55 protein-coding genes (2 of these 55 running past the window's edge) are annotated in these 55165 nt (G+C 69.5%); 20 read left to right on the top strand and 35 right to left on the bottom strand.

Going from position 1 to position 55165, the window contains the following annotated elements; all coding sequences use genetic code 11:
- Window positions 1–929 carry the 5' portion of an N-acetyl-gamma-glutamyl-phosphate reductase gene (gene argC, locus AC0662_RS38500; protein ID WP_478306868.1) on the bottom strand. 103 nt of this gene lie to the left of the window's left edge, so only the first 929 of its 1032 coding nucleotides appear in the window; its start codon is at window positions 927–929; its stop codon lies off the left edge, out of view.
- A gap of 164 nt (window positions 930–1093) precedes the next feature.
- Here argC and AC0662_RS38495 point away from each other — a divergent pair, with 164 nt between their 5' ends.
- Genes AC0662_RS38495 through AC0662_RS38485 form a run of 3 tightly spaced genes read left to right on the top strand, consistent with a single transcriptional unit; the run spans window position 1094 to window position 3081 of the window.
- Window positions 1094–1648: a carboxymuconolactone decarboxylase family protein gene (locus tag AC0662_RS38495; protein ID WP_478306866.1), complete on the top strand. Its 555-nt coding sequence runs from the start codon at window positions 1094–1096 to the stop codon at window positions 1646–1648.
- Window positions 1645–2529, top strand: coding sequence for an RNA polymerase sigma-70 factor (locus AC0662_RS38490; RefSeq protein ID WP_478306864.1), 885 nt, complete (start codon window positions 1645–1647; stop codon window positions 2527–2529). Before AC0662_RS38495 ends, AC0662_RS38490 begins: the two co-directional genes overlap by 4 nt.
- Window positions 2530–2562: 33 nt before the next feature.
- A complete protein-coding gene (locus AC0662_RS38485; protein ID WP_478306862.1) occupies window positions 2563–3081 on the top strand; it encodes an N-acetyltransferase family protein in 519 nt (172 codons plus the stop codon).
- Between the two features lie 76 nt (window positions 3082–3157).
- Here the strand turns inward: AC0662_RS38485 and AC0662_RS38480 are convergent, their stop codons facing one another.
- From AC0662_RS38480 to AC0662_RS38445, 8 genes are all read right to left on the bottom strand, one after another.
- Window positions 3158–8899, bottom strand: a complete 5742-nt coding sequence (locus AC0662_RS38480) for an Ig-like domain-containing protein (protein WP_478306860.1) — start codon at window positions 8897–8899, stop codon at window positions 3158–3160.
- A gap of 127 nt (window positions 8900–9026) precedes the next feature.
- Complete coding sequence (locus AC0662_RS38475) at window positions 9027–11237, bottom strand: hypothetical protein (RefSeq protein WP_452200209.1); 2211 nt, start codon at window positions 11235–11237, stop codon at window positions 9027–9029.
- A complete protein-coding gene (locus tag AC0662_RS38470) occupies window positions 11234–12235 on the bottom strand; it encodes a glycosyltransferase family 2 protein (protein ID WP_452200207.1) in 1002 nt (333 codons plus the stop codon). The genes AC0662_RS38475 and AC0662_RS38470 overlap by 4 nt, the downstream gene beginning before the upstream one ends.
- Before the next feature lie 41 nt (window positions 12236–12276).
- On the bottom strand, window positions 12277–13818 hold the full coding sequence (locus AC0662_RS38465) for a gamma-glutamyltransferase (RefSeq protein WP_478306858.1): 1542 nt from the start codon (window positions 13816–13818) through the stop codon (window positions 12277–12279).
- Between the two features lie 4 nt (window positions 13819–13822).
- Complete coding sequence (locus tag AC0662_RS38460; protein ID WP_478306856.1) at window positions 13823–16396, bottom strand: phenylalanine--tRNA ligase subunit beta; 2574 nt, start codon at window positions 16394–16396, stop codon at window positions 13823–13825.
- Window positions 16396–17505: a phenylalanine--tRNA ligase subunit alpha gene (gene pheS, locus AC0662_RS38455; protein ID WP_452200201.1), complete on the bottom strand. Its 1110-nt coding sequence runs from the start codon at window positions 17503–17505 to the stop codon at window positions 16396–16398. Before pheS ends, AC0662_RS38460 begins: the two co-directional genes overlap by 1 nt.
- An 88-nt stretch (window positions 17506–17593) precedes the next feature.
- Window positions 17594–17938, bottom strand: a complete 345-nt coding sequence (locus tag AC0662_RS38450) for a hypothetical protein (RefSeq protein ID WP_452200199.1) — start codon at window positions 17936–17938, stop codon at window positions 17594–17596.
- Window positions 17939–17950: 12 nt separating this feature from the next.
- Window positions 17951–19480 (bottom strand): MFS transporter, encoded by a 1530-nt coding sequence (locus AC0662_RS38445; RefSeq protein ID WP_478306854.1) that lies wholly within the window; start codon window positions 19478–19480, stop codon window positions 17951–17953.
- Window positions 19481–19535: 55 nt separating this feature from the next.
- Here AC0662_RS38445 and AC0662_RS38440 point away from each other — a divergent pair, with 55 nt between their 5' ends.
- On the top strand, window positions 19536–20240 hold the full coding sequence (locus AC0662_RS38440) for a TetR/AcrR family transcriptional regulator C-terminal domain-containing protein (protein WP_478306852.1): 705 nt from the start codon (window positions 19536–19538) through the stop codon (window positions 20238–20240).
- Between the two features lie 50 nt (window positions 20241–20290).
- On the opposite strand, the gene AC0662_RS38435 is transcribed toward AC0662_RS38440, so the two are convergent.
- From AC0662_RS38435 to infC, 5 genes are all read right to left on the bottom strand, one after another.
- Complete coding sequence (locus AC0662_RS38435) at window positions 20291–21190, bottom strand: CehA/McbA family metallohydrolase (protein ID WP_478306850.1); 900 nt, start codon at window positions 21188–21190, stop codon at window positions 20291–20293.
- Window positions 21187–21987, bottom strand: coding sequence for a TrmH family RNA methyltransferase (locus AC0662_RS38430; RefSeq protein WP_478306848.1), 801 nt, complete (start codon window positions 21985–21987; stop codon window positions 21187–21189). The genes AC0662_RS38435 and AC0662_RS38430 overlap by 4 nt, the downstream gene beginning before the upstream one ends.
- Window positions 21988–22019: 32 nt before the next feature.
- Entirely contained in the window at window positions 22020–22412 is a 393-nt protein-coding gene (gene rplT, locus AC0662_RS38425; RefSeq protein WP_131367113.1) for a 50S ribosomal protein L20, read from the bottom strand.
- A 76-nt stretch (window positions 22413–22488) separates the two neighbouring features.
- Window positions 22489–22683 (bottom strand): 50S ribosomal protein L35, encoded by a 195-nt coding sequence (gene rpmI, locus AC0662_RS38420; protein ID WP_130383713.1) that lies wholly within the window; start codon window positions 22681–22683, stop codon window positions 22489–22491.
- A gap of 83 nt (window positions 22684–22766) precedes the next feature.
- Complete coding sequence (infC, locus tag AC0662_RS38415; RefSeq protein WP_452200188.1) at window positions 22767–23444, bottom strand: translation initiation factor IF-3; 678 nt, start codon at window positions 23442–23444, stop codon at window positions 22767–22769.
- Window positions 23445–23780: 336 nt separating this feature from the next.
- Here infC and AC0662_RS38410 point away from each other — a divergent pair, with 336 nt between their 5' ends.
- Window positions 23781–24176 carry a DUF1844 domain-containing protein gene (locus tag AC0662_RS38410; RefSeq protein ID WP_478306845.1) on the top strand — a complete coding sequence of 132 codons (396 nt, stop codon included), beginning with the start codon at window positions 23781–23783 and terminating at the stop codon, window positions 24174–24176.
- Here AC0662_RS38410 and AC0662_RS38405 read toward each other — a convergent pair.
- The 6 genes from AC0662_RS38405 to AC0662_RS38380 are packed head-to-tail and all read right to left on the bottom strand — an operon-like array spanning window position 24152 to window position 30516.
- The gene (locus AC0662_RS38405) at window positions 24152–25015 is read right to left on the bottom strand and encodes a hypothetical protein (RefSeq protein ID WP_452200184.1); all 864 of its coding nucleotides are present in this window, start codon (window positions 25013–25015) and stop codon (window positions 24152–24154) included. The genes AC0662_RS38410 and AC0662_RS38405 overlap by 25 nt on opposite strands.
- Window positions 25012–25467: a hypothetical protein gene (locus tag AC0662_RS38400; RefSeq protein WP_452200182.1), complete on the bottom strand. Its 456-nt coding sequence runs from the start codon at window positions 25465–25467 to the stop codon at window positions 25012–25014. The genes AC0662_RS38405 and AC0662_RS38400 overlap by 4 nt, the downstream gene beginning before the upstream one ends.
- Window positions 25457–27955, bottom strand: a complete 2499-nt coding sequence (locus AC0662_RS38395) for an FtsX-like permease family protein (RefSeq protein WP_478306843.1) — start codon at window positions 27953–27955, stop codon at window positions 25457–25459. Before AC0662_RS38395 ends, AC0662_RS38400 begins: the two co-directional genes overlap by 11 nt.
- Window positions 27952–28680 (bottom strand): ABC transporter ATP-binding protein, encoded by a 729-nt coding sequence (locus AC0662_RS38390; RefSeq protein ID WP_452200178.1) that lies wholly within the window; start codon window positions 28678–28680, stop codon window positions 27952–27954. Before AC0662_RS38390 ends, AC0662_RS38395 begins: the two co-directional genes overlap by 4 nt.
- A gap of 55 nt (window positions 28681–28735) precedes the next feature.
- The gene (locus tag AC0662_RS38385) at window positions 28736–29839 is read right to left on the bottom strand and encodes an FAD-dependent oxidoreductase (protein ID WP_478306841.1); all 1104 of its coding nucleotides are present in this window, start codon (window positions 29837–29839) and stop codon (window positions 28736–28738) included.
- Window positions 29836–30516, bottom strand: coding sequence for a TetR/AcrR family transcriptional regulator (locus AC0662_RS38380; protein WP_478306839.1), 681 nt, complete (start codon window positions 30514–30516; stop codon window positions 29836–29838). Before AC0662_RS38380 ends, AC0662_RS38385 begins: the two co-directional genes overlap by 4 nt.
- 88 nt (window positions 30517–30604) lie before the next feature.
- On the opposite strand from AC0662_RS38380, the gene AC0662_RS38375 reads away from it, so the two are divergent.
- A complete protein-coding gene (locus AC0662_RS38375) occupies window positions 30605–31468 on the top strand; it encodes a phosphotransferase (protein ID WP_478306837.1) in 864 nt (287 codons plus the stop codon).
- 139 nt (window positions 31469–31607) lie between these two features.
- On the top strand, window positions 31608–31979 hold the full coding sequence (locus tag AC0662_RS38370) for a hypothetical protein (protein ID WP_478306835.1): 372 nt from the start codon (window positions 31608–31610) through the stop codon (window positions 31977–31979).
- Window positions 31980–32038: 59 nt separating this feature from the next.
- Here AC0662_RS38370 and AC0662_RS38365 read toward each other — a convergent pair whose 3' ends face one another.
- Genes AC0662_RS38365 through AC0662_RS38355 form a run of 3 tightly spaced genes read right to left on the bottom strand, consistent with a single transcriptional unit; the run spans window position 32039 to window position 35130 of the window.
- Complete coding sequence (locus AC0662_RS38365) at window positions 32039–32944, bottom strand: carbohydrate ABC transporter permease (RefSeq protein WP_478306833.1); 906 nt, start codon at window positions 32942–32944, stop codon at window positions 32039–32041.
- Complete coding sequence (locus AC0662_RS38360; protein ID WP_452200167.1) at window positions 32941–33834, bottom strand: carbohydrate ABC transporter permease; 894 nt, start codon at window positions 33832–33834, stop codon at window positions 32941–32943. The genes AC0662_RS38365 and AC0662_RS38360 overlap by 4 nt, the downstream gene beginning before the upstream one ends.
- Window positions 33835–35130, bottom strand: a complete 1296-nt coding sequence (locus tag AC0662_RS38355) for an ABC transporter substrate-binding protein (protein WP_478306831.1) — start codon at window positions 35128–35130, stop codon at window positions 33835–33837.
- An 87-nt stretch (window positions 35131–35217) separates the two neighbouring features.
- On the opposite strand from AC0662_RS38355, the gene AC0662_RS38350 reads away from it, so the two are divergent.
- Together AC0662_RS38350 and AC0662_RS38345 are read left to right on the top strand one after the other, a co-directional pair.
- Window positions 35218–36240 (top strand): LacI family DNA-binding transcriptional regulator, encoded by a 1023-nt coding sequence (locus AC0662_RS38350; protein ID WP_478306829.1) that lies wholly within the window; start codon window positions 35218–35220, stop codon window positions 36238–36240.
- A gap of 81 nt (window positions 36241–36321) precedes the next feature.
- Entirely contained in the window at window positions 36322–37491 is a 1170-nt protein-coding gene (locus tag AC0662_RS38345; protein WP_452200161.1) for a glycoside hydrolase 5 family protein, read from the top strand.
- Here the strand turns inward: AC0662_RS38345 and AC0662_RS38340 are convergent.
- Both AC0662_RS38340 and AC0662_RS38335 read right to left on the bottom strand, forming a co-directional pair.
- Window positions 37483–38646, bottom strand: coding sequence for a serine hydrolase domain-containing protein (locus AC0662_RS38340; RefSeq protein WP_478306827.1), 1164 nt, complete (start codon window positions 38644–38646; stop codon window positions 37483–37485). The genes AC0662_RS38345 and AC0662_RS38340 overlap by 9 nt on opposite strands.
- 63 nt (window positions 38647–38709) lie before the next feature.
- A complete protein-coding gene (locus AC0662_RS38335; protein WP_452200157.1) occupies window positions 38710–39423 on the bottom strand; it encodes a TetR/AcrR family transcriptional regulator in 714 nt (237 codons plus the stop codon).
- Window positions 39424–39601: 178 nt separating this feature from the next.
- Here AC0662_RS38335 and AC0662_RS38330 point away from each other — a divergent pair, with 178 nt between their 5' ends.
- From AC0662_RS38330 to AC0662_RS38315, 4 genes are read left to right on the top strand one after another with little or no spacing between them, the layout of a single operon-like run.
- Window positions 39602–40027 carry a DUF1707 SHOCT-like domain-containing protein gene (locus tag AC0662_RS38330; RefSeq protein WP_452200156.1) on the top strand — a complete coding sequence of 142 codons (426 nt, stop codon included), beginning with the start codon at window positions 39602–39604 and terminating at the stop codon, window positions 40025–40027.
- Entirely contained in the window at window positions 40024–40785 is a 762-nt protein-coding gene (locus AC0662_RS38325) for an ABC transporter ATP-binding protein (RefSeq protein ID WP_478306825.1), read from the top strand. Before AC0662_RS38330 ends, AC0662_RS38325 begins: the two co-directional genes overlap by 4 nt.
- Before the next feature lie 3 nt (window positions 40786–40788).
- On the top strand, window positions 40789–43218 hold the full coding sequence (locus AC0662_RS38320) for an ABC transporter permease (protein WP_478306823.1): 2430 nt from the start codon (window positions 40789–40791) through the stop codon (window positions 43216–43218).
- Window positions 43219–43261: 43 nt separating this feature from the next.
- On the top strand, window positions 43262–44125 hold the full coding sequence (locus AC0662_RS38315; protein ID WP_478306821.1) for a DUF2207 domain-containing protein: 864 nt from the start codon (window positions 43262–43264) through the stop codon (window positions 44123–44125).
- On the opposite strand, the gene AC0662_RS38310 is transcribed toward AC0662_RS38315, so the two are convergent.
- Entirely contained in the window at window positions 44095–44592 is a 498-nt protein-coding gene (locus AC0662_RS38310; protein WP_478306819.1) for an SseB family protein, read from the bottom strand. The genes AC0662_RS38315 and AC0662_RS38310 overlap by 31 nt on opposite strands.
- 88 nt (window positions 44593–44680) lie before the next feature.
- On the opposite strand from AC0662_RS38310, the gene AC0662_RS38305 reads away from it, so the two are divergent.
- Together AC0662_RS38305 and AC0662_RS38300 are read left to right on the top strand one after the other, a co-directional pair.
- Complete coding sequence (locus tag AC0662_RS38305; RefSeq protein WP_452200145.1) at window positions 44681–45181, top strand: hypothetical protein; 501 nt, start codon at window positions 44681–44683, stop codon at window positions 45179–45181.
- Complete coding sequence (locus tag AC0662_RS38300; RefSeq protein ID WP_452200144.1) at window positions 45168–45842, top strand: uridine kinase family protein; 675 nt, start codon at window positions 45168–45170, stop codon at window positions 45840–45842. Before AC0662_RS38305 ends, AC0662_RS38300 begins: the two co-directional genes overlap by 14 nt.
- On the opposite strand, the gene AC0662_RS38295 is transcribed toward AC0662_RS38300, so the two are convergent.
- Together AC0662_RS38295 and AC0662_RS38290 are read right to left on the bottom strand one after the other, a co-directional pair.
- Complete coding sequence (locus tag AC0662_RS38295; RefSeq protein WP_478306817.1) at window positions 45821–47500, bottom strand: DUF6596 domain-containing protein; 1680 nt, start codon at window positions 47498–47500, stop codon at window positions 45821–45823. The two genes, AC0662_RS38300 and AC0662_RS38295, sit on opposite strands and share 22 nt — an antisense overlap.
- A 1-nt stretch (window position 47501) precedes the next feature.
- Window positions 47502–47837, bottom strand: coding sequence for a YciI family protein (locus AC0662_RS38290; RefSeq protein WP_452200239.1), 336 nt, complete (start codon window positions 47835–47837; stop codon window positions 47502–47504).
- Window positions 47838–47939: 102 nt separating this feature from the next.
- On the opposite strand from AC0662_RS38290, the gene AC0662_RS38285 reads away from it, so the two are divergent.
- Complete coding sequence (locus AC0662_RS38285; protein WP_478306815.1) at window positions 47940–48827, top strand: aldose 1-epimerase family protein; 888 nt, start codon at window positions 47940–47942, stop codon at window positions 48825–48827.
- On the opposite strand, the gene AC0662_RS38280 is transcribed toward AC0662_RS38285, so the two are convergent.
- The 3 genes from AC0662_RS38280 to AC0662_RS38270 are packed head-to-tail and all read right to left on the bottom strand — an operon-like array spanning window position 48824 to window position 50462.
- Window positions 48824–49288 carry a PH domain-containing protein gene (locus AC0662_RS38280; RefSeq protein WP_452200139.1) on the bottom strand — a complete coding sequence of 155 codons (465 nt, stop codon included), beginning with the start codon at window positions 49286–49288 and terminating at the stop codon, window positions 48824–48826. The two genes, AC0662_RS38285 and AC0662_RS38280, sit on opposite strands and share 4 nt — an antisense overlap.
- Before the next feature lie 13 nt (window positions 49289–49301).
- Complete coding sequence (gene hisG / locus AC0662_RS38275; protein ID WP_452200137.1) at window positions 49302–50150, bottom strand: ATP phosphoribosyltransferase; 849 nt, start codon at window positions 50148–50150, stop codon at window positions 49302–49304.
- Window positions 50151–50198: 48 nt separating this feature from the next.
- Window positions 50199–50462, bottom strand: a complete 264-nt coding sequence (locus tag AC0662_RS38270; protein WP_478306813.1) for a phosphoribosyl-ATP diphosphatase — start codon at window positions 50460–50462, stop codon at window positions 50199–50201.
- 82 nt (window positions 50463–50544) lie between these two features.
- Here AC0662_RS38270 and AC0662_RS38265 point away from each other — a divergent pair, with 82 nt between their 5' ends.
- The gene (locus AC0662_RS38265; protein WP_478306811.1) at window positions 50545–50949 is read left to right on the top strand and encodes a VOC family protein; all 405 of its coding nucleotides are present in this window, start codon (window positions 50545–50547) and stop codon (window positions 50947–50949) included.
- On the opposite strand, the gene AC0662_RS38260 is transcribed toward AC0662_RS38265, so the two are convergent.
- Window positions 50926–51618, bottom strand: a complete 693-nt coding sequence (locus AC0662_RS38260) for an MBL fold metallo-hydrolase (RefSeq protein ID WP_478306809.1) — start codon at window positions 51616–51618, stop codon at window positions 50926–50928. The genes AC0662_RS38265 and AC0662_RS38260 overlap by 24 nt on opposite strands.
- Before the next feature lie 18 nt (window positions 51619–51636).
- Between AC0662_RS38260 and AC0662_RS38255 the strand changes: the two genes are divergently transcribed.
- Both AC0662_RS38255 and AC0662_RS38250 read left to right on the top strand, forming a co-directional pair.
- Entirely contained in the window at window positions 51637–52596 is a 960-nt protein-coding gene (locus AC0662_RS38255; protein WP_452200129.1) for a P1 family peptidase, read from the top strand.
- A 9-nt stretch (window positions 52597–52605) separates the two neighbouring features.
- Window positions 52606–53097, top strand: coding sequence for a hypothetical protein (locus AC0662_RS38250; protein WP_452200127.1), 492 nt, complete (start codon window positions 52606–52608; stop codon window positions 53095–53097).
- Here the strand turns inward: AC0662_RS38250 and AC0662_RS38245 are convergent.
- Window positions 53033–53542, bottom strand: a complete 510-nt coding sequence (locus tag AC0662_RS38245) for an anthrone oxygenase family protein (RefSeq protein WP_452200125.1) — start codon at window positions 53540–53542, stop codon at window positions 53033–53035. The genes AC0662_RS38250 and AC0662_RS38245 overlap by 65 nt on opposite strands.
- On the bottom strand, window positions 53542–54180 hold the full coding sequence (locus AC0662_RS38240) for an NAD(P)-dependent oxidoreductase (RefSeq protein WP_452200123.1): 639 nt from the start codon (window positions 54178–54180) through the stop codon (window positions 53542–53544). Before AC0662_RS38240 ends, AC0662_RS38245 begins: the two co-directional genes overlap by 1 nt.
- A 66-nt stretch (window positions 54181–54246) precedes the next feature.
- Between AC0662_RS38240 and AC0662_RS38235 the strand changes: the two genes are divergently transcribed.
- A complete protein-coding gene (locus tag AC0662_RS38235) occupies window positions 54247–54729 on the top strand; it encodes a MarR family transcriptional regulator (protein WP_452200121.1) in 483 nt (160 codons plus the stop codon).
- Here the strand turns inward: AC0662_RS38235 and AC0662_RS38230 are convergent.
- Window positions 54720–55165 carry the 3' portion of a helix-turn-helix transcriptional regulator gene (locus AC0662_RS38230; RefSeq protein ID WP_478306806.1) on the bottom strand. It continues 520 nt past the right edge of the window, so the window shows 446 of its 966 coding nt (coding positions 521–966); its start codon lies off the right edge, out of view — the gene reads right to left on this strand; it ends in the stop codon at window positions 54720–54722. The genes AC0662_RS38235 and AC0662_RS38230 overlap by 10 nt on opposite strands.

Here is a 55165-nt window from a genome sequence, read left to right as displayed (position 1 = left end):
TCCATCGCGGCCACGATGACGGCGCGGCCGGTGCGCTGGTCCAGGGCGACCTGGAGCTGAACGGTGTTCGCGCCGAGGGTGGCCTGCGTCTGCGGCCACTGTCCCTCGGGCAGCAGGTGGATGAACGGCTCGCTCGCGTACGCGTCCTCGTACGCCTTCCGGAGCGCGGCGTAGTCGGTGCCCTCGGCAACCGGTGAGCTGCAGGTGGCGAGGATCCCGCGAGCCATCGGCGCGAGCACCGGCGTGAACGAGACGCTCACCGGCTGGTCGGCGTACGGCGTGAGGTTCTGCTCGATCTCCGGCGTATGACGGTGCACTCCACCGACGCCGTACGCCGACGCGGACCCCATGACCTCGGCGCCGAGCAGGTGAGCCTTCGGTGCCTTGCCCGCGCCCGACGTACCGCTGACGGCGACCACCACGAGCTGCGTGGGATCGACGAGCCCCTGCTGTACGGCGGGGAGCAGCGCGAGCGTGGAGACGGTGGGGTAACAACCCGGCACGGCGACTCGGTTCGACCCGCGGAGCTTCTCCCGCTGACCGGGGAGCTCCGGGAGCCCGTACGGCCACGAGCCGGCGTGCTCGCCACCGTAGAACTCGACCCACGCCTCGGCCTCGGTCAGCCGGAAGTCCGCGCCGCAGTCGATCACGGTGACGTCCTCGCCGAGCTGCTCGGCGATTCCGGCGGACTGTCCGTGCGGCAGCGCCAGGAACACCACGTCGTGACCGGCCAGCGTCTCCGCCGTGGTCTCGACCAGGATGCGCCCGGCCAGCGGCACGAGGTGCGGGTGATGCGCGCCGAGCGCCGTCCCGGCGTTCCCGCCGGCGGTGAGGGCGCCGATCCCCACCTCGGGGTGGCTGCTCAGCAACCGGAGCAGCTCGCCTCCCGCGTACCCACTGGCTCCGGCCACCGCCACCTTCACGCTCATGTGAATGAGTATGCCACGAGCCGAATGAATATCCAACCAGTCGGGTGTGCCCGCCCCCTCCATACCCATTCATTCACACCAGAACCGTCTGTGACGCGGGTCATGTCACAGAGCGGTCGGCGAGGCGTGTCCAGGGGTACGACGACGAACTCTGGAGGACGGACATGACGCGGATCGGGCTCGAGCACCGGCGGACCTGGACGGTGCGGATCGTGGAGTGGGTCAGCCGGCGGAAGTTCCGGAAGGTGCCGGACCCGGTGAAGGTCGGGCTGCACAACCGGCAGGTGCTGCTGTCGGTAGGCCTGCTGGAAGGGACGGCCGGCCGCTGGAAGGCACTCGATCCGGAACTCAAGGCGCTCAGCGTGATGGTGGCGTCGGCCGAGATCGGGTGCAGCTGGTGCATGGACTTCGGCTACTGGGAGTTCCATCACCAAGGCATCGACCCGGCGAAACTGCACGATGTGCCAAGGTGGCGGGACAGCGATGCCTACACAGATCTGGAGCGCGCGGTGATGGAGTACACCGAGGCGATGACGGCGACACCGCCGACCGTCACCGATGAGCAGGTCGAGCGCCTGCGCCGGGATCTCACCGACGAGCAGCTGGTCGAGCTGACCGCGGTCGCCGCGCTGGAGAACTTCCGCTCCCGGATGAACGCCGCCGTCGGCCTCACCAGCCAGGGGTACAAGGAGTACTGCGAACTCAGGCCGGTGCAGTGAGCGACGACCAGCTGGCTCGGGAGTTCGCCGAGCACCGGTCCGTCCTCGTCGGAGCGGCGTACCGGGTGGTCGGGAGTGTGAGCGACGCGGAGGACGTGGTCCAGGAGGCGTGGCTGCGCTGGGCCGCGATCGATCACGAGGACATCCGCGACCCGCGCGCGTACCTGATCCGGATCACCACCCGGCTGGCGCTCAACCGGCTCCGCGAACAGAAGGCCCGGCGGGAGCAGTACGTCGGCCCGTGGCTGCCGGAACCGATGCTCGCGTCGGACGACGACCCGGCCGCCGCGGTCGAGATGGCCGACTCGGTGAGTATGGCAATGCTCGTCGTCCTCGAGACCCTCTCCCCGCTCGAGCGCGCGACGTTCGTCCTGCGCGAGGTCTTCGATCTCCCGTACGGCGAGATCGCGGACACGCTCGGCCGCTCGGAGTCCGCGGTCCGGCAGCTCGCGCACCGGGCCCGCGAACACGTGCACGCCCGGCAGCCACGGCACCGCGTCGACAAGGCTCGGCACGACGAGCTGACGATGCAGTTCATGCGCGCGGCGGGATCGGGCGACTTCGACCAGGTGGTCGCGCTGCTCGCGCCGGACGCCGTACTGATCAGTGACGGCGGCGGCAAGAAGAAGGCGGCGCTGCGGCCGATCCACGGCGCCGAGAAGATCGCCCGCTGGCTGTTCGCGGTGCTCGCAGACAACCCGGGGTTCGAGATCCGGATGGCGACGCTGAACGACGAACTGGCCTACGTCGCGTACTTCGACGACCAGCCGGACACCGTGGCGTTCCTGCACAGCACCGACGGCCTGATCACCGACATGTACCTGATCCGGAACCCGGAAAAGCTCGGGACCGTACCCCCGCTGCATGCCTTGGAGCCGTAGACTATCTGCAACTCAGTCGCAGATGGAGGTGCGGTGAAGTACCTGGAGATGGAACCGGACGAGGCACTCGACCCGGGCTTGCGGGCGGACCTGCTCGACACCTGGGTCGCGGCCACGAACGCCGGCGGAGCGGTCGGGTACACCGCGCCGGCGCCGGTCGGGAAGATCGCCGAGAACCTGGACGGCGCGCTCGGCCGGGTCGGCGCCGGCCTCGACGTGCTCGGCGTCCTGCACACCGGTGAGCGGTACGCCGGGATGGGCATGCTGGTGAGTCGCGGCAGCGGCCTGCAGGAGCACTGGCGCACGGTGCTGCGGGTGATGGTCCACCCGGAGTACCAGGGCCACGGCGCCGGGCGGATGTTGATGGAGGGGCTGCGTGGTTCGGCCGTCGACCTCGGTCTCGAGCAACTGCAACTCACGATCCGTGGCGGGCTCGGCCTGGAGAGCTTCTACGGCCCGCTCGGCTACCGCATCGTCGGCACCCATCCTCGCTCGGTCCGCGTCGCTCCCGACGACTACCGCGACGAACTCATGCTGGTGATGGACCTGTAGGCCATCACAATCCTCGCGCTCGGCTCGGCGCAGGCGGGGTGCGCCGGCCCGAGCGCGATTGTGATGGCCTGGCGGATCACCGTCGGCGCCGGGCCAGGGCGACCAGCGTCGCGCCGAGGGCGGCCAGAAGGATGCCGACGGTCAGCAGGACGGCGGGCGGGCCGCCGGTCGGTGGGAGTTCGGCGCGGTTGACCGTGCGGAGGTTCTCGGCCGGTGCCGCGCCGACGGTGAACTTCACCGGTGCGGTGACCGTCTCGCCTGTCTCGTCGGTCCGCTCGTAGGTGACCTTCGCGGTGCCGGTGAAGGCGGCCGCCGGCTTGAGCGTGACCGTGCCGTCGGTGCCGACCGACCAGGTGCCCGATCCGTCGGTGACGTTCTTCGCGCAGTTCCCGGTCGCGGTTCGGAGGCAGACCGAGCTGGGCCGGATCGCACCGCTGTCGTTGAGCAGGGGATTGACCGCGACCGGGTTGCCCGGCGTCCCGGTCGCCGCGTCCGGTGCCGCCCTGGCGAGCAGCGGTCCGGCGACCGTCACGTCGAGCAGCGCGGTGTCCGACGTACCGTTCGCGTCGGTGACCCGATAGGACACCGCACGCGTCGTACCGATGAAGTCCTTCGCCGGGGTGTACGTGATCGCGCCGTCGGCGCCGGCCGCGAACGTGCCTTCCTTCGGCACGGTCACGGAACGCTTCTCCTTGCCGTCGACCGGATCCCGCAGTACGACGGAATTCGCGCGTAGCGGTGCGGACGGGTCACCGGGTTTGTCGTTGCCGAGCACGGTCACGACAACCGCCGTACCGAAGGCCGTGTCGGCGCTGTCGTCGACGACGACCGGACGGACCGGCACGACCGTGACAGTGATGGTCGCGCGCGCCGCGTTCCGATGGCTGTCCTTGACCTGGTACGCCGCCGGTCGCGTGGTTCCTGTGAAGGTCGCGACCGGGCTGAACGTGACCTTGCCCGCGGCGACGCCGTACGTGCCCTGACCGGCGACCGTCACCTGGTCGACGAGCGCGCCGTCCGGATCGACCAGCAGCAGCGACGCCGGGTCGAGCGTGGCGCCCGGGCCTGGCTTGTCGTTCGCGAGCGGGTCGATCGTGACCGCGACGTGCTGCTTGGTCCGGGCCTCGTCGGGCAGCGCGACCGGACGGGCCTGCGCCGTGATCACCAACGTGCCCGTGCCGACCGTGCCGTTGCGGTCGGCAACCTGATAGCCGACCGGGATCGCTGCGCCCACGAACCCGTCCACCGGCGCGAAGCGGATCGCACCGGTCGGCTGCACCGTGAACGTGCCCTCCCCCGGCACGACGAGCGACGCCGACGGATCCCCGGTCAGCGGGTCGGTCAGCCGGACACCGCCCACGACCAGCGGCGCCGTCGCGTCACCGGCCTTGTCGTTCGCCAGTACGTCGACCGTCACCGCGGTCTCGTACGGCGTCGTCGCGGTGTCGTCCGCAATGACAGGCGTGATCGCTGCGACGGTGACCGTCACCGAAGCGCCCGCCGTGTTCCCGGTCGTGTCGGTGACCTGATAGGCGACCGAGACCACACCGCGGTACGCCGGCTCGGGATCGAACGTGATCTTGCCGGCCTTCACCGAGAACACGCCCTGCCCGGGAACCACGACTTTCTCGCCCCAGGTCGCGCCGTAGATCCGCACCGAGGTCCGGTCGAGCTGCGCGCCGGTCCCCGGTTCGTCGTTGGCGAGCGGATCGACCATGACCGTCACGTTCTGCTTCGTGGTCACCGGATCCGCTACCGCCGACGGCCCCTTGCCGACCGTCAACAACAACTTGCCTTCGGCGGTGGTCCCGTTGCGGTCCCCGATCCGGTACGTCGCCGGCGTCGTCACGCCCTGGAACCCCTTCGCCGGCGTGAAGCTGACCGTGCCGTCGCCAACCCGGTACGTCCCCTCGCCCGCCCGCGTCATCGTCTTGCCATAGTCACCGCTCGCGTCCTTCAGCACGAGGCTCGCCGGCACCAGCGGCGCCGACGCATCGCCCGGCTTGTCGTTCGCCAGTACATTCACCGAGACCGCATGGCCGTACGACGTGATCGCCGAGTCGTCGACCGCGACGGGACTGACCGGAGTCACGGTCATCGTCAGCACTGAGGCAGCCTGGTTGCCGTCCGAGTCGGCGACCCGATAGCCGACCGGCAGCGCCTTCCCACGGAAGTCGGGCAGCGGATCGAACGCGATCGAACCGCTCGGCAACACGGTATACGTGCCCTGCTTGGGCACCATCACTTTCTTGGCGAACCCGGAGGGGATCAGCAGCTCGACCGATCCACGATCGAGCTTCGCGTCCGTCCCCGGCCGGTCGTTGGACAGCACGTTCACCGTGACGGTCACGTTCTGCAGGGTCGAGGCACTATCCGCGACCGCGACCGGCGGCTGCCCGACCGTGACTGTCAGGCGAGCGGTCGTCGCAGTCCCGTTGCTGTCGGCCACCCGGTACGTCAGCGGCGTACCGGGACCGCGGAACGTCGCGCCCGGAGCGAAGCGGACCACTCCCCCTGCCGCGGCGTACACGCCCTCGTTCGGGATCGTCACGCTCGCCTTCGGCAACCCGTCCGCCGGATCCACGATCCGCAAGCTGCTCGGCACCAGCGGCGCCGACGCGTCGCCCGGCTTGTCGTTCGCCAGCACCTTCACCACGACCGGTTTCGCGTACGGCGTCCGCGCGGTGTCGTCGGCCGCGCTCGGGGTGATCGGCGTGATCGTGACCGTGATCGTCGACCGCGCGGTCTGACCGAACAGGTCGGCGACCCGATACGTCACCTTGGTCGCCGTACCCGTGAAGCCGGGCACCGGGTCGACGCTGACCGAACCGTCCGCGTTGACCTGGTAGTCGGCCTGCCCCGGGATCTTCACCAGCTTCTTCAGCGACGCGTCCGCCGGGTCCAGCAGGGTGAGGCTGCTCGGGTCGAGACCGGTCCCGCGGCCCGCAGTGTCGTTGGCCAGCGGATTCACGCGCAGCAGGAGGTTCTGTTTGCCAGTGGCGGTGTCCGGGGTCGCGCTCGGCGCGGGCGGCTTGGCGACCGTGACGGTCAAGGTCGCCGTGGTCGTCGTACCGTTCACGTCCGCGACGCGGTAGCCGACGGGCGTCGCCGCGCCGGTGAACTTGGGCAGCGGATCGACGGCGATCGTCCCCTCGGCGGTCGCGGTGTACGTCGCCTGCCCGGGCACCACGAGCGTGGTCGTCGGGAGCTTCGTGACCGGGTCGATCAGCCGCACGCTGCTCGGCACCAGCGGCACCGACGGGTCACCCGGGTCGTCGTTCGCCAGCACCGCCACGGTCACGCCGGTGTCGTACGCCGTACCCGCGGTGTCGTCGGACGCGTCCGGCTGGACCTTCGTCACGCGCGCGGTCAGCGTCGACTTCCCGATCGCACCGTTGCTGTCGGCAACCTGATAGCGGACTGCGGTCGCGGCGCCGCTGAAGGTTGGCAGCGGCTCGAACAGCACTCGGCCGTCCGGCTTCACCGAGTACTTGCCCTGACCGGGCACAACCAGAGTGGTGATCGGATCCGCGTCGGAGGTCAGCCGCACGCTCCCCGGCGTCAACGCGGCGCCGGTCGGACCCGGCTTGTCGTTGTCCAGGACCGCGACCACCACCGACCGCCCTTGCAGGGTCGTGACCGTGTCCGGGTTCGCGACCGGCGGACCGGGGGCGTCGACCGAGACGGTGAGGTCGGCGCGCGCCGCCGTACCGTTCTTGTCAAGCACCTGGTAGGTCACCGGCGTACCGACACCCGTGAAGCCGTGCAGCGGCTGGAACGTCACCTTGCCCGCGGACACCACGTACGTGCCCTGCTGGGCGACGGTCACCTTGTCGACGAGCTCCTTGCTGACCGGGTCGACGAGCCGCAACGTGCCCGGGACGAGCGGTGCGTCCGGCGAACCCGGCAGGTCGTTGTCGAGCACAGGTAAGACGGCATCGGTGTCGAACGCGGTCGAGACCGAGTCGCCGTTCGCGGTCGGCGTCACGGGCGTCACCGTGACGCTCAGCGTCGACTCGGCGGTCTGGCGGGTGGTGTCGGTGACGCGGTAGCCGATCGAGGTACCGACGCCGGTGAACTGCGGCTTCGGGACGAAGTCGACGTTGCCGTTCGGCTTCACGACGTACTGGCCCTCGCCGGGGATCGTCACCGTCTTCTTGAACGTCGCGTCGGCGGGATCGCGGAGTACGACGGATCCGGGCACGAACCGCACGCCCGGGGCCGCGCGGTCGTTGGCCAGCGGCGTGACGGCCACGCTCACGTTCTGCGGGGTCGTCGCGGTGTCGGCGCCGGCGACCGGGTGGTCGGGCAGCGAGACCGTGACGGTCAGCTTCGCGGTGGCGGTGACGCCGTTGCTGTCGGCGACCCGGTACGTGACCGGCTTCGCCGGGCCGACGAAGCCGGGGATCGGCTCGACGCGGATCGTGCCGTCGGATCTGGCGACATACTTCGCCTGGCCGACGACGTTCACCATCTCGACGCAGTCGCCATCGGCGACGAGGCACAGGGTCGCGGGCGTGAGCGGCGTACCGGGATCGCCCGGCTTGTCGTTGGCGAGCACCGGGACGACGACGGCGGTGTCGAAGCCGGCCGTCGCAGTGTCGTCGGTCAGCACCGGCGGGGGCGGCGGCGTGATCGCGACCGGGTAGTCCTCGACCTCACCCGCATCCGCGGCACCGGCCGGTTTCTCCACCTGCGCCTCGGTGTAGCCGACCCGCACCCGCGCGTACGACGCTCCGGCCTTCGGCGCGAGCTCCGCCCAGCGCAGCGTGACCGTGGCCTGTTTCGCGGCGAACGGTGCGCAGGCTCGCTCGCCCGGCTCGAAGGTGCCGTTGACGTTGAAGTCGATCCACGCGCACGCTCGTCCCGCCTTCGACGTACCGGCGAGCTGCAGGTCGGCCGTGTACGTCGTCTGGTTCGTGCGCACCGGCTTGAACACCACACCGTCGTCGCCTTGATCCGGCGTCACCGGCCCCGCGGTGCCGTTCGCGACCGCGGCGTTGTCCTCGGTGACGTCCTCACCGAGCTGTACGTCGCTCACCGCCGACCACGCCGCGCCGTACGACGCCGGCGCGTCACCGAAATCCTCGGGAGCGGTCGCGACGATCGAAAACGCGTCGCCGGACGAGCCGTTGTTCAGCGCCGGGAGTTTCGGGTGTTTGGTGAACTGAGCCGCGACGTCGAACGTGACCTCGGTGACGACGCCGTTCACCCGGACCGATCCACAGGCGGCGGTCGCCGTGGTGTCGAGCCCGGACGGCGACTTCAAGTTCACGCAGTTCGGACCGGCGTCGTGGTTGGCCGCCGTGACCGTGTCGCCAGTGACCGCGAGGTTGTTGCCCTGACCAAGCTTCGTGAGGCTCAGGCCGGGCGTGGTCAGCGTGAGGACCGAGTGCAGCTCGGACTGCGCGGTCGTGCGTCCGCTGACGGTCCGGGTGACGGAGCCACCGATGCCCCCGAGGTGCAGCACCGGGTTGCGGACCGGTTGGGAGAACGCGATCGTCACCGTGCCGCGGTCACCGCAGCCGCCGGTCGGCGCGCAGTCGCCGGTGGTCACCACCACGTCCTGGACCGGAGTGCTCTTCGCGATCGCCGGTTGATAGGTCGTCGGGCCGAGCCCGCGGAAGCCGGCGGTCGTCGGGTCGCCGAGCTCGGTCTTCCCGGTCACCGTGATCGTCTGGCGCAGCCCCGAGCCCGGCATCACCGTGGTTGCCGAGTCGCTGAACGGTGCGGTCGGCACCTGATAGGCCTGCGCCGGGACGGCGCCCATCAGGCCGAGCGCCACAAGAATCGCCAGCCCCGGTCGGGTTGCCCGCATGTCTCCCAGCCCTCCCGAGCAATCACTGTGCACATTTCGGTGCTCAGTCACGTGCATTGCATCGGCCGCGTGGCGGGCGGGCCTGCGTAGACGTAACGGACTACGCCGACTCGATGTTACGGGAGAATCACTCTCCGAGGTCGTAGATCCGGACCCGGCCGATACTGTGTCGGCGGTCCGCGAGCCGGTCGAGCTCCGCGGACACGGGACCGTTGCGCGTGTCGGCGTACAGCCAGCGGACGCCGTACTCGGTGCGCAGTCGATGCAGTACGTCGGGACTCGGGGCGGTGAGGGCCTGCTCGGTCAGCGCGACGCGGTCCGGCCACGGTGACGGCTGCTCGGTGTAGCGGCGGCCGCCGTTGCCTTGCGCGGCCATCGCCTGGTTCGTGTACGCCCAGCCCTCGATCAGCGCGCGGCGGCCGGCGATCCCGCTGACGAGGTACCCGCGGGCGTCGCAGCCGGGTTTCGGCGGACCGGCCGGGCGGCACCACGTGTTCGTCGCGACCACATCGGTCGGCTTGGAGTTCTGCCCGAGCCACAACGCTGCCTCTGCCTCGTCCGGGTACACCCACCAACGCGCCGCCCGGTACGTCGGCGCCTTCTCGGTGTCACCATGCAGCGCACCCTGCAGGAACGAACTGATCGGCGCGGTCGACAGCAGCACGAGTACGACGAACATGCCGCCACCCGCCTGCCGCAACGTGAGTCGCCATACGAGCAGCAGGAACAGCGTGATCCCGAGGACGACCAGAAGCATCCGGGTGCTCAACCACAGTTGGCGACCGGTCGACGCGGCCGGGACGCCACGGGCCCAGACGAGCAGACCGGCGTACCCGATCGACAGCACGAAGGCGGCGATCGCGATCGGGATCGGACGGCCGGACGCGCGGGCGCTGGACGCTGCGAACCAGCCGGCGCCGGCCAGGCTGAACGGGGCCGCGGTGTAGGCGAAGTACGACTCGCTCACCGACGGATGGTCGATCAGCAGGTACCCGGCCCAGCCCGCGATCATCGCGCCGAGCAGAAACCAGGCCACGGGGTCCTTGTGTCCGATCACGCCGAATCCTGCCCAGGACATCGCCTGGATGGTCAGCAGCAGTCCGAGCAACAGGCTGAGTGTGCCGATGACCTCGCCGTGCGCGAGTGCCGGGAGGATCAGCCCACCATCACCCGGCGGCGTTCGATCGCCGGTCGCCGCGCTGTAGACGGGCAGCGACTTCAGGACGGCGAGGAACTGCAGGCGTGACCCGTTGGTGCTGCCCGCAACGGTCAGGAACGTGATCGCGCCGACGATCACCAGCACCGCCGTCGTACCGATCAATTTCCATGGCAAGCGCCGGGTGGTGACGAGCAGGTAGACCGCCGCGAGACCGACCGCGGCGACCAGCAACGGCAACACGGTCGGCTTCGAGCCGCCGCCCACGATCGCGACCGGAACGGTGAGCAGCCACAGGGACCGAGGGCCGTCCTTGAACAGCAACTCGATCAGGAACACCGAGACGGCGACCGCCGCGACCATCCCGAAGGTCTGCGACGGGCTCAGCAGACTGACCGGCGGCGCGAGATTCACACTCGTGTCGACCAGCAGGAACAGCTGCGGCGCGGCCAGCGCGAGAGCCGCGAGTACGCCGGTCCACCACGTGCGGCTCACCGTTCGGGCGAGGGTCGCGCAGACGAGCAGCGTGACGACCAGCCAGGGCAGCACCCACAGCCGGAACAGCACGACCATCGGGGTCAGCCGGGTGACGTCCACCGTCGATGCCATGTCGGCGTTGGCGAACCAGTGATACTCGAGCCGCTCCCCCACCACCTGCGGGATGTCCGGCGACATCGAGCGGGTCAGCTCGTTCACCATCGACAGGTGGTACAGCAGGTCGGGGTAGTACGCCTCGCCGTTCGGCGGCATCGGGTGGTACGCCATCACGCCGAACGTGGTCGCGCCGACCATCACGGCCGCCGACACCGCCAACCCGAGCGTCCACGCGAACGGCAGCGGCCGGGGCTCGGCGATCCGGAAGTACTTCCGGCCGGCGACCGCGAACCCGATCAGGATCAGCGCCGGCCAGACGATCAGCCAGCGTTGCCACCCGAGCGCGGTGAAGATCGCCCAGCCGATCAGCTGCCAGGTCGCGCCGACGACCGCCCCGAGCCCGAGATCCTCGGCCCAGTTACCGGTACTGCGCCACGCGGCCCGGAGCAGCAGCGTGCCGGGAAGAGCGATCGCTGCCGCGAAGTACACGGCGTACTTGACGACGGGGCCGAACCCGACGTCGCCGAGCGATGCGAACCCACCGGCCGCCACCAGGATCGGCAGCAGCCACGGGGCGTTCCTCCTCATCTCTCAGAGGATGCAGGATCCCCTGCGGCCCGCTCGTGCAGCGGCTCCGGATGTCCGTGATCCACGAGACTGTCGTACCCGACCAGGAACTGCGGCCGGCGCTGACTCGACTGGAACAAGCGGGCGACGTACTCACCGAGCAGACCGAGGCAGAGCAACTGGATCGCGCCGATCACACTGACCGCGAGAACGGTCGACGTCCAGCCGGGGATGCTCCGGCCGGTCAGCTTGATCACCAGCGCGCCGACAACGAACAGCCCGGACATCGCGCCACCGAGCAGCCCAAGCCAGGTCGCCAACCGCAGCGGCGCCGCCGAGAACGCGGTCACACTGTCGAACGCCAGCCGCACCATCTTCGACACGCTGTACTTCGTCGATCCGGCGGCCCGCTCCGCCCGGACGTACCGCACCTCGGTGCTCGGGAACCCCAGCCATGGGATCACCAGGCGGAAGACGCGGCCGTCGTCGGGCAAGGCGTTCACCGCGTCGACCACGCGGCGCGTGACGAGGCGGAAGTCGGCGGCGTCGAACGGGATGTCCTTGCCGACCAGCCGGCTCATCAACCGGTAGTACAGCCGGGCCGTGGTGCGCTTCGCCCACGAATCACTCGAGCGGTCCGAGCGGACGCCGTACACCACGTCGACGTCCTGCTCGCGGACGGTCTGGAGGAACTCGGCGATGACTTCCGGCGGGTCCTGCAGGTCGGCGTCGATCGTGACGACGTACCGGCCGCGAGCGCGGCGGAAACCGGCGGACTGGGCGGCCTGGTGACCGCTGTTGCGGAGCAGGCGGACGACCCGGAGCTGCGGCCAGTCCTTGGCGGCGTCGAGGAGCAGTGCCGCGGTGCGATCGCGGCTGCCGTCGTCGACGACCAGCAGCTCGTAGGTGATCCCGAGGCCGTCGAGCAGCGGATGCATGCGGTCGAAGAAGATCGGCAGCACCTCCTCCTCGTCGTACATCGGTACGACGACGGAGAGCTCGGGGTGCGTGTCCCGCATCGGCTGCCTTTCCGGATCCTGAAGTATCGAGGCTGACCCTACTAGGGCGAGATCGCGACCGCGCCGGTCCGGCGCGGGTCGCCGACGGCGAGCAGGCCGTCGACAGGCTCCCAGAAGGCGGCCGCGACGCCGCCGAAGTACATCGAGTGCGGGGGCATCGGGCGGGTCGGCAGCGCGGTCGAGCCCGATACCGGCAGGTCGTCCTCGTAGTCGACGACCACGTCCTCGCGGACCCGGACATGGAGCCGCGGGTGCTCGACAGCTTCCCGCAGCGACAGGCCACCGTGTGTGTACAGCGCGTAGACCTGCGCGAGCGCGGTGGGAATCCGGTCCGACCCGGGCGAACTGATCGCGAGTACGGCGCCGTCGCTGTCCCGGCGGGCGACGCTCGGGGCCATGTTCGAGGTGAGACGGGTGCCGGGCGCGAGACTGTGCGGGCCGCCGTGCAGGAGCTCCTGCTCGCCGAGGGCGTTGTTCAGCCAGATGCCGGTGCCCGGGGTGAGGACGCCGGAGCCGTACCCGGACGAGACGGTGATCGCGCAGGCGTCACCCTCGTCGTCGACCACACTCACCGTCGCCGTACTCGGTGAGGTCAGCGCCCGCAGATCCCCGGCCGCGGCCAGGTCGAGCACCTTCTGAGCCGCCAGGGTCCGCCGGTCCTCCTCGTCGAGCTCGGCGAGCCGTTGACCGAGCACGGCGTACTCGACCTCGACGAGTCGCTCGAGCTCGGGCCCGCTCCAGCCGCCATCGGCCGGTACGCCGTCCAGCAGCGCGAGCATCGCGGCGGTGGCGACGCCGCCGACCGCGGGCGGCGGGTTGGTCGCGAGCTGCCACCCGTTCTGCCGCACCACCAAGGCCGGGCGTACGACGGCTTCGTACGCCGCGAGGTCCTCGGCGGTGAGGATGCCGTCGTTCGCGGCCATGTCGTGGATGAGGAGCTGCGCGAGCTCACCGGTGTACATGGTCTCGGCGCCGTCGCGGGCGATCAGTTCGAGGGCCTCGGCGAGCTCCGGGATCACGATCGTGCTGCCGGCCTTGAGCACCTGGCCGTCCTCGTCGTGCACGACACCGTGGCTCGGTTGGTGCCAGCCGAAGATGATCTCGTGGGTGTAACCGAGGTAGTAGCCCGACGTCCGGCTGAGCGGGAAGCCGTTGCGCGCCACGTCGATCGCGGGCTGGACGACCTCACGCCACGGGGCCTTCCCCGACCGCTGGTGCGCGAGATCGAGGGCCTTCATCCCGCCCGGCGTGGCGACCGAGCCGTGGCCGACGGTGGTCGTCGTACCGCCGCCGTAGTCGGTGGTGATGTCCCAGACGCCGCGACCGAACCGGTCCGGCGGGAGGCCGCGGCCGGGCATCTCCACCCAGCCGTCGATGGTGACCGCATCGCCGCCCGCCACCTGCAGCGTGACGAACCCGCCCGAGGCCGGCGAGACCACGCCGATCTCGTTCACCATCGTGACGAGCGTCGCCGCGATCGCCGCGTCGACAGCGTTCCCGCCTTCGGCAGCCACCCGCACGCCGGCGTCGGCGGCAGCCGCATTCGGCGCCGCCACCGCCACCCGCGGGTGACTGCCCATCATGGTGTCAGCCGACCCTCTGGACGGCGCCGAAACGATCGACGGTGACCTGGACCGCGGCCTGCCGCGCGTCGGCGACCTCGTTCTCCTTCAGCGTCCGGTCCGGCGCCCGGAACCGCAGCGCGAACGCGAGCGACTTCTTCCCGGCACCGATCTGCTCGCCGGTGTAGACGTCGAACAGCCGCACCGACTCCAGCAGCTCGCCCGCACCTTCGGCCAGCGCCGCCTGCACGTCCGCCGCCGACACCTCATCGGCCACGATCAGCGCCACGTCCTCCTTGGCCACCGGGTACGACGAGAACGGGTGTGCCGTGATCGACTCCGGACCCGCCGCGATCAGCGCGTCGAGATCGAGCTCGACCGCGCCGGACCGGGCCGGCAGACCGAACGCCTGGCAGACCTTCGGGTGCAGCTCACCCGCGTGCCCGACGACCTTGCCGTCGACCGAGAACTCGGCACAGCGACCCGGATGCCACGGCGCGAGCTCGGTGTTCTTCACGTCCGGCTCAACACCGACCGCGGAGGCGACCAGTCGACCGATCTGCACCGCGTCCGCCCAGCCGGCCGGACGGCCCTTGCCCCACCAACCGGTCGGGGTCAGCGCACCGGTCAGCACGATGCCCACGTGCAGCGGCTGGTCCGGGAGCGCGTCGTACAGCGACTGGATCTCGGCGTCGCTCGGGCGGTGCGCGACCGACGGGAGCGGCGCGGGCTTCGTCTCCGCCTTCGGCAGGAAGACCAGGCCGGTCTGGAAGAGCGTGAGATCGTTCGCGCCACGGCCGACGTTGCGCTCGGCAGTCCGGAGCAGGGTCGCGAGCAGCGTGGTCTGCATCGACGGCTCTTCGTCGGACAGCGGGTTGACGAGCTTCACCGTCGTACGGCGGGAGTCGTCGGCCGGGAGCCCCATCGCGTCGAAGTCGGCCTCGCCCGTGAACGGGTACGACACGACCTCGGTCAGGCCGGCGCCGACCAGCGCGGTCGCGACCCGGCGACGACGGCGCTGCGAGACCGTCAGCCCCTGACCGCCCGGCGCGGACGGCAGGATCGACGGCACGTTGTCATACCCGAACAGCCGGATGACTTCCTCAGCGAAGTCGTTGGGGTCCCCAAGGTCAGGCCGCCACGACGGCGGAGTCACCGTCAGCAGATCGTCGCCGACGACCTGGGTGGAACCGATAGTGGTGGCACCCACCTCGACGAGTGCGGAGGCGTGCACACCAGCAGCCAACGGAGCGGGGATCGCGTCGGCCGCGGCAGCCTCGACCGTGCAGCCCACCGCCTGCAGATCACGAACGGTTTCCTCGAGCGTGATCGGAGCACCCGCGACACGCGCGGCGTGGTCGGCACGAAGCGTCACCGGAGCCGGTGCGGGATGGGTGTCGACGACGGTCTCGTCGGAAAGGACAGTGCCACCGGCGTACTCCGCCAGCAGATCCGCGACCCGCTGCGCGGCGTACCGCGGCAGCAGCGGGTCGACCTCGCGCTCGAACCGCCGCGACGCCTCCGACGACAACTTGTGCCGGCGGGACGCCCGCGCGATCACGATCGGGTCGAAGTGCGCGGCCTCGATCACCACGTCGGTGGTGGCGTCGGAGATCTCGGTCGATGCGCCACCCATCACGCCCGCGACACCGATCGGACCGGAGTCGTCCGTGATCAGCAGGTCCTCGGCGTCCAGCTCGCGGGTCTGGTCGTCGAGCGTCATCAGCTTCTCGCCGGCGGTCGCCCGCCGTACGACGATGTCGCCGGACAGCCGGCCCTTGTCGTACCCGTGGATCGGCTGACCGAGCTCGAGCATCACGTAGTTCGTGACGTCGACCCCGATCGAGATCGGCCGCATCCCGGCCGCGAGCAGCCGCTTCTGCATCCACCGCGGCGACAGCGCCTTGGCGTCGATCCCGGTGACGGTCCGCGTCACGAACACGCTGCACGCCGCGGCGTCGTCGACCCGCACCGGGTAGCCGCCCGCGCCCGAGCCGGTCAGCGCCAGATCCGCCGGGTCCTTCAGCGGGACGCCGTACGCCGTCGCTGCCTCGCGCGCGACGCCACGGATCGACAGGCAGTAGCCACGATCCGGCGTGACCGCGATGTCCAGGACGTCGTCGCTCAGCGCGAGCAACTCGATCGCGTCCGCGCCCGGCACCGCCTCGCCCGGCTCCAGGACGACGATGCCGTGCGTCCCGTCGTCGCCCAGGCCGAGCTCCGCGCTCGAGCAGATCATCCCGTTCGAGACGTGGCCGTAGGTCTTGCGCGCCGAGATCGCGAACCCGCCGGGCAGCACCGCGCCCGGCAGCACGACGACCACCAGGTCGCCGACCTCGAAGTTGTGCGCGCCGCAGACCACCCACTGCGGCTCGTCCTTGCCGATGTCCAGCGAGCACCAGCGGATCGTCTTGCCGTTCTTCTGCGGCTCGTTCTCGTACGTCAGCACCTTGCCGACCACCAGCGGGCCGGTCAGCTCGGACTCCTCGACGGTCTCCACCTCGAGGCCGGCCCGGATCAGCTGCTCCCCGACCTGACGGCCGGTGACGTCGGCCGGGAGCTCGACGTACTCACGAAGCCATGACAGTGGGACCCGCATCAGATCTCCATCCCGAACTGGCGGCTGAACCGCACGTCACCCTCGACCATGTCCCGCATGTCCTCGACCCCGTTGCGGAACATCAGCGTCCGCTCCAGGCCCATGCCGAAGGCGAATCCGGAGTACCGCTCGGTGTCGATGCCGTTGGCCTGCAGGACCCGCGGGTTCACCACGCCGCAGCCGCCCCACTCGATCCAGCCCTCGCTGCCACAGGTGCGGCACGGGCGGTCCGGGTTGCCGACGGACGCGCCGCGGCAGACGAAGCACTTCAGGTCCACCTCGGCCGACGGCTCGGTGAACGGGAAGAAGTTCGGCCGCAGGCGGGCCTCGAGGCCCTCGCCGAACATCGACACGACGAAGTGGTCGAGGGTGCCCTTCAGGTGCGCGAGCGTGATGCCCTCGTCCACCACCAGGCCCTCGACCTGGTTGAAGACCGGCGTGTGCGTCGCGTCCAGCTCGTCGGTGCGGAACACGCGGCCCGGGCAGATCACGTAGATCGGCGGCTTGCGGGTCAGCATCGACCGCGACTGCACCGGGGACGTGTGGGTGCGCAGCACCTTGCCGGAGCCGGCCGGCTCGACGAAGAAGGTGTCCTGCATCTGCCGCGCCGGGTGGTCGGGCTGGAAGTTCAGGGCGTCGAAGTTCAGCCACTCGGCCTCGATCTCCGGGCCCTCGGCGACGTCCCAGCCGAGCGCGGTGAAGACATCCGCGACCTGCTCGGAGATCAGCGACAGCGGATGCCGCGCGCCGAGCCGCGGCGTGTGCCAGGGCAGCGTCACGTCAACCCGCTCGGTGGCGAGCATCTGCTCCTCGTGCTCGGCCTCGAGCACCGCGAGCCGGGCCGCGAAGCCCTCGTTGACCGCCTTCCGGGCGGCACCGATCCGCTGCCCGGCCTCTTTACGGGCCTGCGGCGGCAGCGCGCCGATCTCCCGGTTGGCCAGCACGATCGGCGACTTGTCCCCGAGATGGGTGGACTTCGCCTCCTGCAGGGCGGCCAGATCGGCCGCCTCGGTAAACGCTGTCAGCGCCTCGTCGCGAGTCCGCTCCACCTCTTCGGCATGCAGCGGCGTCACTTCGACCGGGTCGTAATCAGTGTTGGGACCGGACATGGCTCGCTCTCGATTCGGAACTTCTGCGGATTGCAGTCTAGAAACCCGAACCCCAAGAGCGTGAATCGGCTGTCCACAACCCCCCCGATCAACCCATCTTGCGCCGCGTCCGGCGGATGCCGCCGAGCATCGCCAGCGCGACCGCGAGGACGACGCCGCCGACCGGCATCAGGAAGACCGGGAAGTCGTAAGAGCCCGGTCCAGGAATCCCCGGCGCCGCGTCCGGGACGCTGTCCGCGAGGATCAGGCAGACGGCCCACGCGACGACGTACCCGGTGGCCAAGGCAGTCGACAGGACGCCGACTGCCTGGGCCCACTTCAGTACGAACCGATTCGGCCCCCGCCGGCCGACCAGGAAGGTGACCAGGGCGACCGGGAGCAGCACCAACGCGGCGACCAGCACCGAACTCACGATCCGCTGGGCGTCGATCATGCCCGCATGGTGTCAGCGGCCGGTGTCAGCCGCAGCTTCGGGTACGGCGTCCTGCACCTTCTTCTCGCCCTTCGGCAGCACGGCCACCGCGACCACCGCACCGGCCACCGCACCGATCGCTCCGACCGTCATGGCGATCGACATCGCGTCCGTGAACGCGTGCTTCGCCGCACCCAGGAAGTCCGGCCCGAGCGCGAGCGTGTCCGCGATCGACTTCCGCGCCGCCTCCGGCACCGAGTCCGGCAACGCCGACGAGTACGCCGCCGCGAGCACACTGCCCAGTACGGCGACCGACAGCGCCGCCCCGGTCTGCTGAACGGTGTCGTTCATCGCCGAACCAACACCCCGGTGCTCCGCGGGAACGGCCTGCATCAGCAGCGTGTACGCCGCCGGACCGGCCAGACCGCCACCGATCCCCATCACCAGCAAGCCGATGATCAGCAAGCCGTAACCGCTGGAATCCGACACCTGGGTCAGGATCGCGAAGCTGCCCGCGATGATCAGCAGTCCGATCGAGATCAGCGTCCGGTCCGCGACCTTCTTCCCGAGCGTCGCCCCGAGACCGTTGAACAGCGCCGCCGACAGCGCGTACGGGATCAACGCCAGACCAGCCTTCAGCGGCGAGTACCCGAGCACGAACTGCAGGTACTGCGTCAACGCCAGCAGCAACCCGCCCGCGGTGAAGGACAGCAGCACGATCGAGAAACTCGTCCCGCTGAACCGCCGGTCCCGGAACAACGCCAACGGCACCATCGGGCGCGCGCTGCGCTTCTCCCACAGCGCGAACGCGGTCAACGCGACGACGCCGACCGCCAGCCCACCGAGCACCCGGCCGGAACCCCAGCCGTCCGCCGGAATCGACACGATCGCCCAGACGACCGACGCCATCCCGACCATCGTCAGCACCGCACCGGCCGGGTCGATGTTTCGCGCCGGTCCCTTCGACTCCGGGATCAGCGCCAGCGTGCCGATGATCGCGAGGATCGCGATCGGTACGTTCAGCAGGAAGATCGAGCCCCACCAGAAGTGGTTCAGCAGCACGCCACCGACCGTCGGGCCGGCCACCACGCCGACCATCGCGACCATCGACCAGCCGGCCATCGCCTTGCGCTGCTCCTCCGGCGGGAACACGGTGAACAGCAGCGACAGCGTGCTCGGCATCAGCAGCGAACCGCCGACACCCATCAGGCCGCGGCACGCGATCAGCTGCCATGGGTTCTCGGCGAGGGTCGCGAGCAGCGACGCCGCGCCGAAGATCACCAGCCCGAGCAGCAGCATCTTCCGCCGGCCGAACCGGTCGGACAGGCTTCCCGCGGTCAGCAGCAGCCCGGCGAACGCCAGGATGTACGCGTCGATCACCCATTGGATGTCCGCGGGCGTCGCGTCCAGGTCCCGCATCAGGGACGGGATCGCCAGGTTCAGGACGGTGTTGTCGACGACCAGGACCATCAGGCTCAGGCACAGGATCAACAGGATCCACCACCGCCGGGGATGCCCGGCCGGGGCGGCAGTCTCAGAAGACTCGAACGGTGTACTAGTCACTCGCACACTGTACGACTATCTCGAACACCGTGCGAGTACTTTGTAGGATGGAGTCATGAACGACACGATCTGGACCCGGCAACGCAAGGCGTCGCCCGCTCGCGAGACGCTCAGCCGAGATCAGATCGTCCAGACCGCGATGGAACTCCTGGACACCGAGGGCCTGGCCGGCCTCAGCATGCGGAAGCTGGCGGCGAGACTCGGCGCCGGGGCGACCAGCCTGTACTGGCACGTGCCGACCAAGGTTGATCTGATCGACCTCCTGATCGACGAGGTCTGGGGCGAGATCGACGTACCGGAACCCGAGCTCGCCGGCTGGCGGAGCGGCGCGCTGCTCTTCGGCCACAGCCTGCGGTCGGCCGTCCTGCGGCACCGCTGGCTGCCCGAGGTGATGTACACCCGACCGAGCATCGGGCCGAACGCGATGATCCTGGGCGAACGTGGTCTGGTGCTGTTCGGTGCCGCCGGATTCTCGGACCACGAGGTCGACCTGGCGGTGGGTAGCGTGATGTCGTACGTGCTCGGCACGGTGAGCGCCGAGGTGGCGACCCGGGAGATGGTCCGGAAGTCGGGCCGCTCCGAGGAGAGCTGGGTGAACGACCTCTTGGAGCAGGCCCAGGCGGTCGCGACCGACTATCCGGAGATGCAGCGCTCGGTGACCCGCCGGACCGTCACCGACCTGGACTCGAACCTCACCGAGAGCTTCGTCTTCGGCCTGGACGCCCTCCTCGACGGCCTCCAAACTCGCGTCAAGAAGTAGGCGGCTGGGGAGGATCGTGTGCCCGGTTCGGGCGGGGGATCCTCCCCGCCTCAGAGGTCAGCGGGGACGTGGATGGGGTTGGTCCAGGCGCGGGCGCCGGTGGCGTCTTCGATGGTGATTCGGCAGTGGGTGCCGCGGAACATCGTCAGGGGGAACGAGCAGGCTGTCAGTTCGGTGCCTTGGGCAACCTCCGCGCCTGGGTGGCCGCCGCTGAGGAGGACCTTTGTGGCGGGTGAGCAGCGGATCACGATCGCGTCGCCCTGGATACGTACGTCGTACAGCTCGGGGCCGGTGCTGGAGTAGAAGTGGCCGGCTTTCAGCGCGGCGAGGAGTGCGTTCGGTTCGAGTGATTCCGCGCGAACCTGGACCCACGCCTGACACGGCGGCGGGTCCTGGGGGTGCAGGTGTGCGTCATCCGCGGCGTACGTCGTGAGTCGGTGACCGCGGTTCAGCAGGACATCGGTGAGATGCCAACTGTCGCCTCGATTCTCGCGGTCGGCGAGCGCGTTGTAGACCTCGACCGAGTGCGCCGCGTCCAGGCTCTCGGCGTCGATCGCCGTCAGCAGCGAGGCCGCCGGATGGGCCATCCCGACGAACGCTCCGGCGGCCCGCGCCCGGCGGGCCAACTCCCGCCCGGTCTCCGTCTCGTCCGGCGACCGGAAGTCCAGCGGCAGACCCACCGCCACGATGTGCCACGAGTGGCCCACCTCGGTCCGCGGTGCGTGCAGCTCGGCGCCGATCAGCGTGGTGAACCCGTCCGACCGCAGCTCCCGCGTGTCCGTGATCGGGAACCCGTACTCCGCCCGGAAGTGGTCGGTGATCGCCACGAAGTCGTACCCCGCCTCGCGGTACACACCTGCGGTCTCGGCAGGCGACAACGCCCCGTCCGAGCGATTGGAATGCGTGTGCAGGTTCCCTCGCCAGAAGCGCCCCGGCTGATCGAACGTCATCGACGTTGCTCCCGGGCCGACGCGTACAAGCAGATGGCAGCGGCGGTCGCGAGGTTGAGTGACTCGGCGCGGCCGTAGATCGGCACCTTCACCGAGTGATTGACGACCGCGTTGATGCCGTCCGGCAGGCCGTGCGCCTCGTTGCCGAACAACCAGACCGTCGGTTTCGCGAGGGTTCCGTCGTCGATGCAGGTGTCCAGATCCGTGGCGCCGTACCCGTCGGCGGCGAGCACCTGCAGGCCCTGCTCACGCCAGGTCTGTACGGCGGTGACGATGTCGACGTCCGTGGTGATCGGGACATGGAAGATGCTGCCGACGCTGGCCCGGACAGCCTTCGGATTGTGCGGGTCGACGGACTCCGTCGACAGTACGACGGCATCCGCGCCGGCCGCGTCCGCCGTACGGATCAAGGTGCCGACGTTGCCGGGGTCGCGGACCTGCACGCCGGCGGCGATCAGCTTGCCGGTCGGGCCGAGCGGCACCGTGACGAGCGAGCAGACGGCCACCACCCCTTGGGAGGTGACGGTCTCACTGAGGGCCTCGATCGCGGCGCGGTCGACCTCGAACCACGGGACGCTCGCAGCCGCGGCGAGGTCGTGGAGGTCCCGATGCCGGGTCGCGACCGCGGGTTCGGCGTACACCTCGAGGACCAGCTCGCGGTGCTCGAGTGCTTCCCGGACGGCCTGTGGGCCCTCGACCAGGAAGCGGCCGGCCTTGCGCCGGAACGCACGAGTGGCGAGCCGTCGAGCCTGTTTGATCCGCGCGGATTGCGCGGTCAGCAGACCGGGACTCGCCACTCGAGTGCTTGTTCTCAGGGTGTCGCTGCGGCTCAGGCCGCGGCGTCGCTCTTCGGCGCGTTCACGTCCGCCGGCAGGGCGGCCTTGGCCACCTGCACGAGCGCGGAGAACGCGGCCGGGTCGTTGACGGCGAGGTCGGCGAGGATCTTGCGGTCCACCTCGACCTCGGCCAGGCGCAGACCCTGGATGAAGCGGTTGTAGGTCAGGTCCTCGGCGCGGACCGCGGCGTTGATGCGCTGGATCCACAGCTTGCGGAAGTCGCCCTTGCGCGCCTTGCGGTCACGGTAGGCGTAGACCAGCGAGTGGGTGACCTGCTCCTTGGCCTTGCGGTACAGCCGCGAGCGCTGACCGCGGTAGCCGCTGGCCTGCTCGAGTACGACCCGGCGCTTCTTGTGGGCGTTGACTGCCCGCTTCACGCGTGCCATGAGGTGTTACTCCTTGGATTTCTGCGCCGCGGGACAGGACTGCCCTGCGCGGCGGGGGATGTTCGGGGGAGGGGCGTCAGATGCCGAGGAGCTTCTTGGCCTTCTTCACGTACGCCGGGGCGACCTCGACGGTGCCGGACAGGCGACGCTTGCGCTTCGAGGACTTCGCCTCGGCGAGGTGACGGACACCGGTCTGCTCGCGACGGATCTTGCCCGACCCGGTGACCCGGACCCGCTTCTTCATCCCCGAGTGGGTCTTCATCTTCGGCATGGCTGTGTGCTCCTGAGTTTTCTTCGTTGACTCGATCTTCGGTGTGACCGGCTCCGGCTGCCTCGGGCGGCCGGAGCGGTTCGTCACTCCGGGTCGAGGTTGTCGGCCGGACCCTTCGGCTTCTTCGTGACACCGGCGGCGCGTTCGGCCTCGTGGGCCTGAGCCTGCTCGTGGCGCTCCGCGCGCTCCGCCTGCTCGTCGGCCTCCCGCTCGGCCTTCCGCTGCGCCTTCTCGGCTTCCACGTCCACGCGCGCCTCGGACTTCTTCTTGTGCGGTCCGAGCACCATGATCATGTTCCGGCCGTCCTGACGCGGCGAGGACTCGACGAAGCCGAGCTCGCTGACATCCTCGGCCAGCCGCTGCAGCAACCGGAACCCGAGCTCGGGCCGGGACTGCTCACGTCCGCGGAACATGATGGTGATCTTGACCTTGTCCCCGGCCTTCAGGAACCGCACCACGTGACCCTTCTTGGTCTCGTAGTCGTGCGGGTCGATCTTCGGCCGCAGCTTCATCTCTTTGATGATGGTGTTGGTCTGGTTCCGGCGGGACTCGCGCGCCTTCTGCGCGGTCTCGTACTTGTACTTGCCGAAATCCATCAACTTGCAGACCGGAGGCCGGGCGGTTGCCGCGACCTCGACCAGGTCGAGATCGGCTTCCTGGGCCAGCCGCAGTGCGTCTTCGATCCGGACGATGCCTACCTGCTCACCGTTCGGTCCGACCAGCCGCACCTCGGGAACGCGGATGCGCTCGTTGACGCGCAAATCAGTGGTGATGGGTCCTCCTGGGTTGAACTTGTACTGGTACCACGTTGTGGATCAGGCGGAGGCCGCTCGCCGAAAACGACGAAAGGCCCTCGCGCGTCCGCACGAAGGCCCAATTCCCAGATCGACGGCGTCCTGAACCCTGACGGGAGGTACGCCGTACGATCGCCTCGGCACCGGATCGCTCCGGAACCTCGGCGTGACCGGGACCCGCCGACTGTCCATCGGCTGGGTGGGAGGTGGCCCTCCGCTTAGACTCGAACCACTGGAGGCCCTCGAGTATTCCGCTCAGGGGTCACCGGTGGACCGGGTCGGTCGCCGTGCAAGAGTAGCAGCATGAACGACGCAGATGCCACTCCGCAGTCCGACGACGCTTCCCGGCCCGATCCGCTCTCGACCGCGTCGCGGGACATCGCCGAGGTTCCGGCGGTCGAGATCATCTCCACCGCCGCCCTGCACCTGATGAGCGCCGCCGCCGTGAACCTGGGCCTGGCCGAGGACCTCCCCGAGCACAAGGACCTCGACGAGGCCCGCTCGCTGATCGACTCGCTGGCCGGCCTCCTCGACGCCGCCGGCCCGCCCCTAGGCCACCATCACGCCGCCCCGCTGCGCGACGGCCTGCGCTCACTCCAGCTCGCGTTCCGCGAAGCCAGCTCGATCCAGGACGAGCCGGGCCAGGGCCCCGGCGAGAAGTACACCGGCCCGGTCTACCCCAAGGCCTCCGCCCGCTGAGGCACCGGCGCATCACCCGCTGACCGGCGGGGACGCCGGATCCGCTCCAGGGGCGCGAAGGCGAGCCAGCAGACCACGGTCGGCAGGAAGTGGATCAGCAGGATGGCGGTGGTGGCCGCGTGGAACCCGAGGAAGAACAGGGCTCCGAGCAGCTGCCACCGCCCTTTCAGCCAGAGGATCACCGGCGAGCAGAACTCCGCGACGATCCCTACCCACTGCATGACGTGCAGCATCCACGGGTGCTGCAGCAGCCACTCCCCCACCGCATGCGGCCGGCGCACAATGGCCCACGTCAGTACCGCGCTGCTCGGCCAGGCGAGGGTCCAATGCCCGCTCCGGAGCTTGGCGACCGCGGACAGGAAGTACGTCGCGATGACGCAGATCTGGATGCACCGGATCACCCACCCGGCCGCCTCCGAACGAGTCTGATCGCCGTACGCCGACGGTCCGCGGCGTCCCGACGCGACCGTTGGTAGCACCCACAGTGCGATCACCAGCGCGAGGTGATCGTGGTCGACCTTGCCGTCGCTCATCCCGATCAGCACCCACCAGGTGAACGCGGGCGCGACGATCCAGCCCGCGACGCGCGGGAAGTAGTTGGACGCGCCAACGAGACAGGCCGCGAGCAGGACGAAGTACAGGGTCGTGGTGTTCGCGACGGTGGGCTTCGGGAGGTCGAAGAGGCGGGCGAGGAACAGCGGCTGGTACAGGCCCGGGTGCTCGCCCTTCAGCAACGTGTCGCGGACGAACGCGTGCATGTCGAGGATCACGAACAGGTACAGAACCGTGCGCAGCCAGGCGATCCGGCCCAGCGCGATCGACGGCGTGAACCACTTCATCGGCGTACCTTCCAGGTCGTCAGGACCCGCGGGACGGGAGGGCCGGACACGCGTCCGCCGGCCAGTGTCGTGGTGTCCTGGATCAGCTCGAGCTTCACGTATTTCGGCTTGTCCGGGTGCTTGCGCGCCCACCCGTCGGCCACCTGCTGGAGCAGCGACGGGTCCTTCACGATCTCCCCCGCCCGCGCCTCGATCTCGGCGCGGGCCACGCCGGCACCCTCGATGTTCAGCGGTACGTCGACCGTGGTGCCGGCGTCCGTGACCGCGCTGATCCGGGTGAAGACGATCGACTCGTCGTCGGCGACCACCATCGAGTACTGCGACATCGGCCCGAACGGCCACAGGTCGTCACTGCCGCGCACCGAACCGTGGACCAGCAACACGATCCCGATCACCGCGACCGCCACGCGCGCGATCCGGCCGCGGCGTCCCAGCTTCTGTTCAGTCGGCACGGCGGACCAGCTCCAAGCGGGATCGGGTCAGGAGATACGGCACCGCGGCGGCGAACAGCGGCACCAGTACGGCGACGCCCGCGATCACCGCCCACGGCACGACGACCGTCGGCGAACCGACCACGGTGTGCGCCGTGAACCCGTAGAGGGCACCGACGACCACACCGAGCACGCAGCCGAGCTGTCCGAGGAACCAGCCCTGCGCGGCGGCCAGCCCGCGACGCAGCCGGGGCGGCGCGCCGATCGCGGCGAGCGTCGCGAAGTCCGCGCGCCCCTCCGACATCGACAACGCGACCGACATCGCGACTCCGAGCAACGTCGCGGTCGCGCCCAGGACCAGCAAGCCGATGGATGCCTTCCGCACCGGGCTCTGGTAGCCGTGCTCGACCCGCAATGCGTCCTCGTGGCCGAGCAGCTTCGCGACCGCGGCCAATTGACCGGCGCTCGGCTGCTCGCGCAGGCTGAAGTGGACCTCGTCGACCGCGGCAGTCCCGAGACGCCGGGCCGCGTCGGCACTGATCAAGGCCGACCGCGGCAGCACCCCGACCCTCGGCGGCGACGTCACGACCGCGGCTGGGTACGCGAACGCGTTCCGCCCGTCCACGTCGTCACCACGGGCAAGCTTCACCTTGCCGTCGCGCGCCATCGCGGCCAGCGGTACGACGACCTGCCCTTGGCGTAGTGCGGCGGCAGCCTGGCGTCCCCAGTCACCGAACCGCCCCACGTAAGCCGGGTCGACGGCGGTCAGCGAGTAACCGCTCGAGTAGACGCTGCCGTTCGCGATGTAGCCGTCGGTCTCCTTCGTTCCGTTCAGTACGACCGTGCCGAGCTCGTAGCGGTGCTCCACCGGCAGCAGCGCCTGGACGCGATCCACCAGTTGGGGCGAGTACGGGACGGTGCCGTCGAACTGCAGGACCGCATCGCCGATCCGCCCGGCCGGCTCGTAGTTCTGCGCCTTCGCGGCGGACTGGTTCACCACGGCGAATCCGAGGGCCGTCGTACCGGCGACGGCGATCATGATCGCTGCGGTGACCGGACCGGTGCGGTGGCGGTGCCGGGACGCGTCCCGCAGCGCCAGGCGCATGCTCAACGGCAGGCTGCGTACGCCGCCGGCGACTTTGCCGACAAGTGCGGGGAGCATCCAGACCAGGCCCGCGACCACCAGGGTGATCCCGGCGACGACCACGGCAACCGGGAGCGTCGGGGACGCCGAAGCGACTCGGGAGATCTGTGCAGGGTCAGCAGCGGACCGTTGCTGGCGTGCTGCATCCAGCGCGGAGGCCAATTGGACGTTGCCGATCACGGACAGAACTAGTCCGGATGCAACTAGTACCAACGCAACACGTTGGACCCGAGCGGCTCCTGCAACCGCCGCGAACCGGCCGGCCAACGCCGCGAGCGGAGGCCGTCGCGCCGCTCCGATGGCGGGCACGAGCGCCGAGGCGAGCCCTGCAACTAGTCCGATTGCAACTACTCCGAAGAGCTGCAGCCACGGAATCTGCCAGCCCGTGATCAGCGTCGACGTCGCGTTCTCCCACCAGGTCTTCCCGACCAGAGCCGTCACCACGCCGATCGCGAGTCCGCCGGCCGCCCCGAGCAGTCCGGCGTACAACCCCTGCGCCAGCACGACTCGTCGTACGTCAGCCGCCGTACCTCCGACTGCGGTGACCAGACCGAGCTCACGCGTCTGCCGACGAGCGACGACCGCGAACGCAGTACCGGCGAGCAGCACGAGTTCCAGTACGGCGAACCCGACGATCAGCACCCGCGCCGCGGCAGCACCCACCGGACCGCGCGGTGTCGCCGGCGGATCGATCACAGCAGCCCGGGACACCAACGTCATCCCCTGCTTGCTGAGCTTGTCCGCGAGCGCGCCGACATCCGTCCCACCCGGCAGATCCACGAGGTACTGCGCCTCGTAGTCACCCGCCACCGGCGGAGCAAAAACCTGCCGAGCCGTCGGCAGATCAAGCGTGCGAGCAACACCCACCACCTGGTACGTCGTACCGTTCGCAGCCGTCAACTCCCCGCCCGGGCGCAGGCCAAGGTGATCAGCCAGCGCCGGCGACAGCGCGACCTCGGTCGCCTTGGCCGGCATCCGCCCGTCGTCGAGCCGGAACGTGCCCGCGGTCAACGCCTTCGCGAAATCACCGGTCACCAGCCCAGCCGTCAGATCGGCGCCGCTCCCCCGCAACTCGATGTTCCCGGCCAGCGACTTCGCCCGCGCGAACTGCGATCCGCTCGGCAGCACACCTCGTACGTCGGTCTCCGGCGACGGAACCGTCAGCTGCGCGTCCGCAGAACCGAGCACAGTGCGCGCGAGCACCTCGCCGGTCGGGTGAGTGGCGCGATGGACGACGCTGAACCAGCTTCCGGCCAGCACGGGCAGACCGACGAGTGCAGCGATCAGTACGGTCCGGCCCAGGGTGCGGCGCGCCGTACGGCGGGCCAGACGCAGCGCGACGACCCAGTCGTTGAGGAGCTTCACTGCGGAGCCTCCAGCAACACGTCCGCGTCCGGGAGCGCGTCGGTCTGACCGTCGACGCGGCCGTCGCGCAGGTAGACGACGCGATCCGCCCAGGCGGCGTGCCGGGCGTCGTGGGTGACGAGCACTCCGGCGATGCCGTGCCGATCGCAGCGGTCGCGCAGCAGTTGGAGAACGGCCTCACCAGTGCCGGAGTCGAGGGCACCAGTCGGCTCGTCGGCCAGCAGCAGGCGGCGTTCGCCGACGATGGCCCGAGCGATCGCGACCCGCTGGCGCTGACCACCGGACATGTCGTCCGGGAACCGGTCAGCAAGATCGTCGATGCCGACTTCCTGCAGAGCGGCCGTCGCCTGCTTGCGAGCGGCCCGGCTGCGGAGGCCGTCGAGCTCCAGCGGGAGTGCCACGTTCTCGGCCGCGGTGAGTGCCGGGATCAGGTTGAAGTCCTGGAACACGTACCCGATCAGCCGCCGCCGGATCGCCGCGACCGCGGTCGTACTGAGCGTCGTGAGGTCGTGTTCGTCGACCAGCACCTGCCCGCTGGTCGGCCGGTCGAGCCCGCCGGCGCAGGTCAGCAGCGTCGACTTCCCCGACCCCGATGGCCCCATCACCGCAACCAGCTCGCCCGGCCGGACCTCGAGATCCACGCCGCGCAACGCCTGCACCGCCTGTGCGCCGTCCCCGTGGGTCCGGATCAGGCCGCGCACCACCAACCCCTGCTTGATCGCCATGGATACTGAGTATGCATACCCAGTATCTACCGCGCAAACTTAGCTGCCGCTGAAGCTAGATCCCGCTGAAGAAGGCGACCAGACCGTCCGGTGCGTCCGGAGCGAAGCAGATGTCCAGGTTGCGGTCGGACTCGTCGGCGGACGCCTCGGCGCGCGGGAACAGCGCGGCCTCGTAGCGAGCCAGTGCCGCCTCGAGATCCTGCGGGTCGGCGAGCAGCGCGGCGGCGAGCTCGCCGGCATCCTGCAGCGCGAGGTTGGCGCCCTCGCCCGCGAACGGGGACATCAGATGGGCCGCGTCGCCGAGCAGCGTGACGCCGGGGACACGCTTCCACTGGTGACCGATCGGCAACGCGTGGATCGGGCGCGACGTCACCTCACCGTCGGCCTCCCGGACCAGCCGCAGGAACGCGTCGTCCCAGCCGCCGTACGCGGCGATCAGACCGTCTCGCGTGATCGGCTCGGCCGGCTGCGCCGCGCGATAGGCGGCGTACACGTGCAAGCGATCAGGTTCGCGGTGCGCCAGGAAGCCGCGGCCCTCGGACAGCGCGAGCATCGAGCCGCCACCGATCAGCGCCGCACTCTCCGGGTGCCGTACGTCAGGGTCAAGCAGGTCCAATTCGGCGAAGGTGATCCCGGCGTACTGCGGAATCGCGTCCGAGACCAGCGGCCGGACCTTGGACCACGCGCCGTCCGCACCGACGATCAGGTCGGCGGTGACGGTGCTCCCGTCCGCGAACCGGACCTCATGACCCGAGACCTCATGACCCGAGACCTCATGACCCGAGACCTCCACGACCTTCGAGCCCCAGCGGATGACGCCCTCGGGCAAGCTCGCGATCAGCAGGTCACGCAGGGCCTTGCGGTGCACCTCGGGTCGCCCGCTCCCACCGTCGTCCGCGTGCCGCAGGACGGCGTGCTTGTCGTACACGACCATCGCCTCGCCGCCCGGCATCACGAGCCGCAGGAAGTCGTCGTACAGACCGGCCGCGCGCAGCGCCAGCTGACCGGAGTCGTCGTGGATGTCGAGCATTCCGCCCTGCGTCCGGGCCGTCGGTGAGGCGTCCGCCTCGTAGACAACGGCCTCGACGCCGTTGACGTGCAGAATCCGTGCCAGCATCAGCCCACCGAGGCCGCCACCGATGATCGCGATCCCCGTCATCGTCCCGCTCCCTTCGCCCGTGGAGTGCCGAGCAGTCCGTTGATCAGAACGCGGATGCCCCAGACCATCCGCTCGTCGCCCTGCCCGCTGAACAGGTCCTCGCCGAGCGCGGCGATCCGCGGATGCGTCGCGGGCTGCACCGCGAGCAACGCGTCCCGCGCCGCACCCCAGGACTCCGGGTCGTCGTCACCGGCATGCTCGGCGGCCGTCGCGGTCGCCAACTGCAGCAGCAGATCGACACCCCACGCGGCCTGACCGGGCGGCACGCCGCCTTCGTCCAGCAGCGCCAACAGTCCCTCGACCAGGCGCAGGTAGTTCTCCCCCGCCGGCCGCGCTGTCACGGCAGACTGCGCGAGACTTGGGTACTCGAACAGGACCCGCGTGTACGACGCGAGCACCGCCTCGACCCGCTCCCGCCAGTCCCCCGCGGCTCCGACCGGCGAGAGGTCGACCGCCACGAGCAGATCGTCGAGTACGGCGCCATGCAGCAGCGCCGTGTTCCGGAAGTACACGTACAGCGACGCCGGCCCGGTATCGAGCTCCTTGGCGAGCCGCCGCATGGTCACGCGTCCCATCCCCTCGGCCCGCATCACCTCGACCGCCGCCGCCACGATCCCGCGCCGCGTCAGCGCCGCCTTGGCCGGCCGCTCGCGCCGGCTCCTGGGTTCCTCCGTCATGCCTTTCACGATAACGAACATGTTCGTTACGAACAAGTTCGTGATATCCGGCCGACGCAACGCCGCCCGGCCGGTACGGTCGAGCGCTATGACTGCCGATGGTGTGCCCGCGCCCGTCCCGAAGCTCGACGCACGGCAGTTGCTGACCGAGGTCAACCTGGCCACGGGTGCCGGACTCGAGTTCACCGGCCACGCGGCCGCGGGCGAGGTCGGTGCCGCGTTCGTGCGCTGGCCCGACGGGCGCGACGCCGTCCTGACCCGAGGCGCCGGATCCGTCACCGAGCTCCGGCGTACGGCGGAGGTCCTCGCGTCGGCGCGGGCGCGCGGGCTACCAGTCCCGGAGTACCAACTGGTCGCGGAACTGCCGGACGGCGTCGGCGTCGTTCAGGAACGGCTCCCCGGCCGACCGCCGGCGACCGTCGACCGCGCGCTGCTCGAGTCGATGATCACGCTCGCGGACCGCTTCGCCGGCGTGGCCCCCGACCTCCCGGTCCCCTCGATACACCTGCTCGAGAGCGGCCCCGGCTTCTGCCTGCACGAATCCCTCCAGAGGTACGACGACCGCTCGCGAAAGCTCCTGGGATGGATCCACGAGGTCGGCCGCGACCAGCCTGCCGAGATGACCGGCGACGACCTGGTCCACCTCGACTTCCACACCGGCAACGTGCTCGTCGACGACACCGGCACCATCACCGGCATCGTCGACTGGGACGGCATCGGCCGCGGCGACCGCCACTTCGGCCTGGTGACGCTGCGCTTCGACGCCCACGTCGTCATGCCTGATGCAGATCTGGCGTGGCTCGACGAGCACCTGGACCGCACCCTGGCGCCTGAGGTCCTTCGTCTCTACTGGGCGCACATGAGCCTCCGCCTGGTCGACTGGTCGATCCGGCATCACACCCCTGCGGACACGACCCGCTGGCTCGACTTCGCGGAAACCCGGGTGAGCTGACCCGGATGCTGCGTCCCGCCTCGGCAACCGTTTCGGTGTAGACCGAAACCGGCGCGAACCCCTGCCGCTGCATCGCGCCGGTCCCTACATTCGAACCAACGGCCACCGTCCGGTGGCCGCCACTCGGAGGGGACGAAGGATGCGAAAGATCGCAATGAGCGCCGCTGGAATCGCTGCCGCCGTGATCGGCACGGGCGTGGCCCTGGCGCCGAGCGCCCAGGCTGCAACGACGCAGACGATGTCGGCAACAGCGACCTGCCCGTCGGGCGCGGTGTGCCTGCAGGAGCCGAACGGCACCATTCTGAGCAAGAACATCTGGTACAGCTACGGCCCGCACAACCTGAACAACGTGCTCGGCACCAAGACCCTGATCAACAGCCAGACCGGCGGTGCCGGCTTCCAGCTCTGCCTCGAGTACAACGGCAAGAACTGCGGCCCGGTCTACCGCTGGACGGGCCCGTCGGTGCCGCACGACTTCACCAAGATCAACTCGATCAACCTCGTGAAGTAGCCGAGAGCGCGCACAACCGGGCTTCCACCACTGCAGGGGTCGGAGCCCGGTTCCGCGGTTCAGCCCTTGACGGCGCCTTCCTCGACGCCCTTGAAGAAGAAGCGTTGCAGGGTGGCGAAGACGATGACGATCGGGATGAAGGCGATCATCGTGCCGGCCGCGATCAGGCGGGGGTTGTTGGCGAAGGTGCCGGACAGGTACTGCAGCCCGACGGTCAGCGTGTACTTGTTCGGGTCGGTCAGCACGATCAGCGGCCAGAGGAAGTCGTCCCAGGCGCCGATGAACGCGAAGATCGCGATCACGCTGATCGTCCCGCGCACCGACGGCAGCCCGATGTAGACGAACCGCTGCCAGGCGTTCGCCCCGTCCACGATCGCCGCCTGGTCGACCTCCAGCGGCAACGCCCGGAACGCGTTGTACATCAGCAGCACGTTCAGCGCGCCGATCATCCCCGGCAGCGCGACCCCGAACAGCGTGTTCGCCAGCCCGAACTCCCGGACCGTCACGTACTGCGAGATGATCGTGACCTCACCGGGCAGCACCAGCGTTGCGAGGAACAGCCCGAGGACGATCTTCCGCCCGCGGAACTGCAGCCGCGAGATCGCGAACCCGGCCAGCGACGCGCCGATGATGTTGCCCCCGACCACCAGTACGGCGACCACCAGCGAGTTCCGCGCGTAGTCCCAGACCGGGATGGTGTCGGTGACCGCCTTGTAGTGGTCGAACGTCGGTTGCGCGGGCAACAGCCGCGGGATCCGGGTGTAGATGTCCTCCCCGGACCCCTTCAGCGACGTGGACAGCTGCCACAGGAACGGCCCGATCGTGATCAGCAGGACGAACGCGAGCAGGACGTACCGCACGACCTTCTCGCGCGGCGAGACCGAGTTGAACCCGAACGAACGGCTGCGTCGGGCCGGCGGGACGGCCGTGGGCGTCTCGGTCGGCCGATCGGTAACAGTGGTCATGCTTCCGCCCCTCGACGGTTGAGCCGCGCCAGCACCAGCATCGGTACGACGGTGACGAAGAACAGCACGATCGACAACGCGGACGCGTACCCGAGGTTGCCCTCGAAACCCTGGCTGTACTGCTGGATCAGCATCACCACCGAGTTGTCCCGGCCACCCGGACCACCCTTGCCACCGCTCAGGATGAACAACTCGGAGAACACGCGCAGCGCCGACACCGAGATCAGGATCGAGATCAGGATCATCGTGCCCCGTACGCCGGGAATCGTGACGTGCACGAACCGGCGCAGCGGCCCGGCACCGTCGACCGCGGCGGCCTCGTGCAGCTCACGCCCGACGTTCCCGAGAGCGGCCAGGTAGATGATCATGTAGTACCCGAGCCCCTTCCAGATCGTCAGGCTGATGGCGCTGAGCAACAACAGCCACTGGTCGGACAGGAACGGCAACGGCCCGGAGATGAACCCGAGCTTCTCCGCGAGCCCGTTGACCAGACCGCGGTCGTCGAGGATCCACTGCCAGATCAGCGCCACCACGACCGCGGACGCCACCACCGGGGTGTAGAACGCGGTCCGGAAGAACGTGATCCCGGGCAGCTTCTTCTCCACCAGTACGGCGAGCAGCAGCGGCAGGACGGTCAGGAACGGCAGACAGACCACCATGTAGATGACGCTGTTCAGCAGCGCCCAGCGCAACTGCTCGTCGTGCAGCAGGGTCTCGAAGTTCTTCAGCCCGACGAAGTGGCCGCCGCCGATCGGCCTGGCGTTCGTGAACGACAGGATGACGGTGTTGATCGACGGCCACAGGTTGAACACGAGCAACCACGCGAGTGCTGGGATCACCAGCACCCACGGGGTGAACCAGCGGTTGTAGCGCATGCTGTGCCGTTTCATTCAGGAAGTCAGCAGCTGGTTGGCCTTGGCCACCGCTGCGTCAAGGGCGGCCTGCGAGCTGATCTTGCCGGCGATCGCCAGTGAGATCTGCTGCCCGATGAAGTCGTTGGTCGCGCCACTGATCACCGGCGGCTGCAGGTTCTTCGCCTTGGCCAGCGACTGGAAGGCGAGCACCTTCGCGTCACTCTCCGGCGTACCGTCGGACTTCGAGAAGTACGGGTCCTGGACCGACGCCTTGGTGGACGGGAAGATGTTCACGATCTTCGCGAACGCGGCCTGGTTCTCGGCGTTCGTGACGAACCGCGCGAGCGCGATCGCGGCGGCCTGGTTCTTGGTCTTGGCCGACACCGACAGGCCCTGCACGTACAGCGGCGGGGTGTCCAGCGCGGGCGACGGGACGACCTTGCCCTTGAGCGACGGGTTGTCCTTCATGAAGTCCTGGATCGCGTTGCCACCACCGGTGGTCCAGGCGACCTTGCCCTGGGTGAAGAGCTTGGAGTTGCCCAGGTACTCGTTGGTCAGGATGTCGCGTGGCATGTAGCCGGCCTTGTACGCGTCGCGGTACTTGTCCAGCAGCGCGGCGGCCTCGGGGGTGTTGAAGACGAACTTCTTGCCGTCGTCGGAGAGGATCTTGATCCCGGCGTTGGTGAAGTCACCGATCCCCGGCAGCCGGCTGATCAGGTACTCCTGGCCGCCGGTCTTGTCGTGCATCGTCTTCGCGGCCGCGAGCAGCTCGTCGAAGGTCTTCGGCGGGTTCTTCACGTCGAGACCGGCCGCGGCGAACTTCGTCGCGTTCCAGTAGTCGATGTCGGTGTTCAGGTACCACGGGTAGCCGAACGTGCCGTCCATGCCCTGGTACTGGTACGCCTGCACACCGCCCTCGACGTACTCCTCGTTCAGCTTCGGGTCGGCGGCGGCGACGTCGAGCAGCATGTTCTGCTTCGCCAGGCTGAGCGCGAAGTCCGGCGGCAGGTTGATGACGTCGGGCAGCTGACCGGCCGAGGCCTGGCTCAGCACCTTCTTGTCGTAGCCGTCGCCGGGCTGGTCCAGCCAGGTGACGTGCGTTCCCGGGTACTTCGCCTCGAACGCCTTGATGACGCCTTCGACGTACGCGGTGAACTTCGGCTTCAGCGCCCAGGTCTGGAAGCTGACCTCACCGGTCACGGACGCGTTCGCATCGACAGTCGGCTTGGCCCCGCCGCTGCTGCCGGAGTCCTCGGAACCGAGGCCGCATCCGGCGAGAGTGAGAGCGGCGGCGGCAAGGGCGGCCACCGGCGCCAGACGGCGTCTACGCATGGGATCTCCTGGATTTGATAAACCGGTATAGCTCCCGAACTATCCACATCGTAGAATCCGCTGTCAAGGGTGAGTGGAGGGACGACGATGGCGAGACCGACGATCGCGGACATTGCGACCAGGGCCGGGGTGTCCAAGGGCGCGGTGTCCTTCGCGCTGAACGGACGGCCCGGGGTCAGCGATGCGACGCGGGAACGGATCCTGAAGATCGCGGAGCAGATGAGCTGGCGGCCGCACAGCGCCGCGCGGGCGCTCGGGGCGTCCCGGGTGGACTCGGTCGGCATGGTGATCGCGCGACCGGCCCGGACGCTCGGCGTCGAGCCGTTCTTCGCGCACCTGCTGTCCGGCGTCCAGTCGGGCCTGTCCGCGGAGTCGATCTCACTGCAGCTGCTGATCGTCGAGGACACCGCGGCGGAGATCGAGGTGTACCGGCGGTGGGCCTCGGAGCACCGGGTCGACGGGGTGATCCTGGTCGACCTGACCGTGAAGGACCCGCGCGTCGACGCGCTGAAGACGCTCGAGCTGCCGGCCGTGGTGATCGGCGGCCGCGGCGGCAAGGGCGCGCTCGCCTCCGTCTGGGCCGACGACCGCGACGCGATGCTGGCCATCGTGGAGTACCTCGCCGCGCTCGGCCACCGCCGCATCGCCCACGTCGCAGGTACGCCGAACTTCCAGCACACGCAGCGCCGGATCCGGGCCGTCCGCGACGCGGCACCGCGCCTCGGGCTGCTCGACGCCCCGTCCCTCACCACGGACTTCAGCGACGCCGAAGGGGCCGCGATCACCCGCAAGCTGCTCTCCCAGCCGGACCGCCCGACCGCGATCGTCTACGACAGCGACGTGATGGCGGTGGCCGGGCTCGGCGTCGCGATGGAGATGGGCGTCTCGGTCCCGGGCGACCTGTCGATCGTCGCGTTCGACGACTCGATCCTGACCCAGCTGATGCACCCGGCCCTGACGGCGCTGTCCCGGGACACCTTCGACTTCGGCCGCCAGGCCGCCGAGGTGCTGCTCGAAACCATCGCCGACCCGGCCCGGGTGATCAACCGCCGCACCACCGACCCGGTCCTGACGGTCCGCGAGTCGACCGCACCACCGACCCGGTCCTGACGGTCCGCGAGTCGACCGCACCACCGGCCTGATGTCCGCTGATGTTGCTCTTGTGGCCTAAACCGATTTAGCATCCCTGTCATGGCTCTGCAGACCGTCACGCCCCGGTTCGGTGCGAACTACGTTCCCTCGGCGGGATGGTTCTACAGCTGGCTGGACTACGACCCGACAGCGGTCCGCCGGGACTTCGCGGACCTGGCCGGGATGGGTCTCGACCACGTCCGGGTGTTCCCGGTCTGGCCGTGGATCCAGCCGAACCGGGCGATCATCCGCGAGCGGGCGATCGCCGACCTGCTGGACACGATCGACGCCGCCGCCGAGCACGGCCTCACCGTCGCGGTCGACCTGATCCAGGGGCACCTGTCCAGCTTCGACTTCCTGCCGTCGTGGATGCTGACCTGGCACAAGAGCAGCCTCTTCGAGGACCGGACGGTCCGCGACGGCCTCACGGCGTACGTCGACACCGTGGCTCGCGCCGTCGCGACGAAGCCGAACGTCTTCGCGATCACGCTCGGCAACGAGGTCAACAACCTGTGGCCGGACAGCCCGACCACCCCGGAGACGTCGACCGCGTGGGCGCAGGATCTGCTGGCCACGCTGAAGAAGGCGGCGCCGGGCGTGCTCGCGCTGCACTCGGTCTTCGACGACGCCTGGTACAAGTCCGACCACCCGTTCCATCCGGTTGACGCGGTGGACCTGGGGGACCTGAGCACTGTCCACTCGTGGGTTTTCAACGGGGTCTCACGAGTGGACGGTCCGCTCGGGCCGGCCACGCTCACACACGCGGACTACCTGGTCGAGCTCGCCCGGGCCACGTCGCTCGATCCGGACCGTCCCGTGTGGCTGCAGGAGATCGGCGTACCCGGGCCGGACATTCCGGTGGACCTGCAGGCCGAGTTCACCCGGCGGACCGTCGGGACCGTGCTGCCGAACCCGGCACTGTACGGCGTGACGTGGTGGTCGTCGCACGACATCGACCGGCGGCTGCTCGACTTCCCGGACCGCGAGTACGACCTCGGTCTGTTCACCGTCGACCACCAGCGCAAGCCGGCCGCGCAGGCGCTCGCCGATCTGATCGCCGAGGTCCGGGCGAACGGCGTACCGCGGCAGCCACCGGTGACGATGCTGACCGCTCCGGCGAACCTCCGCACCGAGCCGGACCGTCGCGCGGAAGTTGCCCCCGGCAGCGAATTCCACCTGCAGTGGGTCGAGGCCCGCGCGCACGGACCAGTGCGGATCGCCCTACCCTGACCAGCCGGTGAGGACCTGCCGCAGTTTCTGGTTGACGTCGGTGCCCGGGGCCGGGTCGTAGTTCCCGAGATGTACGGCGGTGTACCCGCGGTCCGGGTACCACTCGGCGCTCGTGCTGACCCCTGGTGCGCCACCCGTGTGTCCGGTGATCAGCGCACCGTTCAGGATCGAGCTGTCCACGCCGTACCCGAAGAAGTTGACGATCTCCGGCAGCCCGGGCTTCGCCGGCAGCGTGCCGAACGTGAACTTCGGCGTCACGAAGACGTCCCGGTAGGTCGTACTCAGCAGCGTGCCGTCGTTCAGCGCGCGGAGGAAACGCACCAGGTCGGGTGCGTTCGCGAACGCGTTGCCCGCCGGGCTGCCCATGAGGTCGAACGCGCCGGCGGCGAGGGCGTCGTACCGCTTGCCGGACTGATCGGTGGGGTACGGATGCGCGAAGCGGCTGTCGGTCTTCCACTGGTCGAGCATCGTGAAGTCGGCCGACGTCATACCGGCTCGGTGGAAGACGTTCGTGCGGATGTAGTCGTAGTACGAGACGCCGGCGATCTTCGCCACGATGCAGCCGAGGACGTGGAAGCCGGAGTTGCTGTACTTGCCGAGCGTGCCGGGCGCGAACGCGAGCGGCTCGGTGCGGATGTAGCGCAGCGTGCCGTCCATCATCTGCTGCGGCGTCGTCCAGGTGGCCGACTCCTCGAAGTACCCGTCGATCTGCATGTAGTCGCCGAGGCCGGAGGTGTGGGTGAGCAGGTGGTGGATCCTGACCTTGTCGCCGATCCCGGCCTTGAACCCGGTGAGGTACTTCTCGATCGGGTCGGCCAGGCTCAGCACGCCGCGCTGCGCGAGCTGGCCGATCGCGGTCCCGGTGAACATTTTCGTCACCGAGGCGAGGCAGAAGATCGTGTCCGCGCGGTTGCGGATGCGCTTGCTCTGGTTCGCGTACCCCATCGAGCGGGACAGCACCGGATGGCCGTCGCGGAGTACCAGGACGGTGCCGGAGAAGGCGTCGTCGGCCGCGAGCTTGTCGAGGTACTTCTCGAGCTCGCCGAGTTTCGTGCCGGTCGCAGCGGCGGGAAGGGTCCAACTGACGCCGGCGACCACCGGTGCGACCGCCAGACCGGACCGGCCGAGAAACGTGCGCCTGCTGTGGATTGCCAAGGGAGTGCTCCTCACGTGATCAATGACCAGTGAGATCCAACTCCGCAGGCTGTTTCCCTGGCGTTACCGCTGGGCGATGAGTACGTCGATCCCGTCCAGGATCCGTGCCAGCCCGAACTCGAGATCGTCGTCCAGCTCGTCCTCGTACTCCTGGTTGAGATAGAGCGAGGTCAGCGTCGGGTAATCGCCCTCCATCAGCCGCGGTACGAGGAACCGCCCGACCTGCTCGGCCTGCACCGGGGTGTTGTTACTCGCCCCCAACTGGCGGGCCAGGTTCGCGTAGTTCCGTGCGTGCCCGTCGAGCAGCATCAGGCAGCCCAAGTTGTCGTGCTGACTCATCCCGGTCTCGGCCAGCGCCGCGAGCATCACCTCGACCCAGCGCAGCAGGTTCGGCGTGACGGGCGCGCCACGGATCGGTACGTCGAGCAGCCAGGGCCGCTCGGCGTACATCTTGACCTGGGCGTTCACCCAAGCGGTCGCGGCCGGACGCCAGCCCGACGGCAGCTCGGGTGGCAGCCCGACCGCCTTGTCGTGCACCAGCACGATCAGCTCTTCCTTGGACCGGACGTAGCGGTACATCGCGTTCGTCGTGACGCCGAAGTGCCCGGCGATCCGCTGCAGCGAAATCGCCTCGAACCCGTCCCGGTCTCCGAACTCGATCCCGGCGGCGACGATCTGATCGACCGACAGCGCCGGCTTCGGTCCGCGGCGCTGCACCGGCAGCACACCCCACGACAGGGCGAGCCCCGGCGGCAGTTCCCCGCGGTCCTCGGTCATACGTCCCATCCTGACGTACGCCGACCGCGGTGCGGGCCGATCGCGCTGAAGAGGCGAGAAGAGGGGTGCTAGCACCACCTGGGAAACGGGTTCTGAGCACCGGGCGCCGAAACTGTGCAATCCCTACGCTTTTTCACATCAGAACTTCACATCAGAACTTCCCGAAAGGACCCCGCTGATGAACACGATCCTCGAACCCCTGTTGCTGCCCGACCAGGTCCAGCTCACCGACACCGACCGCCGCGCCGCGGTCGCCAAGCTCGACAGCGCCGTACGGCAGGCCGCGCTCACCCCGTCGCAGGCTCTCGACCGGCAGGAGCGGGTCTTGGCCGCTCGCACCCGTGGTGAGCTCCGGCAGATCCTGGCCGGTGTCGCCGACGCCGCGCCGCCGCGTGGGCTGACTGTAGCGCTGCGCGCCTTCACCGGCGTCTGGCTGGTGACTTGCGTCGTGCAGTTCGTGATCTGGGTGGCGCTGGCGATGTTCGGTCACTTCGACGGCCCGTGGTGGCTCTGGTCGGACCTCGGCCTCGGCGCGGTCGTCGCGATCCTCTGGTGGACCCACGAGTCCTACCACCGCAAGACCGACGTACTGGTCGCTTCGTGACCGCGCCTGTCCAGCTCACCGACGTCCGGAAGATCTACGGCACCGGCCCCGGCGCGGTGGACGCGCTGGCCGGTGTGACCTACGGGTTCGCCGCCGGCACGTTCACCGCGGTGATGGGGCCGTCCGGGTCGGGCAAGAGCACGCTGCTGCACTGCGCGGCCGGCCTCGACACACCGACCGCGGGCGACGTCCAACTCGCCGGTACGTCGTTGCGCGGCCTGGACGAGACCGCGCTGACCGAGTTGCGCCGGGAGCACGTGTCCTTCGTCTTCCAGTCGTTCAACCTGATGCCCGCGCTGACCGTGCGGCAGAACGTCGTCCTTCCCCTGACGCTGGCGGGAAAGGCGGCCGACGACAAGTGGGTGACCGAGGTGATCCGGCGGGTCGGACTCGGCGAGCGGATCAAGCACCGCCCGAGCGAACTGTCCGGTGGCCAGCAGCAACGGGTCGCGATCGCCCGGGCGCTGGCCGGACGGACCGCGATCACCTTCGCCGACGAGCCGACCGGCGCCTTGGACACGACCACCGCCCTCGAGGTGCTCACGCTGCTCCGCGATCAGTCGCGTGAGCTCGGGCAGACCATCGTGATGGTCACCCACGACCCGGTCGCGGCGTCGTACGCCGATCGGGTCGTGTTCCTGGTCGACGGGCAGATCGTGTCCGAGTCCCTCCGTCCCACCGCCGAGAACGTCGCCGCCGAGCTCGCACTGCTGAGCGCCGGGCGCCACACCACCCACCACACAGTCATGGAGATCTGACCCATGTTCCGCCTCGCCGTCACCACCCTGAGGTACCGGACCGCCGCCTTCATCGCGATCTTCGTCGCGGTCCTGCTCGGCGGGGCCCTCCTGAGCGCCGCCGGCGGTCTCCTCGAAACCGGCCTCCGCCTGAACGCTCCTCCACAACATCTCGCCGCCGCCCCGGTGGTCGTGACGGGCGACCCGGCCTACCACCCACCGAACGGCAACGGAGCCGCCGCCTTCCCGGAGCGCCACCGCGTCGACGCCGCTTTGGCGACCAAGCTGGCCGGCACACCGGGAGTACGCACCGCGGTTGCCTACCGAGCTTTCCCGGCTTCGGGAAGTGTCGGCACCGGATGGAGTTCCGCCGCGCTCACGCCGTACCGCTTGCTGTCCGGTCAGGCCCCGCGCAGCGGACAGGTCGTGATGGACGAGCGGCTGGCTGACGGCAAGGCCCCCGGTGAACAGGTCGACGTGACGGTCGGTGGTGAGCCCCGGCAGTACGTCCTCGCCGGAATCGCGGCTGCCCAGCACAAGGTCGACGTACCCACCGTGTTCTTCGCGGATGCCGACGTTCCTACAGGGGTGGATGCGATCGGCGTCTTTCCGGCGGACGGCACGTCGGCGCGTGATCTCGCCGAGCGGCTCGAACTGCCGCAGGGCGTGCAGGCCTACACCGGCGACGAGCGTGGTGTCGCGGAGTTCCAGGGGATCGCGACGAGCCTCCCGCTGATCATCATGTCCGGCGTCTTCGGTGGGATGGTGGCCGTGGTGATGGCACTCGTGGTGTCTGCCACGATCGGGCTGTCGGTCCGGCAGCGCCGCCGCGAACTCGCCCTGCTGCGTGCCAGCGGTGCGACCCCGCGCCAGGTCGGCAAGATGGTGATCGCCGAGACCATGGTGGTCGGCGTACTCGGCCTGGTCCTCGGACTCGCCGGCGGCCGGATCGCCGGCACCTGGATCTTCGGTCTGCTCGCGGACGGCGGTGTCGTCCCGCCGCAACTGCGCTTCGACCAGGGCCCGCTCCCCTTCGCCGGCGCCGCCCTCCTCACGTACGTCGTCCTCCGCGTCACCGTCGGTTTCGCCGCGAACCGGGCCGCGCGGATCCGCCCGATCCAGGCCCTCGCCGAAGCCGCCGTACCGGATGTCCGGCTGAGCAGGATCCGGGTCCTCATCGGCCTGGTCTTCGCCGGCGCCACGGTCGCGATCGCGCTCTCCACGCCGTTCATGGGTCCGACCAACGCTGCGGCGATCGGCGGGCCGGCCGGGCTGACCGGGTCCATCGCGGTCGCGATCCTCGCTCCGCTCGTCATCCAGCGCGCTCTGATTCCTCGCATCACCAGGCTCATCGAGAAGCGCGGGACGTCCGGCGTACTGGCCGTCATCAACCTGCGTGTCCGCGCGGTCCAGTTCGGCGCGATCCTGATCCCGATCACGATCGCCACGGCGATTGCGGTTGGCAACATCTACTCGCAGACCACGCAGCAGAAGGCGGCCAGCGACGCGATGACGAGCAACCTGGCCGGTGACGTCGTCGTCTCGAGCACCTCCGGCATCCCCGCGTCGCTGACCGCAGCGGTGAAGTCGGCGCCCGGTGTCAGCGCGGTGTCCGAGATCGTCCGTAGCAAGGGCTGGATCGAGGAACCGTACGACAAGTCCCACACCAGCGACGCCTGGCCGCTGCTCGGCCTGAACGGTCCTGTGTACAAAGACAAGGTGAAGAAGGGCTCACTCGACGACCTGACCGGTGACACCATCGCCCTCCCAACCGGTACGGCGAAGAAGCTCAAGGTCGACGTCGGCTCGCAGCTCGGGGTCCGTCTCGGCGACGACGCCCTGGTGAGGGTGAAGGTCGTCGCGCTGGTCGAGGGCCCGTCCGGGTACGAATCGCTCCTGCTGCCCGCTCCGCTCCTCGCGTCCCACACCTCGACCGGCCTGCCCAGCCAGCTCCTGGTGCAGACCTCGAACAACAAGCTCGACCTGTCCAGATGGCCGGAGGCAACGATCGGCGACCGGGCCGCGCTGGCCGACGGCCTCGACACCGGCCTCGGCGTCGACGCCTGGATCGCCTACCTGCTCGCGGCGATCGCCGTCGCCTACACCGCCATCGCCTCGATCAACACGATCGCCGTCGCGGTGCTGGACCGGCGCCGCGAGTTCGGCCTCCAACGCCTGACCGGCTCGACGCGGCGGGAGGTGTCGCGGATGCTGGCGCTCGAGGGATTGCTGATCGCGGCACTCGGCCTGGTCACCGGATTGATCACGGCGGCCTTCACCGTCCTGCCGATCGCGATGGCCACCCGCGGCTGGCCGCTTCCGTCGGGCCCGGTGTGGATCCTCGCCGCCTGGGTGCTCGTCGTCCTCCTGCTGGTGCTGCCGACCACCGCGATCACCGGCCGAATCGCCATGCGCCCGAAGCCGATGAACGCCCTCAACTCACCCGTCGGCTGATGGCGAGGTCCGCGGTGGCCCCCACGCCTCTTAGGTTGAGCGGATGTGGCGACAGGCTGGTTTCGCGGTCACCGCACTGATGCTGATTCTGTCGTCCGCTCTGCCCGGTCAGCGGGCGGCAGCCGCACCGGCCACCGCCGGCTGGGCGGAGGAGCGCATCGAGCAGATGTCCTCGGTGTACGAGATCGCACCGGACGGCGTCGTGCGGGTGACCGAGACGATCAAGCTGTTCAGCCCGCACGGACGCGGGCTGACGCGAACCTTCGAGTTGCGTGCACAGGATACGGACGATTGGAGCAAGGACCGGGTGGTCCGGGTGGACCAGCTGACCGTCGAGAGCCCGACCGGCGCCGGCACCACGATCAGCCGCAGAAAGTACGACCCGGGGCTGGCAGGTGACGACAACGACGTCGACACCCGGTACGAGCTTCTCGACATCACGCTGCCCGAGATCGCGCGGAACGGCCGCGAGACATACATCCTGCGCTACGAGCTCCGCGGAGCACTCCGGCGCGTCGAAGGCGGCCTCGAACTGTCCGTGACGGGGCCTTTTCAGGCGATCGCGGCCGGAGCTCTGACGGCGACTGTCCGCGCGCCCGCGGCCATCGGCTCGGCGACCTGCCGTTGGTACAACGAACCGTGCACGTCCGCTACGCTCCGCAACGGCGTCGCCCAGTTCAACGATCACGCGCCCGGCCACGAGTACCACACTGGGAGCCTCAACACCCTCGACTACACGATCGGTGTGCCGGCCGACGCGGTGCCCGGCGCCGGTCTGATCCTCGAGTCACCGCCGCTACCGAAGCTTCCCATCGCCGGAGGTGTGCTGCTGCTCGTCGCGCTGCTGATCTTCGTCCGGAAACGGCGGCGACGTCGTCACCCGTCGGCTGGTTCGATCCACGCGTAGCCGCCGTCTTCCAGGCGGACCACCTGGAGGCCGGCGGCGAGCCGTCGTACGTCGTCCGTCTCGATCACTCCGGCGGCCGGGCCGGCGATGTCGAGGACGATCGCGGCCGCGCCCTCCTGGATCGCGGCGGTCGCGACCAACTGGGTCTTGGCCGGCATCGGGCGGGCGTCCGGACTCCAGCGGGCCAGGCTCTCGGTGCCGGTGAACGCGAGCAGCGCGTTCCGGCCGTCCTGGCCCTGGAGCAGCGCGACGGCCATGTCCGAGGTCTTGTCGTGCGCGAGCCCGTTCTCGTCGTACTCGACCTCGCCGAGCATCGCCACCACGGGCACCAGCAGGCGCGCCCGGGTGAGCGCGGCCCGCACCGCTCCCCCGTCGCCCGCCGCGAGCGCCGCGGCCAGCGCGGGATCCGCCGCACCGTCGTCGTTGTCGAATCCGGTGAAGGCCAGTCGCCGCTCTGGTGGTTGCACGCCGCCATTCTCCCCGGAGCACGCTTTCAGGGGTGCGTCAGGGCCTTTCCCCTCTTGGTTCGCGGCGCAACTGTGCGAGCCTGGGTATGTGCCTGACTTCAACGATTTGACGCTGCTGCCGTTCTGCGTGGGCCTGACGCTGCTCGGTCTGATCGGCTCGTGGTTCGCCTGGCGGCGCCGCGGGGTGGCGGCCGGCACCCGCGGTGTGGCCTGGTCCTTGCTACCGGTCTCGCTGTACCTGACCGGTCTGCTGGAACTGGTCTGGGACGTGATCCGCTCCACCGTGAGCTGGGTCACCCACCTGATCTTCTCGCCGACCGTCTGGGCCGGTGTCGCGCTGTTCGGCGTCTCGGTGGTGCTGTACGTCGTCTCCGGTGTGGCGCGCGGCCGCTCGGGGAACCAGAAGAAGGCCGAAAAGACACAGAAGAAACCCGCCTCGCCCGCGGGTGAGCTGACGAAGACGGGCCCAGCGCCTGCCTCGGCCGCTCCCGCTCAAGCTGCCAAGCCGTCAAAGGGGAAGGCGAAGCAGCAGGAATCGTCGGAGTTCGACGAGATCGAGGACATCCTGAAGCGCCATGGAATCAACTGAAACAGCCGCTGACCACGGCTCCACACCCCTGACCTTTGACTCCCTTCTGGACAACGTCCAGGCCGGTGCCCCCCAATTGGGCCGGACCCGGTTGATCGGCATCGACGGACCGGCAGGCTCCGGCAAGACCACCGTCGCCGCCCACCTCGAGGCCCGCGCCAAGGCCCGCGACCTGCACACCTACGTCATCCACATGGACGACCTGTACGACGGCTGGACCGGAGCCGAGCGTGGATTCGGTCTGCTGCGTGACCACGTCCTGCAACGACTGGCCGACGGTCGCGAGGGCCGGTACCGGCGCTACGACTGGTACGCGAGCGCGTACGCCGAGCTGCACGTCGTACCGAACACCGTCGACCTGCTGATCGTCGAGGGTGTCACGGCGTGCGACCGGGACGCGGCGCACTGGCAGTCGCTGCGGCTGTGGGTCGAGACGTCGAACGAAGTACGGCTGGATCGCGGGATCGACCGCGACGGTGAGGCGCTCCGTGATCACTGGCTCGAGTGGATGCGCTGGGAACGCGACCACTTCGCCGAGCAGGCCACCCGCTCGCGGGCGCACGTGATCGTCGACGGCAACCCGTCGGTCCCGCACGACCCGACCCTCGAGCTCGTCACGAAGACGGTCGCGCTACCGCCTCACGACTCAGCGGCGTCCTGACGCCCGTCCCAGGACCAGCGCGGGATCGTCAGGCCGTCGCGGATCTCCTCCAAGTTGTGGCGGTACATGGTGTCGAAGGTGGCCCAGGCGAAGTAGTCGTGGAGGACCTGTCGTAGCCGCGGGTCGGTGAGATCCGCATCCGTCATCGCCTGGTCGAAGCAGGCGATCGCGCGGTGGTTCATCTCGTCGTGCTCACCGTTGCCCGCGTGCCGCCGTTCCACCGACGCCTCGGTGCCGAACTTCTGGGTGTACGTCTCCGGTCCACCCAGAGCCTCACCCCAGTACGTCGCCAGCCGCTCGGTGTGATCCGGCTCGGCCCCACCGTGGAACGCGTGGCTGACGACCTCGTCGGCCATCACCCGCTGGTGCCACGCTTCGGCCAGCCGCATCAGGCCTTCCGCCCCACCCGCCGCTTCGTAAACGGTCTCCATGGGCTCAGTCTGCTCCATCGCGGTGAGCCGGTCACGTGCCTGCACACGTTCGGGCTCGGAGCCCGCGAGGGCGAGCGCCCGCTCGTACGCCGCAGTTGCCTCGGGCAATCGACCGAGCCGCTGCAGCAGATCGGCGCGGGCCAGCGCGTACGGGTGATAGTCGCGCAGCACCGGCTCGGTCCCGAGCTCGTCGAGGACCGCGAGGCCGGCTTCGGGCCCGTCGCGGAAGGCGAGCGCGGCGGCCCGGTTCAGGGCGATCACCGGTGACGGATCGAGCGCCAGGAGTACGTCGTACAACTGGACGATCTGCGGCCAGTCGGTCCGCGCGAACTCAGGCGCCTCGTCGTGCAGCGCGGCGATCGCGGCCTGGACGGAGTACGGGCCGGCCGGACCACCGGTCAGCGCGGTGACGACGAGGCGGCGGCCCTCGTCGATCAAGTCCTGGTCCCAGCGACTGCGGTCTTGGTCCTCGAGCAGGATGATCTCGCCGTCCGGTCCGGTCCGAGCGTCCCGGCGGGCGTGGATCAGCAGCATCAGCGCGAGCAGGCCGGTCACCTCCCGCCCGTCGGGCAGCAGCCGGTGCACGATCCGGGCCAGCCGGATCGCCTCCTCGGCGAGATCCAGACGTTGCAGGTACGGCCCCGAGCTGGCGGCGTACCCCTCGGTGAAGACGGAGTAGATCACCTGCAGTACGCCGGGCAGTCGCTCCGGCAACTCGTCCGGGCCGGGTACGCGGAACGGGATCCGCGCCTCCCGGATCTTCTTCTTCGCCCGGACGATCCGCCTCGCCATCGTCGCCGTCGGCACCAGGAACGCCCGCGCCACCTCCGGCGTGGTCAGCCCGGCCAGGCAGCGCAGCGTCAGTGCGCCGCGGTCCTCAGGCGCGAGCGCCGGGTGCGCGCAGGTGAAGAAGAGCTGCAGCCGCTCGTCCGGCAGGTCGTCCCCGACCGGTTGCGGGGCGGCGCGGTCCGCCTCGACCTGGAGGATCGCCAGTTTCGCGGCGTACACCTGGTCGCGCCGCAACCGGTCGACCGCCTTCCGCCGGGCGGTGGTCATCAACCAGCCGCCGGGGTTCGCCGGAACGCCGTCGACCGGCCAGCGGGTCAGCGCCGTCTCGATCGCCTCCGAGGTGACTTCCTCGGCCAGGTCGAGATCGCCGAACCGCCGGGCGAGCGCGGCCAGCAGGCGCCCGCGCTCCTCCCGGAAGACCTCCTCGACCTGGTCCACCTCAGAAGTCCGCGACCGGCCGGACGATCACCGAGCCGCCGCCGCGCGACCCCGGGCACTTCGCGGCCCAGTCCAGCGCGACGTCGAGATCCGGTACGTCGATCACGTAGAACCCGCCGAGCACCTCCCGGGTCTCGGCGAACGGACCGTCGGTGACCGTGCGCTTCCCGTCGTTGGCGACCTCGACCCGGGTCGCGGTGACCAGGTCGGCCAGCGACTCGGACGCGACCACCACGCCCGCGTCGGTGATCTCCTTGTCGAACCGCATCCAGTCCTCCGGCTCGCAGCCCACCGGTGCGTTCTGCAGGTCCAGCTCGCCGGCGTTGATCAGCAGCATGTACTTCACGTCGTACCTCCTGTGTGCGTGTTTACAGCATGACCACGAACGGGTTCGCCCCCGATGGACAGTTCGTCCGGACAAATTTGTCAGGATGGAGTCATGAGCGTCTTGCCTTCGGGAGAGCAGTGGGTCGTGCGCGCCGGTGGGTACGCGGCGACCGTGGTGAGTGTCGGGGCCGGGCTGCGCGGTCTCACGTACGACGGCCGCCCGGTCCTGCTCGGGTACGGCGAGGACGAGGCGGCGCATGCCGGGATCGGTCAGCACCTGTTCCCGTGGCCGAACCGGATCACCGACGGGCAGTACACGTTCGAGGGTGTCGCGCAGCAGCTGTCCCTGACCGAGCCCACGCGGCGGAACGCGATCCACGGGCTGACCCGGTGGGCGAACTGGCAGCGGCTCGATGACGGTTCCGATCCCGCGGTCGTGGTCGCCGGTCATCAGCTGTACGGCCGGCCCGGGTACCCGCATCAGCTCGAGCTGCGCCTCGAGTACCGCCTGACCGATCAACTGACGGTGACCGCCACGGCCACCAACGTGGGCGCGAGCGCGGCGCCGTACGGCTATGGGGCCCATCCCTATCTGTCCGTCGGGCGGGCGATCGACGGGTGCGTGCTGGAATTCACCGCGGACCAGCGGCTCGAGGTGTCGGCGGAGCAGATGTCGCCCGTCGGGCTGACGCCGGTCGACGGCTCGCCGTACGACTTCCGCGGCGGCCGGGCGATCGGGTCGATCTCGATCGACAACGCGTTCACCGGCCTGGACGGCGCGTGGTCGGTGTCGCTGACCGACCCGGACAGCGGTGCCCGCTCGGTGCTGAGCAGCGACACCTCGTGGATGCAGTTGTTCACCGGTGAAGCAGTCGGCCGGACCGCGCTCGCGGTCGAACCGATGACCTGCCCGCCGGACGCGTTCCGCACCGGCCAGGACCTGATCGTCCTGCAACCGGGCGAATCGCACACAACTAGCTTTGCGGTGTCTGCTTCTTAGGAGAGGGTCGGCTTCTTAGGACCGGCTCCGTGGTCGCGGGCGACGGCCGCCAGTTGTTTGGCGGCGCGGCTCGCCCGCGATCCCTCGGAGGCCTGGATCGCGAGGATGCCGAGCCGGTTCTCGTCGGCGTCGAACAGCTGCAGCCACGCGTCTCCCGGCCGGAACCGCAGCGCGGTCACCTCCGACCACTTCAGCGTGTACGACTTGAACACGTTCCGCACGCGCAGACGGTCCGGGTACGCCGTGACGCGCAGCGTCGCCATCCGGTACAGGATCCACAGCACTGCCCCGAAGAAGGCCAGCAGCGTGAGCCGCTGGAACCAGTCGAACGTCTCCCGGGCGTCCGGCGGCAGCCGGAACCAGATCACGCCGAACACCGCGATCAGCGACAACCCCATGCCTGCCGACATCGCGGCCACCATTCTCGGGTGGAAGGTCAGCAGGCGATCGTCGGCAGCCACGTCGTACTCCGGGTCAGATTCGGCAGGCGTGGATGTCGGTGGTGAGAATGGCACGGGCACCGACCTCCCAGAGCTGGTCCATCAGACGCTGCGCCTCGGCGCGCCGGACCATCACCCGGACGGCGACCCAGCCCTGCCGGTGCAGCGGGGAGATGGTCGGCGATTCCAGGCCGGGCGCCACCGCGGTGGCCGCGTCGACATCCTCGGCACGGATGTCGTAGTCCATCATCACGTAGTTCCGGGCGATCAGCACACCCTCGAGCCGGCGGATCAGCTGGTGCATGCCGTTCGGCGTGATCTCCACGCCGTGCCGCTTGATCAGCACCGCCTCGGACTGCAGGATTGGCTCCCCGAACACCTCGAGCCCGGCCTGCCGCAGCGTCGTACCGGTCTCCACGACGTCCGCGATCACGTCGGCGACGCCGAGCTGGACGGCCGACTCGACCGCGCCGTCGAGCCGCACCACGGCGGCGGCGATCCCGTTCTCCGCCAGGTGGTCCTGCAGAACCCCGGCGTACGACGTGGCGATCCGCTTGCCGGCCAGGTCCTTCACGGAGTCCGCGACCCCGGGCCGCCCGGCGAACCGGAACGTGGAGGAGCCGAATCCGAGTCCCATCACGACGTCCGCGTCGGCGTGCGAGTCGAGCACCAGGTCGCGGCCGGAGATCCCGACGTCGAGCGTTCCCTCACCGACGTACACGGCGATGTCGCGCGGGCGGAGGTAGTAGAACTCGACCTCGTTGGCCGCGTCGGTGAGCGTGAGGTCCTTGGTCGACCGGCGCTGTTTGTAGCCGGCCTCGATGAGCATCTCGGTGGCCGCTTCGCTCAGCGACCCCTTGTTCGGTACTGCGACGCGCAGCATGGCACTGCCTTCCTCGGGTGATGTGAACCGGTGCTGTGGGGGCTGCTCCTACAGATGTCGGTACACGTCGTCGAGGTCCAGGCCGAGCGCGTGCATCATCACCTGGGCGTGGTAGAGCAGCTGTGACAGCTCCTCCGCGGCCCGGTCCTTGCCCTCGTGCTCGGCTGCCATCCAGGACTCGGCGGCTTCCTCGACCAGCTTCTTGCCGATCGAGTGCACGCCGGCGTCCAGCGCCGTCACGGTCCCGGATCCTTCCGGCCGTGTGCGCGCCTTCTCACCCAGTTCGGCGAACAGTTCGTCAAAGGTCTTCATCGCGCGCCCAGCCTACGGGTCGGCCCCGAACCCCTGCCCCGCAGGTCCGGTAGACGGACCGGATCCGTGCGTTACTGGATCCATGGAGGGACCTACGCAGATCTCTGTGATGCTCGCGGTCGAGGACGCGCCGGCCGCCGCGGCCTGGTACGCCCGGGCGCTCGGCGCCGTCGAACTGTGGAACCTGGGCAGTGTCATCGGTCTGAGCATCGGCGGCGCCCCGATCTTCCTCGGCGAGCCCGGGGAGAACATCTGGAAGACGCCGGCGGTGACCGGCGCCCCGACGGTGCGGATCGAGGTGTTCGTCGACGACCCGGACGGCTTCGTCGCGCGCGCGGTCGAGGCCGGGGCAGATGGGAGCTTCGACCCGGTCCGCGATCACGCCGTGCCGTGGGGCACGCATCGGCAGGGCTCGTTCCTGGATCCGTACGGACATCTGTGGTTCGTCGGGGACCGCTCGCCGTTAGGTCCCGGCGAGCGCGGCTGAGCGGGTGCGGGGTGGCGAGTGCGCGTCGACGTACCAGTCGTGGCCTTCTTGCAGTAGTTGCTTGACCATTCGGTAGTCGACGGTGTGGTTCTCGGTGCGCTGGTGGAACGGCGGTGGGTAGAACGCGTCGCCGACGAGTGCGACTCCGTCGGCGATCGCGATCACCGAATCCGGGGCGTGGTTGCCGCCGACATGCCGGAGTACGACGCCGGTCGGGAGGGTGAGCGTGTCGTCGAAGGTCTGGTCGGGGAGGACGATCCGGAAGCCGGTCCAGTCGGGGACGGCCAGGGCCCGGGCGCGGAAGCTCGGGCCGAGTTTCGGGTTCGCCTCGACCTGGTCGCGGAGGTAGCGATGGCTCCAGGGCCGGTCCGCCTCGTGCTGCAGGAGTTCGGTGGCGCTCGTGTGCGCGACCACGGTGACGTCGTCGGGCCAGGCGCAGGCGCCCCAGGTGTGGTCCCAGTGGTGATGCGTGTACACGAGCCACTTCGGCGCGGGCAGTCCGGCGGCCGCGATCGCCGTACCGATTCTCCGGGCGTGGTCGGGGCTGTTGCCGGCGTCGACGAGGACACTGCCGCGGTCGTCGGCGATCACCGCGACGGACGGGCGGATCGCGTCCGGGTCCGGGTCGTGCGGGAAGAGCCAGACCCGGCCGGTCAGGTGCTGCAGCATGTGGCCGACGATAGCGACATGCAGATACCCCGGAGAGTCCGCGAGCTCGGCATCACCGTCGGGACCTTGCCCACCGGCCCGCTCAACGCGATCACCGACGTCGCCGGGGTCCGGGTCGGCCAGACCACCATCACCGGCGACGGGCTGAACACCGGAGTGACGGCGATCGTCCCCGACGGGTACGCCGAGACGCTGCCGGCGGCTGTTGCGGTCGGCAACGGGTACGGGAAGCTGATCGGGACCACGCAGGTCGAGGAACTCGGGGTGATCGAGACGCCGATCCTGCTCACCGGCACGCTCAGCACGTTCCGGGTCGCCGACGCGCTGCTCAGCTGGCTGCTGGACCGCGATCCCCGGGCGACCAGCCTGAACCCGGTCGTCGGCGAAACCAACGACGGCCACCTCTCCGACATCCGCCGCCGCCCGATCACCCCGTCCCACGTTCACCAGGCGCTGGACACCGCCTCCCCGGATCTCCCCGCCGAAGGCTGCGCCGGCGCCGGAACCGGCACCACGGCCCTCGGCTACAAGGCCGGCATCGGCACCGCCTCCCGCACCCTGCCCAGCGGAGCTGTGGGCGCGTTGGTGCAGGCGAACTTCTCGGGAATGCTGACTGTCCTCGGCCGCGAGGTCCCCGCAGCGCCGATCGACGCGGACGGGAACTCCTGCATGATCGTGGTCGCCACCGATCTCCCGCTCGACGCGCGGCAACTCGGTCGCCTCGCCCGGCGCGCGATCTTCGCGATGGGTCGCGTCGGCTCCGACTTCGCCCCGGGGAGCGGCGACTACGCGATCGCCTTCACCACCGCCCAGGCCCCTGGTTTTCAGGACCGCGACCTCCGCGGACCGTTCCAAGCCGTCACCGAATCCGTCGAGGAAGCTCTCCTCAACTCACTCACCATGGCCCAGACCACCACTGGCTTCCGGGGCCGCACCGCCCACGCGGTCCCGCACGAGGTGATCCGCAACCTGACATAGGTTCACCCGATGGAGCATCGTTCCCGCGCCTGGATCACTCGCCGTCTCCGCTCCCTGGCGACCCTCGAACTCCTCAACATCCCGCTGCAGTACGTCGTGTGGTTCCGCATCGTCGACCTCCCCGGAACCGTCCCGAACCTGGTCGGCTTCGCCCTGTTCGCACTGCTCCTGGCCCAAGGCGCGACGTACTGGTCGGCGAAGCTCCGTCAGCTCCCGGGGGAACCACTCCCCGGCGCCCGCTGGTTCTCGCTCGCCCGTCGGTGGAACGTGCTGGTGCTCGCGGCCGGCTTACTCTTCGTTCTGGCGGCAGTGGTGCGAGACCCGGGCGCGACCACCGTGGTCGGGCTCGTGTTCGCCGTCGTCGCCGTGCTCGAGTACGTGAACTACTTCCACACCCAGCTCATGTACGACACGCCCGCCGACCTGCGCCAGCTGTTCAGCCGCGGTCTCCGACGCTCACACCTGGCGCGGGACCTCGCACGAACTGCTGCTTCGCAGTAGCGGTCAGCTGACTCCCGACAACCAGCGTCCCGAAGGCGACCACCGCCGCCACCGTCCGGATCGCGTGCGCCACCTGCCACCGATCGCGGACGTCGGCCCAGTCCGCCGGCGGGTGCTGCACCGACCACGACGCCTGATCCGCGTTGATCGGCAGGTTGATCGCCAACGTCAGCACGAAGACCAGAACCAGCAGAGCGAGAGCCACCAGCACGAACCGGCGACCGTTGCCACGTCCCCAGATCGCGAGCGCGACCGTCGTGACGATCGCCGGGATCAGCGTCACCGAAGCGAGCTTGTCCAACGAGTCCAGCTCGACCAGCCGCACCTGCGTGTAGACCGAAGCGCCGAACGATCTCAACGACAGCTCGAGCACCATCACGCACACCAGGAACCCCGCGAACAGCCCGCTGAAGAGCAAGCTCGCACTACGTACGATGCGCGCCATCAGTAGCCCACACCGACCGGCTGCCCGATCGTCGCGGCATCGTCGAGTACGGCGAGCATCGCGTGCGCGGCATCCGCCCGCGAGATCGAGTAGCTCCGCGTCACAGTGCCGCCGACAACTGTCCGGTACTTACCGGACAACTGCCCGTTCGTGAGCTTCGGCGGCCGGACAAGTGTCCACTCCGTCGCGCTCGCCTGGATCTCCGCCTCCATCACCCGAAGGTCGGCGTACACGTCGGCCGCAAACGCGTTGATCGCCGGGTAGACGATCCGCCGGTTGAAGAAGCTCTCGTCCGCTGGGATCGGCCCGAGTGGCGCCGCGCTGACCGCGACGAAGCGCCGTACCCCGGCCGTCTGCATCGCGGCGAGGATCGACTTCGTACTGCGGGACGCGACCGGACCGTCCTTGCGACCGCGCGGGCCCACGCCCGAGATCACCGCCGCACTCCCGTCGACCGCCTCGCGCAGTGGCTCGGCCGCGTCCAGACCAGGCACGCGAACCACCTCCAGCGACGGGTGCTCCACCTCGAACACCGACGACTTCCGCACCACCGCGGTCACCTTGTGACCCGCATCGAGTGCCTGCCGTACGACGTGGCCGCCGATCCCGCCCGTCGCACCGAACACCGTGATCCACATCCCGAACGCCTCCTTGCGCTACCGTGAATCTGATCTGCAACTCATATAGTACGGGAATCATAATATATGGAACAGACACAACCACGTGACCCACGCCACCGTCGCCGGACCGGCAACGAGATCAAGGGCGCGCTCCGCGACCTCCGGATCCAGCTCGCCCTGCTGAACCACCAGATCGGCGGCAAGCTGGCGCTGAAGGACGTCGACCTCGACTGCCTCGACGTCCTGGCTCGCAGCGGACCGCTCACCCCGAGCGCCCTCGCCCGCCAGGCCGGCCTGCACCCGGCCACGCTGACCGGGATCCTCGACCGCCTCGAACGCGGCGGCTGGATCGCGCGGGATCGCGCGCGGGCGGATCGGCGCAGCGTGACGATCCGCGTGCTGCCCGACCGCGGGATGGAGGTGTTCCGGCTGTACCAGCCGATGATCGGCGCGATGGACGACGTACTCGACGGCTACAGCGAGGACGAGCTCGCGGTGATCGCGGACTTCCTGCAGCGCAGCACCGAGGCCGGCCACCAGGCCAACGGCGAGTTGGCTCAGGAGTAGAGCTCGAGGAGTCTGCGTCCGAGCTCCTGCAGCTCGGCTCGCAGTTCCTGCGGTTCCAGTACTTCGACTGCGGCGCCGAAACGACTGAGCGCGGCCGCCGCGTTCGCGACCGACTCGATCGGGATCGTCGCCACGACGCTCCCGTCCGGCTCCGGCTCGGCCGCGGCGACCGCCTTGACCAGAGCCGGGAACGAGACGTCGTGCATCTTCGCGACCAGCGGCGCCGACACCCGGACGACGGCCTCGCCGGTGAAGCGGACCCGGTCGAAGCCCGCGAGGTGGTCCTGCCAGAACTGGGCGAGGCCGAAGTCCTCGTCGCGCTCGAACACCTCGTCGGTCGGCGTCAGGTCGAGGATGTTGGACACGCGGTACGTACGCAGTCCGCCGGGCGTGGCGGCGACGACGTACCAGCTGCCGTTCTTGAGGACGAGACCGT

The organism is Kribbella sp. NPDC043289 (genome assembly GCF_056436705.1).
Note: the sequence above shows the minus strand (reverse complement) of the source record. Positions and strands in the feature narration are given on the sequence as shown.

Excerpts from the sequence above, each read along its gene's own strand:
- AC0662_RS38495 (WP_478306866.1), top strand. The coding sequence starts at position 1,094 with ATGACGCGGATCGGGCTCGAGCACCGGCGGACCTGGACGGTGCGGATC.
- AC0662_RS38480 (WP_478306860.1), bottom strand. The coding sequence starts at position 8,899 with ATGCGGGCAACCCGACCGGGGCTGGCGATTCTTGTGGCGCTCGGCCTG.
- AC0662_RS38475 (WP_452200209.1), bottom strand. The coding sequence starts at position 11,237 with ATGAGGAGGAACGCCCCGTGGCTGCTGCCGATCCTGGTGGCGGCCGGT.
- AC0662_RS38470 (WP_452200207.1), bottom strand. The coding sequence starts at position 12,235 with ATGCGGGACACGCACCCCGAGCTCTCCGTCGTCGTACCGATGTACGAC.
- AC0662_RS38465 (WP_478306858.1), bottom strand. The coding sequence starts at position 13,818 with ATGATGGGCAGTCACCCGCGGGTGGCGGTGGCGGCGCCGAATGCGGCT.
- AC0662_RS38460 (WP_478306856.1), bottom strand. The coding sequence starts at position 16,396 with ATGCGGGTCCCACTGTCATGGCTTCGTGAGTACGTCGAGCTCCCGGCC.
- pheS (WP_452200201.1), bottom strand. The coding sequence starts at position 17,505 with ATGTCCGGTCCCAACACTGATTACGACCCGGTCGAAGTGACGCCGCTG.
- AC0662_RS38450 (WP_452200199.1), bottom strand. The coding sequence starts at position 17,938 with ATGATCGACGCCCAGCGGATCGTGAGTTCGGTGCTGGTCGCCGCGTTG.
- AC0662_RS38440 (WP_478306852.1), top strand. The coding sequence starts at position 19,536 with ATGAACGACACGATCTGGACCCGGCAACGCAAGGCGTCGCCCGCTCGC.
- AC0662_RS38435 (WP_478306850.1), bottom strand. The coding sequence starts at position 21,190 with ATGACGTTCGATCAGCCGGGGCGCTTCTGGCGAGGGAACCTGCACACG.
- rplT (WP_131367113.1), bottom strand. The coding sequence starts at position 22,412 with ATGGCACGCGTGAAGCGGGCAGTCAACGCCCACAAGAAGCGCCGGGTC.
- rpmI (WP_130383713.1), bottom strand. The coding sequence starts at position 22,683 with ATGCCGAAGATGAAGACCCACTCGGGGATGAAGAAGCGGGTCCGGGTC.
- AC0662_RS38410 (WP_478306845.1), top strand. The coding sequence starts at position 23,781 with ATGAACGACGCAGATGCCACTCCGCAGTCCGACGACGCTTCCCGGCCC.
- AC0662_RS38405 (WP_452200184.1), bottom strand. The coding sequence starts at position 25,015 with ATGAAGTGGTTCACGCCGTCGATCGCGCTGGGCCGGATCGCCTGGCTG.
- AC0662_RS38390 (WP_452200178.1), bottom strand. The coding sequence starts at position 28,680 with ATGGCGATCAAGCAGGGGTTGGTGGTGCGCGGCCTGATCCGGACCCAC.
- AC0662_RS38385 (WP_478306841.1), bottom strand. The coding sequence starts at position 29,839 with ATGACGGGGATCGCGATCATCGGTGGCGGCCTCGGTGGGCTGATGCTG.
- AC0662_RS38380 (WP_478306839.1), bottom strand. The coding sequence starts at position 30,516 with ATGACGGAGGAACCCAGGAGCCGGCGCGAGCGGCCGGCCAAGGCGGCG.
- AC0662_RS38375 (WP_478306837.1), top strand. The coding sequence starts at position 30,605 with ATGACTGCCGATGGTGTGCCCGCGCCCGTCCCGAAGCTCGACGCACGG.
- AC0662_RS38370 (WP_478306835.1), top strand. The coding sequence starts at position 31,608 with ATGCGAAAGATCGCAATGAGCGCCGCTGGAATCGCTGCCGCCGTGATC.
- AC0662_RS38365 (WP_478306833.1), bottom strand. The coding sequence starts at position 32,944 with ATGACCACTGTTACCGATCGGCCGACCGAGACGCCCACGGCCGTCCCG.
- AC0662_RS38360 (WP_452200167.1), bottom strand. The coding sequence starts at position 33,834 with ATGAAACGGCACAGCATGCGCTACAACCGCTGGTTCACCCCGTGGGTG.
- AC0662_RS38355 (WP_478306831.1), bottom strand. The coding sequence starts at position 35,130 with ATGCGTAGACGCCGTCTGGCGCCGGTGGCCGCCCTTGCCGCCGCCGCT.
- AC0662_RS38350 (WP_478306829.1), top strand. The coding sequence starts at position 35,218 with ATGGCGAGACCGACGATCGCGGACATTGCGACCAGGGCCGGGGTGTCC.
- AC0662_RS38345 (WP_452200161.1), top strand. The coding sequence starts at position 36,322 with ATGGCTCTGCAGACCGTCACGCCCCGGTTCGGTGCGAACTACGTTCCC.
- AC0662_RS38335 (WP_452200157.1), bottom strand. The coding sequence starts at position 39,423 with ATGACCGAGGACCGCGGGGAACTGCCGCCGGGGCTCGCCCTGTCGTGG.
- AC0662_RS38330 (WP_452200156.1), top strand. The coding sequence starts at position 39,602 with ATGAACACGATCCTCGAACCCCTGTTGCTGCCCGACCAGGTCCAGCTC.
- AC0662_RS38320 (WP_478306823.1), top strand. The coding sequence starts at position 40,789 with ATGTTCCGCCTCGCCGTCACCACCCTGAGGTACCGGACCGCCGCCTTC.
- AC0662_RS38315 (WP_478306821.1), top strand. The coding sequence starts at position 43,262 with ATGTGGCGACAGGCTGGTTTCGCGGTCACCGCACTGATGCTGATTCTG.
- AC0662_RS38300 (WP_452200144.1), top strand. The coding sequence starts at position 45,168 with ATGGAATCAACTGAAACAGCCGCTGACCACGGCTCCACACCCCTGACC.
- AC0662_RS38290 (WP_452200239.1), bottom strand. The coding sequence starts at position 47,837 with ATGCTGCTGATCAACGCCGGCGAGCTGGACCTGCAGAACGCACCGGTG.
- AC0662_RS38285 (WP_478306815.1), top strand. The coding sequence starts at position 47,940 with ATGAGCGTCTTGCCTTCGGGAGAGCAGTGGGTCGTGCGCGCCGGTGGG.
- hisG (WP_452200137.1), bottom strand. The coding sequence starts at position 50,150 with ATGCTGCGCGTCGCAGTACCGAACAAGGGGTCGCTGAGCGAAGCGGCC.
- AC0662_RS38270 (WP_478306813.1), bottom strand. The coding sequence starts at position 50,462 with ATGAAGACCTTTGACGAACTGTTCGCCGAACTGGGTGAGAAGGCGCGC.
- AC0662_RS38265 (WP_478306811.1), top strand. The coding sequence starts at position 50,545 with ATGGAGGGACCTACGCAGATCTCTGTGATGCTCGCGGTCGAGGACGCG.
- AC0662_RS38260 (WP_478306809.1), bottom strand. The coding sequence starts at position 51,618 with ATGCTGCAGCACCTGACCGGCCGGGTCTGGCTCTTCCCGCACGACCCG.
- AC0662_RS38255 (WP_452200129.1), top strand. The coding sequence starts at position 51,637 with ATGCAGATACCCCGGAGAGTCCGCGAGCTCGGCATCACCGTCGGGACC.
- AC0662_RS38250 (WP_452200127.1), top strand. The coding sequence starts at position 52,606 with ATGGAGCATCGTTCCCGCGCCTGGATCACTCGCCGTCTCCGCTCCCTG.
- AC0662_RS38245 (WP_452200125.1), bottom strand. The coding sequence starts at position 53,542 with ATGGCGCGCATCGTACGTAGTGCGAGCTTGCTCTTCAGCGGGCTGTTC.
- AC0662_RS38240 (WP_452200123.1), bottom strand. The coding sequence starts at position 54,180 with ATGTGGATCACGGTGTTCGGTGCGACGGGCGGGATCGGCGGCCACGTC.
- AC0662_RS38235 (WP_452200121.1), top strand. The coding sequence starts at position 54,247 with ATGGAACAGACACAACCACGTGACCCACGCCACCGTCGCCGGACCGGC.